At 75.1% G+C, this 56484-nt stretch carries 53 protein-coding genes and 1 pseudogene (2 of these 54 running past the window's edge); 22 read left to right on the top strand and 32 right to left on the bottom strand.

What is annotated here, in order from left to right; genetic code table 11:
* Positions 1-784 carry the 3' portion of an NAD-dependent malic enzyme gene (locus tag CELF_RS04200; protein ID WP_013770002.1) on the top strand. 617 nt of this gene lie to the left of the window's left edge, so only the last 784 of its 1401 coding nucleotides appear in the window; its start codon lies beyond the left edge, outside the window; its stop codon occupies positions 782-784.
* 46 nt (positions 785-830) lie between these two features.
* On the opposite strand, the gene CELF_RS04195 is transcribed toward CELF_RS04200, so the two are convergent.
* Complete coding sequence (locus tag CELF_RS04195; RefSeq protein ID WP_083835683.1) at positions 831-1883, bottom strand: oxidoreductase; 1053 nt, start codon at positions 1881-1883, stop codon at positions 831-833.
* Here CELF_RS04195 and CELF_RS04190 point away from each other — a divergent pair.
* Entirely contained in the window at positions 1872-2177 is a 306-nt protein-coding gene (locus CELF_RS04190) for a hypothetical protein (RefSeq protein WP_041553340.1), read from the top strand. The genes CELF_RS04195 and CELF_RS04190 overlap by 12 nt on opposite strands.
* 9 nt (positions 2178-2186) lie before the next feature.
* On the opposite strand, the gene CELF_RS04185 is transcribed toward CELF_RS04190, so the two are convergent.
* From CELF_RS04185 to msrB, 3 genes are all read right to left on the bottom strand, one after another.
* On the bottom strand, positions 2187-2636 hold the full coding sequence (locus tag CELF_RS04185) for a MarR family winged helix-turn-helix transcriptional regulator (RefSeq protein ID WP_013770001.1): 450 nt from the start codon (positions 2634-2636) through the stop codon (positions 2187-2189).
* A gap of 97 nt (positions 2637-2733) precedes the next feature.
* Positions 2734-3528, bottom strand: coding sequence for a hypothetical protein (locus tag CELF_RS04180; RefSeq protein WP_013770000.1), 795 nt, complete (start codon positions 3526-3528; stop codon positions 2734-2736).
* A 101-nt stretch (positions 3529-3629) separates the two neighbouring features.
* Positions 3630-4031, bottom strand: a complete 402-nt coding sequence (gene msrB, locus CELF_RS04175) for a peptide-methionine (R)-S-oxide reductase MsrB (RefSeq protein ID WP_013769999.1) — start codon at positions 4029-4031, stop codon at positions 3630-3632.
* A 265-nt stretch (positions 4032-4296) separates the two neighbouring features.
* Between msrB and CELF_RS21500 the strand changes: the two are divergent.
* The 4 genes and pseudogenes from CELF_RS21500 to CELF_RS04150 form a co-directional block, all read left to right on the top strand.
* Positions 4297-6180: pseudogene (locus tag CELF_RS21500) on the top strand (putative bifunctional diguanylate cyclase/phosphodiesterase); the annotation flags it as partial.
* Between the two features lie 253 nt (positions 6181-6433).
* On the top strand, positions 6434-7135 hold the full coding sequence (locus tag CELF_RS21495; protein ID WP_169317651.1) for a TasA family protein: 702 nt from the start codon (positions 6434-6436) through the stop codon (positions 7133-7135).
* Between the two features lie 11 nt (positions 7136-7146).
* Complete coding sequence (locus tag CELF_RS21490) at positions 7147-7875, top strand: signal peptidase I (protein WP_169317650.1); 729 nt, start codon at positions 7147-7149, stop codon at positions 7873-7875.
* Positions 7856-8233, top strand: coding sequence for a hypothetical protein (locus CELF_RS04150; protein ID WP_013769997.1), 378 nt, complete (start codon positions 7856-7858; stop codon positions 8231-8233). The genes CELF_RS21490 and CELF_RS04150 overlap by 20 nt, the downstream gene beginning before the upstream one ends.
* 6 nt (positions 8234-8239) lie before the next feature.
* On the opposite strand, the gene CELF_RS04145 is transcribed toward CELF_RS04150, so the two are convergent.
* The 7 genes from CELF_RS04145 to CELF_RS04115 form a co-directional block, all read right to left on the bottom strand.
* Positions 8240-9634 (bottom strand): FAD-binding oxidoreductase, encoded by a 1395-nt coding sequence (locus CELF_RS04145; protein ID WP_013769996.1) that lies wholly within the window; start codon positions 9632-9634, stop codon positions 8240-8242.
* 148 nt (positions 9635-9782) lie between these two features.
* Positions 9783-11552, bottom strand: a complete 1770-nt coding sequence (locus CELF_RS04140; RefSeq protein WP_013769995.1) for a sensor histidine kinase — start codon at positions 11550-11552, stop codon at positions 9783-9785.
* Positions 11549-11902 carry a response regulator gene (locus tag CELF_RS04135; protein ID WP_013769994.1) on the bottom strand — a complete coding sequence of 118 codons (354 nt, stop codon included), beginning with the start codon at positions 11900-11902 and terminating at the stop codon, positions 11549-11551. Before CELF_RS04135 ends, CELF_RS04140 begins: the two co-directional genes overlap by 4 nt.
* Positions 11899-12090, bottom strand: coding sequence for a hypothetical protein (locus tag CELF_RS04130; protein ID WP_013769993.1), 192 nt, complete (start codon positions 12088-12090; stop codon positions 11899-11901). Before CELF_RS04130 ends, CELF_RS04135 begins: the two co-directional genes overlap by 4 nt.
* A complete protein-coding gene (locus CELF_RS04125) occupies positions 12087-12809 on the bottom strand; it encodes a PHP domain-containing protein (protein WP_013769992.1) in 723 nt (240 codons plus the stop codon). Before CELF_RS04125 ends, CELF_RS04130 begins: the two co-directional genes overlap by 4 nt.
* Positions 12806-13801, bottom strand: coding sequence for an ATP-grasp domain-containing protein (locus tag CELF_RS04120; RefSeq protein WP_013769991.1), 996 nt, complete (start codon positions 13799-13801; stop codon positions 12806-12808). Before CELF_RS04120 ends, CELF_RS04125 begins: the two co-directional genes overlap by 4 nt.
* Complete coding sequence (locus tag CELF_RS04115) at positions 13798-14889, bottom strand: response regulator (RefSeq protein ID WP_013769990.1); 1092 nt, start codon at positions 14887-14889, stop codon at positions 13798-13800. Before CELF_RS04115 ends, CELF_RS04120 begins: the two co-directional genes overlap by 4 nt.
* 209 nt (positions 14890-15098) lie before the next feature.
* Here CELF_RS04115 and CELF_RS04110 point away from each other — a divergent pair, with 209 nt between their 5' ends.
* Positions 15099-16274, top strand: a complete 1176-nt coding sequence (locus tag CELF_RS04110; RefSeq protein WP_013769989.1) for an LLM class flavin-dependent oxidoreductase — start codon at positions 15099-15101, stop codon at positions 16272-16274.
* Between the two features lie 67 nt (positions 16275-16341).
* Complete coding sequence (locus CELF_RS04105; protein WP_013769988.1) at positions 16342-16959, top strand: FMN reductase; 618 nt, start codon at positions 16342-16344, stop codon at positions 16957-16959.
* Positions 16960-17016: 57 nt separating this feature from the next.
* On the opposite strand, the gene CELF_RS04100 is transcribed toward CELF_RS04105, so the two are convergent.
* A complete protein-coding gene (locus CELF_RS04100; protein ID WP_013769987.1) occupies positions 17017-18909 on the bottom strand; it encodes an ABC transporter ATP-binding protein in 1893 nt (630 codons plus the stop codon).
* A gap of 75 nt (positions 18910-18984) precedes the next feature.
* On the opposite strand from CELF_RS04100, the gene CELF_RS04095 reads away from it, so the two are divergent.
* Complete coding sequence (locus CELF_RS04095) at positions 18985-19560, top strand: TetR/AcrR family transcriptional regulator (protein WP_013769986.1); 576 nt, start codon at positions 18985-18987, stop codon at positions 19558-19560.
* Between the two features lie 185 nt (positions 19561-19745).
* Here the strand turns inward: CELF_RS04095 and CELF_RS04090 are convergent, their stop codons facing one another.
* Positions 19746-20012: an adhesin gene (locus CELF_RS04090; protein WP_212758833.1), complete on the bottom strand. Its 267-nt coding sequence runs from the start codon at positions 20010-20012 to the stop codon at positions 19746-19748.
* A 257-nt stretch (positions 20013-20269) separates the two neighbouring features.
* Between CELF_RS04090 and CELF_RS04085 the strand changes: the two genes are divergently transcribed.
* The gene (locus CELF_RS04085; protein ID WP_013769984.1) at positions 20270-20695 is read left to right on the top strand and encodes a nitroreductase family deazaflavin-dependent oxidoreductase; all 426 of its coding nucleotides are present in this window, start codon (positions 20270-20272) and stop codon (positions 20693-20695) included.
* Here CELF_RS04085 and CELF_RS04080 read toward each other — a convergent pair.
* A complete protein-coding gene (locus tag CELF_RS04080) occupies positions 20682-21446 on the bottom strand; it encodes a M15 family metallopeptidase (protein WP_197722523.1) in 765 nt (254 codons plus the stop codon). The two genes, CELF_RS04085 and CELF_RS04080, sit on opposite strands and share 14 nt — an antisense overlap.
* 557 nt (positions 21447-22003) lie before the next feature.
* Between CELF_RS04080 and CELF_RS19380 the strand changes: the two genes are divergently transcribed.
* Complete coding sequence (locus CELF_RS19380) at positions 22004-22537, top strand: protein-tyrosine phosphatase family protein (protein WP_049791428.1); 534 nt, start codon at positions 22004-22006, stop codon at positions 22535-22537.
* Between the two features lie 25 nt (positions 22538-22562).
* On the opposite strand, the gene CELF_RS04065 is transcribed toward CELF_RS19380, so the two are convergent.
* Positions 22563-23084, bottom strand: a complete 522-nt coding sequence (locus CELF_RS04065; protein WP_013769982.1) for a MarR family winged helix-turn-helix transcriptional regulator — start codon at positions 23082-23084, stop codon at positions 22563-22565.
* Positions 23085-23138: 54 nt separating this feature from the next.
* Here CELF_RS04065 and CELF_RS04060 point away from each other — a divergent pair, with 54 nt between their 5' ends.
* The gene (locus tag CELF_RS04060) at positions 23139-23852 is read left to right on the top strand and encodes an SDR family NAD(P)-dependent oxidoreductase (RefSeq protein WP_013769981.1); all 714 of its coding nucleotides are present in this window, start codon (positions 23139-23141) and stop codon (positions 23850-23852) included.
* A 9-nt stretch (positions 23853-23861) separates the two neighbouring features.
* Here CELF_RS04060 and CELF_RS04055 read toward each other — a convergent pair whose 3' ends face one another.
* Complete coding sequence (locus CELF_RS04055; protein ID WP_013769980.1) at positions 23862-24827, bottom strand: phosphotransferase; 966 nt, start codon at positions 24825-24827, stop codon at positions 23862-23864.
* A 157-nt stretch (positions 24828-24984) separates the two neighbouring features.
* On the opposite strand from CELF_RS04055, the gene CELF_RS04050 reads away from it, so the two are divergent.
* Positions 24985-25770, top strand: coding sequence for an aldo/keto reductase (locus CELF_RS04050; RefSeq protein ID WP_013769979.1), 786 nt, complete (start codon positions 24985-24987; stop codon positions 25768-25770).
* Between the two features lie 3 nt (positions 25771-25773).
* Complete coding sequence (locus CELF_RS04045; protein ID WP_013769978.1) at positions 25774-26247, top strand: NUDIX hydrolase; 474 nt, start codon at positions 25774-25776, stop codon at positions 26245-26247.
* Positions 26248-26280: 33 nt separating this feature from the next.
* Here the strand turns inward: CELF_RS04045 and CELF_RS04040 are convergent, their stop codons facing one another.
* Entirely contained in the window at positions 26281-26553 is a 273-nt protein-coding gene (locus CELF_RS04040) for a hypothetical protein (RefSeq protein WP_013769977.1), read from the bottom strand.
* 239 nt (positions 26554-26792) lie between these two features.
* Positions 26793-28910 carry a pectate lyase family protein gene (locus tag CELF_RS19375; protein ID WP_013769976.1) on the bottom strand — a complete coding sequence of 706 codons (2118 nt, stop codon included), beginning with the start codon at positions 28908-28910 and terminating at the stop codon, positions 26793-26795.
* A 240-nt stretch (positions 28911-29150) separates the two neighbouring features.
* On the opposite strand from CELF_RS19375, the gene CELF_RS19370 reads away from it, so the two are divergent.
* The 4 genes from CELF_RS19370 to CELF_RS20340 all read left to right on the top strand — a co-directional run bounded on the left by CELF_RS19370 (position 29151) and on the right by CELF_RS20340 (position 31489).
* The gene (locus CELF_RS19370) at positions 29151-29945 is read left to right on the top strand and encodes a CAP domain-containing protein (RefSeq protein ID WP_013769975.1); all 795 of its coding nucleotides are present in this window, start codon (positions 29151-29153) and stop codon (positions 29943-29945) included.
* Between the two features lie 114 nt (positions 29946-30059).
* A complete protein-coding gene (locus CELF_RS04025; RefSeq protein WP_013769974.1) occupies positions 30060-30437 on the top strand; it encodes a YciI family protein in 378 nt (125 codons plus the stop codon).
* Positions 30438-30530: 93 nt separating this feature from the next.
* On the top strand, positions 30531-31097 hold the full coding sequence (locus tag CELF_RS04020; protein ID WP_013769973.1) for an isochorismatase family protein: 567 nt from the start codon (positions 30531-30533) through the stop codon (positions 31095-31097).
* 143 nt (positions 31098-31240) lie between these two features.
* Complete coding sequence (locus tag CELF_RS20340; protein ID WP_013769972.1) at positions 31241-31489, top strand: hypothetical protein; 249 nt, start codon at positions 31241-31243, stop codon at positions 31487-31489.
* A gap of 104 nt (positions 31490-31593) precedes the next feature.
* Here the strand turns inward: CELF_RS20340 and CELF_RS04010 are convergent, their stop codons facing one another.
* The 7 genes from CELF_RS04010 to CELF_RS03980 all read right to left on the bottom strand — a co-directional run bounded on the left by CELF_RS04010 (position 31594) and on the right by CELF_RS03980 (position 39244).
* Complete coding sequence (locus CELF_RS04010) at positions 31594-31896, bottom strand: PGPGW domain-containing protein (RefSeq protein WP_126297666.1); 303 nt, start codon at positions 31894-31896, stop codon at positions 31594-31596.
* Positions 31897-32003: 107 nt separating this feature from the next.
* Positions 32004-32417 (bottom strand): CBS domain-containing protein, encoded by a 414-nt coding sequence (locus CELF_RS04005; protein WP_013769970.1) that lies wholly within the window; start codon positions 32415-32417, stop codon positions 32004-32006.
* A 131-nt stretch (positions 32418-32548) separates the two neighbouring features.
* Complete coding sequence (ligD, locus tag CELF_RS04000; protein ID WP_013769969.1) at positions 32549-34024, bottom strand: non-homologous end-joining DNA ligase; 1476 nt, start codon at positions 34022-34024, stop codon at positions 32549-32551.
* Between the two features lie 78 nt (positions 34025-34102).
* Positions 34103-36007 carry a glycoside hydrolase family 127 protein gene (locus CELF_RS03995; RefSeq protein ID WP_013769968.1) on the bottom strand — a complete coding sequence of 635 codons (1905 nt, stop codon included), beginning with the start codon at positions 36005-36007 and terminating at the stop codon, positions 34103-34105.
* Positions 36004-36825 carry a carbohydrate ABC transporter permease gene (locus CELF_RS03990; RefSeq protein ID WP_013769967.1) on the bottom strand — a complete coding sequence of 274 codons (822 nt, stop codon included), beginning with the start codon at positions 36823-36825 and terminating at the stop codon, positions 36004-36006. Before CELF_RS03990 ends, CELF_RS03995 begins: the two co-directional genes overlap by 4 nt.
* A 14-nt stretch (positions 36826-36839) precedes the next feature.
* Complete coding sequence (locus CELF_RS03985) at positions 36840-37787, bottom strand: carbohydrate ABC transporter permease (RefSeq protein ID WP_013769966.1); 948 nt, start codon at positions 37785-37787, stop codon at positions 36840-36842.
* Between the two features lie 137 nt (positions 37788-37924).
* Positions 37925-39244 carry an ABC transporter substrate-binding protein gene (locus CELF_RS03980; protein ID WP_013769965.1) on the bottom strand — a complete coding sequence of 440 codons (1320 nt, stop codon included), beginning with the start codon at positions 39242-39244 and terminating at the stop codon, positions 37925-37927.
* A gap of 209 nt (positions 39245-39453) precedes the next feature.
* On the opposite strand from CELF_RS03980, the gene CELF_RS03975 reads away from it, so the two are divergent.
* Entirely contained in the window at positions 39454-40479 is a 1026-nt protein-coding gene (locus CELF_RS03975; RefSeq protein ID WP_013769964.1) for a LacI family DNA-binding transcriptional regulator, read from the top strand.
* A 117-nt stretch (positions 40480-40596) separates the two neighbouring features.
* Entirely contained in the window at positions 40597-40875 is a 279-nt protein-coding gene (locus CELF_RS03970) for a hypothetical protein (RefSeq protein WP_013769963.1), read from the top strand.
* Here CELF_RS03970 and CELF_RS03965 read toward each other — a convergent pair.
* From CELF_RS03965 to CELF_RS03935, 7 genes are all read right to left on the bottom strand, one after another.
* Positions 40868-41860: a sensor histidine kinase gene (locus CELF_RS03965; protein WP_169317629.1), complete on the bottom strand. Its 993-nt coding sequence runs from the start codon at positions 41858-41860 to the stop codon at positions 40868-40870. The genes CELF_RS03970 and CELF_RS03965 overlap by 8 nt on opposite strands.
* 7 nt (positions 41861-41867) lie before the next feature.
* Entirely contained in the window at positions 41868-42590 is a 723-nt protein-coding gene (locus CELF_RS03960; protein ID WP_013769961.1) for a response regulator transcription factor, read from the bottom strand.
* Positions 42587-42928 carry a DUF4190 domain-containing protein gene (locus CELF_RS19365; protein WP_013769960.1) on the bottom strand — a complete coding sequence of 114 codons (342 nt, stop codon included), beginning with the start codon at positions 42926-42928 and terminating at the stop codon, positions 42587-42589. The genes CELF_RS03960 and CELF_RS19365 overlap by 4 nt, the downstream gene beginning before the upstream one ends.
* On the bottom strand, positions 42925-43506 hold the full coding sequence (locus CELF_RS03950; RefSeq protein ID WP_145965419.1) for a DUF3060 domain-containing protein: 582 nt from the start codon (positions 43504-43506) through the stop codon (positions 42925-42927). The genes CELF_RS19365 and CELF_RS03950 overlap by 4 nt, the downstream gene beginning before the upstream one ends.
* 38 nt (positions 43507-43544) lie before the next feature.
* Complete coding sequence (locus CELF_RS21110) at positions 43545-44729, bottom strand: OmpA family protein (protein WP_083835680.1); 1185 nt, start codon at positions 44727-44729, stop codon at positions 43545-43547.
* Between the two features lie 189 nt (positions 44730-44918).
* A complete protein-coding gene (locus CELF_RS03940) occupies positions 44919-48569 on the bottom strand; it encodes a family 43 glycosylhydrolase (RefSeq protein ID WP_013769957.1) in 3651 nt (1216 codons plus the stop codon).
* A 2-nt stretch (positions 48570-48571) separates the two neighbouring features.
* Entirely contained in the window at positions 48572-54784 is a 6213-nt protein-coding gene (locus CELF_RS03935) for an Ig-like domain-containing protein (RefSeq protein ID WP_013769956.1), read from the bottom strand.
* A gap of 222 nt (positions 54785-55006) precedes the next feature.
* On the opposite strand from CELF_RS03935, the gene CELF_RS03930 reads away from it, so the two are divergent.
* Both CELF_RS03930 and CELF_RS03925 read left to right on the top strand, forming a co-directional pair.
* Entirely contained in the window at positions 55007-55816 is an 810-nt protein-coding gene (locus CELF_RS03930; RefSeq protein WP_013769955.1) for a siderophore-interacting protein, read from the top strand.
* A gap of 155 nt (positions 55817-55971) precedes the next feature.
* On the top strand, positions 55972-56484 hold the start of the coding sequence (locus CELF_RS03925) for a hypothetical protein (RefSeq protein ID WP_013769954.1). The gene runs 588 nt beyond the window's last position; only the first 513 of its 1101 coding nucleotides appear in the window; the start codon lies at positions 55972-55974; its stop codon lies beyond the right edge, outside the window.

Raw genomic sequence — 56484 nt, 5'->3', positions numbered from 1 at the left:
CATCAACCTCGAGGACATCTCGGCGCCGCGGTGCTTCGAGATCGAGCGGCGGCTGCGCGAGCGGCTGGACATCCCGGTGTTCCACGACGACCAGCACGGCACGGCGATCGTCGTGGTGGCCGCGCTGACGAACGCGCTCAAGGTCGTCGGCAAGGACATCGCGACGGTCCGGATCGTGCTCTCGGGCGCCGGTGCGGCGGGCACCGCGGTGCTGCGGCTGCTGCTCGCGGCGGGCGCGCGCGACGTGGTCGTCGCCGACGTGGAGGGCGTGGTGCACGCTGCCCGTCCGGGGCTGCCCAAGTCGCTGCGGTGGACGGCGGAGGTGACGAACCCGCGGGGGGTGACGGGCACGATCCCGCAGGCCCTCGCGGGGGCGGACGTGTTCGTCGGGGTGTCGGCGCCCGACGTGATCACGGCGCAGGACGTCTCAACGATGGCGCGCGACGCGATCGTCTTCGCGCTCGCCAACCCGCGCCCGGAGGTGGACCCGGACGACGCCGCGCAGTACGCGGCCGTGGTGGGCACGGGCCGCTCGGACTTCGCGAACCAGATCAACAACGTCCTGGCGTTCCCCGGCCTGTTCCGCGGCCTGCTCGACGCGCAGTCGCACCAGATCACCGACCGGATGCTGCTGGCCGCCGCCTACGCGCTGGCGTCGACCGTGAGCGACGAGGAGCTCAACCCGGCGTACATCGTGCCGAGCGTGTTCCACCCGGACGTGGCGGCGGTCGTCGCCGCGGCCGTCGAGCGCGAGGCCCGGGCGGACGCGGCGGCGACCGCCTGACGCCCGCCGGCGCCCGCGCACGTCGCGCGCGCCGGCGACGGCCCGGTCAGCGCCAGGCGCCCCGCACGTGCTGCGGCTGCCACCCGGTCACGGTCGGCAGCCCGGCGACGGCCGACCGGTCGGCGGCGACGGGCAGCGCGTCGGTCGCGACACCCAGCTCGTGCGCGGCGCGCAGCGGCCAGGAGGGCTCGCGCAGCGCGACGCGACCCAGCAGCACCGCGTCGGCGCTGCCGTCGACGAGCACCTGCTCGGCCTGCTCGGGCGACGTGACGATGCCGACGGCGGCGACGGGCAGCCCGGACGTCTCGCGGACCTGCCGCGCGGCAGGCACCTGGTAGCCCGGCCCGACGGGGATCGACGCGGGTGCGTTGCCGCCGGTGGACACGTCGACGAGGTCGACGCCGTGGCCGGCGAGGTCCTTCACGACGGCGGCCACGTCGGCGACGCCGAGCCCCTCGGGCAGCCAGTCGGTGGCGGACACGCGCACGAGCAGCGGCAGCTCGTCGGGCCACACGGCGCGCACCGCGTCGACGGTCTCGACGAGCAGGCGCGCCCGGTTCTCGGGCGACCCGCCGTACTCGTCGTCGCGCGTGTTGGTCAGCGGCGACAGGAACTGGTGGAGCAGGTAGCCATGGGCGGCGTGCACCTCGACGACGTCGAACCCTGCGTCGAGGGCGCGCCGCGCGGCGGCCGCGAACGCGGCGGGCACGGCGGCGACCTCCTCGGTGCGCAGCGCGGTGGGCGTCGCGAGGCCGGGGTACGGCTCGGCGCCGGGCCCGACCGCGGTCCAGCCGCCGTCGGCGGCGGGGACGGACCCGTCCTGGGCGCCGAACGGCGGGTACGTCGACGCCTTGCGGCCCGCGTGCGCGAGCTGGACGCCGACCCGGGTGCCGCGCGCGTGCACGAAGTCGGTGACGCGGCGCCAGGACGCGACGTGCGCGTCGTCCCACAGCCCGGTGTCGCGCGGCGAGATCCGGCCCTCGGGCGCGACGGCCGTGGCCTCGGCGAGCAGCAGGCCGAACCCGCCGCGACGGTCGCATTCTTCCGGACCCTCGGCGGCGCGATCGGCGTCTCGGCGCTCGGCGCGGTGCTCACCCACCGCGTCGGCGACCTCGTCGTCGACGGCCTGCGCGGGCTCGGCGTGGACCCGTCGGCCCTCGGGACCGGCGGCACGAGCGCGCTGCCCGACCTGGCGACCCTCCCCGGGCCGGTCAAGCTGGTCGTCGAGAGCGCGTTCGGCGACGCGATCGCGGACCTGTTCCTCGTGGCCGCGCCCGTCGCGGTGATCTCGCTGGTCGCGGTGCTGTTCCTGCGCGAGGTGCCGCTCAGCCGCAAGTCCGGGATCGAGCAGCGGCTCGAGCAGGACCGCGAGCCGGAGGTCGCGGCCGTCTGACGGTCGCGGTCAGTCGTGCTGCCGGGCGGCGGCGAGCGCCTCGTTGAGGCGGTCCAGCCGCTCGGCCAGCGCGTCGATCTCCTGCGCGCTCCAGTCCGCGAGCGCCCGCAGCAGGAACTCGCGGCGCGCGGCCCGCGCGGAGGCCAGCCGGCGGCGGCCCTCGTCCGTGAGGTCGAGGAGCTGGCCACGGAAGTCGTCCGGGTCGGGGCGCCGGGACACGAGCCCGATCGCGCCCAGGCGGGACAGCTGCCGCGAGATCGTCCCGCGGCCCACCCCGATGAACGACGCGAGGTCGCTCGCGCGCAGGCCGGGCGTCGCCTCGATGTGGCCGAGCAGCACGTACGCCGACGGCTCCAGGTCGGGGTGCACCTCGCGCGCGAGCGACGCCTGCGAGGCGTGCGCGCGTCGCAGCAGCAGGCCGAGCTCCTGCTCGAGCCTCGCGAGGTTCTCCTCCGTCACAGGGTCATCCTCGCCCCACCGCGGCACGCTGAGCGGGCGAAATCGCTGGACATCTGGACAACCGGAGGGCGTCTGGGTGCTAGCACCCAGACGGCGGTCAGCGCGACCAGGTCGACTTGCGGGACGCGACGGCCGCGATCGCCGTCGCCCGGTCGGCACCCAGACGCGGCGCCATCAGGCGGAACACGCTCGGCAGCTCCGAACGGGGCACCACCAGGACGTCGTCCGGACCGCCCGGCGCGCGCACGTCCAGCTGCCCCTGCACCACCAGGACGGGGCGGACCACGACGCCCGCGCACGCCGCCGCGAGGAGCGCGGACTGCACGCGCGACGCCTCGAGCCGCGCGTCGCGCAGGTACGGCACCGAGACGCCGTCGACCGTCATCGTGCGCCCCTCGACCACCACGTGCGAGCCCGTCAGGTCCCGCTCCGTGACCGTGAGGATGCCGCCCGGCCCGACCAGGAGGTTCTGCAGCACGCTGCCCTGCCGCCCCACCGGGACGTCGTGCAGCACCTGCCAGCCCTCGTCGACGAGCCGCGACAGCCGCGTGCGCACCGAGCTGCCCCGCTCGCCGCGGTACGCCGGCAGCTCCGTCGTGTCCTTCGAGACCGAGCCGAGCCACGCCTCGAGCGCCGCCTGGTCCAGCGCGTCGAGCGCGTCCGTCGGCGTCGCGGGCACGGGCAGCACCAGCTCGCCCGTCTCGGTGCGCACGTCGGAGCGCAGGTAGGCCTGCGCCGCGCGGCGGACGCCGTCCTCCAGCGCGGGGTGCTCGACGACCACCTCGCCCGACTGGAGGTCGACGGAGCCGACGCGCGCGCCGGTCTCGTGCGTCACGAAGAGCCGGTCGGCGCCGTACCGGCGCCACCGACGCACGGTCAGCAGCTCGTCCACGTCTGCATTATCGGCAGGTGAGGCCGCCGACTTCAGAGGTGTCGACCATCCGGACGGCGCCCGCCCAGGTGACGGCACGGTGGCGGCACGGTGACGGCACCTCAGGGGGCCGGCTCGAAGGTCAGGCTCACCGAGTTCATGCAGTAGCGGTCGCCCGTCGGCGTCTGCGGCGCGTCGTCGAACACGTGGCCCAGGTGGGACCCGCAGCGCGCGCACCGCACCTCCGTGCGGACCATGCCGAGGCTGCGGTCCTCGATCAGCTCCACGCGGTCCTGCGCGAGCGGCGAGAAGAAGCTCGGCCACCCGCAGTGCGAGTCGAACTTCGTCTCCGAACGGAACAGCTCGTTGCTGCACGCGCGGCACCGGTACACGCCGACGCGCTTCTCCTCGAGCAGCTCGCCCGTCCACGCGCGCTCCGTGCCTGCGCGGCGCAGCACCGCGAACTCCTGCGCGTCGAGGCGCTCCGCCCACTCCTCGTCGGTCCTGGTGACCTCGTACCCCATCGTCGTCCTCCTCCTCGCGGCCGGCCTCCCGGCCGACCCGTGCAACAACGAGCGTCCCCCGACGGTTCCCGACGCGCCGGGCGAGCCCCTGACCAGCGCGTGTCGCAGATCCCGGTGACTTCGGTCTACGGTGCCCCGTAGCGCACGCTCCTCCCGCGCTGACCGATGTCGCCCCCGTCGTCCGTCCCGCCCATGAGGTCCCGTGCCACGTAACCGCCGCCCGTGGTCGCTCACGCGCTACTTCGCGGTCGTGAGCATCGCGGCGATGGCCGTGCTCGGGTGCGCGCTCGTGGTCGTGTCGGCGACCGTCATGGAGCGGCAGTCGACGCGCGACGGCATGCGCTCGGCCGAGTCGGTCCGGTCCTACGCGACCGCCCAGGTGCCGACCGACGCGTTCGTCCTCGCGACCGCGCTCACGCCCGACCAGGACGAGGCCGTCCGGCAGGCCGTCGCCGGGTTCGCGGACAGCGTCGTCGAGGTCCGGCTGTGGGCCCAGGACGGGACGCTCATCTTCTCGACCGCCGACCGCACCACGAGCGGGTTCCCCGACGGCGAGCGCCTCGACGCGGTCATGGCCTCGGGCGAGCCCGACGCGCGCGTCGTGTCGGACGTCCGCGGCGACGCACCCGGGACCCTGAGCGGCACGCAGCGCGACGTGCTCGACGTGTACGTGCCGGTCACCGCCGCGCAGACGCTGCGCACCACCGAGGACCGCCCCTCGTCCGAGGTCGTCGGCGCGGCCGAGGTCATGCTCGACCACACGGGCTCGGCGCACGCGGTCGGCGACGCCGTCCGCACCGTGGGGATCGTCGTCGGCGGCGGGCTCGTGGCGCTGTGGGTGCTGCTGTTCCGCACGGTCCTGACGACGTCCCGACGGCTGCAGGCCACGGCGCTCGAGAACGCGCGGCTCGCGCTGCTCGACTCGCTGACCGGCCTGCCCAACCGCCGGATGCTCGCGGACCGGATGCGGCGCACCATCGCGGAGGCGCACGAGGACGGCACGCGCGTCGGGCTCATGCTGCTCGACATCGACCACTTCAAGGACATCAACGACTCGCTCGGGCACGACCGCGGCGACGAGCTGCTGGAGCAGGTCGCCGAGCGGCTGCGCGGCGCGCTGCGCGGCAACGACGTGGTCGCGCGGCTCGGCGGCGACGAGTTCGCGGTGCTGCTGCCGGACGTGCGGTCGGTCGAGAACGCGGAGCGCCTGGCCCGCCGGGTCCGCGGCCTGTTCACGACGCCGTTCATGCTCGGCGAGCTGCCGCTGCACGTCGAGACGTCGGTCGGCGTGGCGTGCCTGCCCGACCACGCGGACGACTCGTCGTCGCTCATGCGCACGGCCGACGTCGCGATGTACGCCGCCAAGCACCACCGCACGGGCGTCGCGGTCTACTCGCTCGACGAGGACGACTCCTCGCCGGCGCGCCTCGTGCTGCTCGGGGACCTGCACCGGGCGCTGGACACCGAGACCGACGAGCCCCGGCAGCTCGAGATGCACTACCAGCCGAAGATCGACCTGACGACGGGCAGCACGGTCGGGCTCGAGGCCCTCATGCGCTGGCGGCACGAGACCCGCGGGCTGCTCGCGCCCGCGTCGTTCATCCCGCTCGCGGAGCAGTCGGGGCTCATCCACGACGTCACGCGGTTCGCGCTGACGACGTGCGTGCGCCAGCTCGCGCACTGGTCGCGGGAGGGGCGCACGACGCCCGTCGCCGTGAACCTGTCGGCGCACGACGTCACGACCACCGCGGTCGTCGACCTCATCGAGGCGCTCCTGACCGAGCACGCGGTGCCCGCCGACCTGCTCGAGGTCGAGATCACCGAGACGGCGCTCGTCGCGGACCGCTCGCGCGTCGTGCCGGTGCTCGAGCGCCTGGGCGAGCTCGGGGTGCGCGTCGCGATCGACGACTTCGGGATCGGGAACACGTCGATCTCGCAGCTGCGCGACCTGCCGGTCGACGAGCTGAAGATCGACCGCCTGTTCGTCGCCGACCTGCAGGCCGGCGGGCGCGAGGGCTCCGAGGTCGTCGTGCGCGCGATGGTCGACCTCGCGCACTCGTTCGGGCTGCGGGTCGTGGCCGAGGGGGTCGAGGACGAGCACACCGCGGGCATCCTCGCGCAGCTCGGCGTGGACCACGCGCAGGGGTTCCTCTACTCGCGCGCGGTGCCGCCGTCCGACCTGACGTTCGGGATGCTGGTCCCGACGCCGCGACGCGGCGCCGAGAGCTCCCACCCGAACGGCACGCGACCGGGCGGACGACGACGCCCCGGACGGCGCACGTCACGCGTCACTCGAACGAGTGAATCTCCCCCGAACGCCTCAACAGTCGTCACCCATCTGCCGATAGCACCCTGTCCGGGCCCGGACCGACCTGCGCACGACCCGCCGAGGAGTTCCTTCGATGATGGACGACCTGCTCCAGGAGATGATCGACCCCGCCCCGCCGCAGCGGGACCGTCCCAGGAGGCGCCGCATGTGGACCACCATCGGCATCGTGGGTCTGGCGGTCGTCGGTGCCACGTCGCTCACGACGTCGGCGCTGTTCAGCGACACCGACTCCACGAGCACCGAGATCTCGACCGGCACCGTCGACCTCGCCGTCGGCGCGGTCGACTTCGCGGTCCCCGCCGAAGGCCTCGAGCCCGGCGACACCGTCTACACGCCGGTGCTCGTCCAGAACAACGGCTCGCTGCAGCTGCGCTACTCGGTCGAGTACCGCACGACCGACGTCACCTCGCCGCAGCCGTCGCCGACGCTCGCCGACCCGGACGGCGCACCCGTCGCCCCCGCGGCCGCGTCGCTCGCGACGATCGTCGAGCTGTCGGTCTTCGAGACCGCGACGTGCGACGCGACGTCGGTCGCGACCGCCCCGCTGCTCGGGTCCGTCGCCGGCAGCAGCGGCGCGCCGCTCGCGAGCGCGTTCGACGCGATCGTCGGCGACGCGGCCACGGGCCAGCAGGCCGGCGACCGACCGCTCGCCGCGTCGACGTCCGAGACGCTGTGCGTCCGCCTGCACCTGCCCGTCGGCGCCGGCAACGAGTTCCAGGACACCGGGCTCGCCCTCGCGCTGCGCATGCAGGCCGAGCAGGTCGCCAACAACTGAGCACCGCCGCCATGATCCGTCGCGGGCGAGCCCCGGGCGAGCCGGTCGTCGAGCGCAGGTCACCCAGCGTGGCCCGCGCCCGTCGGTCGCGCCCGCGGCTGCCCGTGTGGCGGCGGGTCCTGTCCGTCGTGCTCTGGACGGTCGTGGCGGTGTGCGGCGCCGCGTACGCCGCGTCCCTGCTGGTCCCGCTCTGGTACCAGCTCAACGACGAGCGGCTCCTCATCGTCACCTCGGGGTCGATGGCGCCGAAGTTCGAGGCCGGCGACGCCGTGGTGCTGCGGGCCATCACGCACGAGTCGGACCTCAAGGTCGGGCAGGTCGTGTCGTTCTGGCCGTCCGGCTCCGAGCAGCTCGTCACGCACCGGGTCGTCGCGCTGCGGCACCTGCCGGAGCTCGTCACCGACCCCGAGACGGGCGAGCGCGTCCCGAAGCTCGACGCGGACGGCGAGGCCGTCACCCGCGCCTACGTCTTCACCAAGGGCGACGCGAACCCCGCCCCCGACCCGGACGCGACGCCCATCACGCGCGTGCGCGGCGTGGTGCTCGAGGTGCACGCCGGCTGGGGCTGGGTGCTGCAGTGGTCGACGTCGGCGACGGGTCGCGCCGTCATGCTCGTGCCGCCGCTGCTCGCGCTCGCGACGCTCGAGGTCCTCGCGGTCCTCGACGCGCGTCGCGAGCGGCGCCGTGCCGCGCCCGACCCGCTCACCGACGGGAGGTTCGATGACCTCCTCCTCGACTGACCTCCCCGACCGCCGCGACGGTTTCCTCTCGGCGGACCGCGGCGCGTGGGTGCGGCTCGCCGTGGTCCTCGCGCTCGCCGTGGCCGCGCTCGTCACGCCCGCCACCTACGCGACCGAGGCGCGCTTCACCGACACCTCGACCGTCGAGCTGCAGTACCACGTCGGCCCCACCCCGACCCCGACGCCCAGCGCGGAGCCGACCGGGACGGCCGCGCCGGAGGAGCCCACCGCGACCGCTCCCGCGACGACGACCGCTCCGGCCGGGTCGACGTCCCCCGCCCGCACGCGGGGCGACGGCGCGCCGCGGCGCTGGGCTCCGTCCGCCGACGCGCCCGACGCGGCCCGCACCGACGGCTGACCCCCGTCAGCCGCGCACGCCGCGGGCCGCGAGCAGCACGCCCGCGGGGTCGTACGTGCGGGACAGCGCCCGCAGACGCCGTGCGACGAGCGGCGTGAACACGCGCTGCGCCCAGGCGGGACCGGAGCCGCCGGTGAAGTTCGGCAGCCCGCCGTCCCGCAGCCACGGCGCCATCCCGGCCTCGATGCGGGCGGCGTCGCGCGTCACGACCTGCGCGACCTCGGGCACCATGAGGCCCACCACGAACAGGCTGTACGCCGCGTCGCGGTGCGCGTACGCGCACGGGTCGCCCTCCCGGACGCGGCCGCCGAGCTGCCGCACCTCGACCATGGCCTGCGCGGACGGCACGCCCGGGCCGACGAGCTCGAGCAGCCGGTCCGCACCGGCCACGCCGAAGCCGTCGAGCAGGTGGTGCGTCTCGTGCAGCGGCATCGGGTCGACCGGGTCGTCGTGCACCTCGCCGAGCGCGGCGTACGGCATGCGTCGCACGGTGTCGAGGACCGGCGCCGCGACCGCCCGCAGCGCGCGGACCATCTCCTCGCCCACCGCCGCGTCGCCCGTCCACGCGAAGCGCACGTGCAGCGTGACCTGTCCGCGCAGCGGCGCGGGGAACGGCTCCACGTCCGGCAGGCGCATCACGGCGACGGACGTCGTGCCCTCGTGCGGCAGCAGCTCGCACCACTGCGCCCACGTGCGCAGGACCCCCGGCACGTCGGCCTCCGCGAACCACAGCCCGCCCGCGTAGACCTCGGGCAGCGCGACGAGGTCGACCTCGACCGCGGTGACGATCCCGAGCGTCCCCTTGCCGCCGCGCAGCCCCCAGAACAGGTCCGGGTGCTCGTCCGCGGTCACGCGCCGCAGCACGCCGTCACCGGTCACGACGTCGAACGCGCGGACGGTGTCCGACGAGAGCCCGTGCGAGCGGGCGACCGGGCCGAGCCCGCCGCCCGTGAGCATCCCGACCGCACCCACGTCGGGCGAGGAGCCGCACAGCGCGGCGAGCCCGTGCGGTGCCGCGGCCTCCAGCACGCGCGCCCACCGGACGCCCGCCCCGATCCGCGCCCACCGCTCCTGCGGGTGCACGGTCAGCTCGTCGAGGGCCGCCGTGTGCACGAGGATCGCGTCCCGCATCTCCTCGGCCGCCCCGTGCCCGGTGCCCTGCACCGCCACCGGCACGCCGAACGCGGCGGCCAGCCGCACGGTCGCGCTGACGTCGTCCGGGCCCGTGACCTCGACGACCGCGAGCGGCGCGACCGGGTGCAGCAGGTTGGAGGTCCGGGTCAGGCGGGCGTAGGGCTCGCTGCCGGGCAGGTGCACGCCGGGGACGGCGTCCTGCAGGGCGCGGACGGCGGCGGCGCCGACGGTGCGGCGGTGGCCGGTCGCGGGGCTCAGGAGGGACATCGCGGTTCCTTCGGGGTCCGGCACGGTGTTCCGTGCGCAGGGTGCGGGTGCGTCGTCGTCGGCGCACGGGCAGAAGGGGACCCGAGCAGGTGTCCAGATACGTCCTCGCGGCGGCCCGGCGCGCGGGCAGGTCGGTCGGGGGGAGCGGTCAGGCCGGGCGGTCGGGGGGTGCGGCCGGCAGCGTGACGACGAACGTCGTGCCCTCGCCGAGCGTGCTCTCGACGTCGAGCCGGCCGCCGTGCGCGTCCACGACGGCGCGGGCGATCGCGAGCCCGAGCCCGACGCCCGGGATCGCACGCCGCGTCGCCGACGTCGCCCGGAAGAACCGCGTGGTGAGCCGCTGCAGCTCGTCGGGGGCGATGCCGATGCCCGTGTCCCGCACCAGCACCCCCGCCCCGCCGTCGGGCGTCGGGGCGACCTCGAGGTGCACCTCGCCGCCGGACGGCGTGAACTTCACGGCGTTGGAGACGAGGTTGTCGACGACCTGCGCGAGCCGGCCCGGGTCCGCCACGACCGGCGTCGGGGCGACCGACGTGACGAGCGCGACCCCGGCCTGCTCCGCCACGGGCCCCAGGGACGTCGCCGACCCCCGCACCACGTCCGCGAGGTCGATCGGGCGCGGCGAGATGGCGAACGTGCCCGCGTCGACCTGCGCCGTGAGCAGGAGGTCGCCGACGAGCCTCAGCTGGCGGCGCGCGTTGCGCTCGATCACGGTGAGGTAGCTGCGCTGCTCCTCGGTCAGCTCGTCGGTGCCGTCGAGCAGGAGCTCGAGGTAGCCGAGGACGGACGTGAGCGGCGTGCGCAGCTCGTGGCTCACGAGGCTGACGAACTCGTCCTTGAGCCGCGCGGCCTCGCGGTCGGCGGTCACGTCGGTCGCGACGACGACGTACCCGGCGACGGTGCCGTCGACCTCGAGCCGCCGCGTCACGGCGAGCTGGACCGTCACCTCGGACCCGTCCTGCCGGCGGTACGTGCGGTCGCGCGGGAAGCCGCCGCTGCCGTCGGGCGCGACGATCGACTCGAGCAGCCGCGCGGCCGTGGACCCGGGTGCGCGGCCCGGCGTCGGGGCCACGACCTCGGCGCCCGCGTCGAGGTCGGTGATGCGCATCCGACCCACGACGTCGCCCTGCGCGAACCCGAGCAGCCGTTCCGCGCCCGCGTTGAACACCTCGACGAGCCCGGTCGCGTCGGTCGCGATGATCGCCTGCTGCGTCGCGGAGTCGATGATCGAGACGAGCTGGTCGCGCGCGGCACGGCGCGCATCCGCGACGCGCGCGAGCTCGAACGCGTCGGCCCGCATCCGCTCCAGGAGCTCCTGCTCGCGGTCGCGCATCACCGCGACCGCCTCGGTGCGCGCCCGCAGGCGCTCGGTGACCTCGTGCGCGGTCACGGCGATGACGAACGCGACGAGCCCGACGAACAGGCTGCGCAGCAGCACGAGGTTCGAGAAGGGGACGTCGGGGTCGAGCGCCGCGGGGACCACGATCGCGAGCCCCACCCCGATCGTCCCGACGGCGATCCCGCGTCGCCCGCGCTGCGCGGCGAGCGCGAGCACCGGCAGGAAGATCATCGTGGTGTACATCGACCCGGTGCCGCCCGTCCCCGCGCGCAGCAACGCGATCGCGACGATCTGCAGGGCGGGCAGCACGTCCTGCGTCCACTCGGGCGCCTCCGCCCACGGCACGAAGCGGGCGAGCAGCGCGATGAGCACCGCGACACCGCCGGAGGCCCACACCGCCCACGGCAGGCTGATGGGGATCCCGGGGAAGCGCAGCGTCAGGAGCGCGATGAGGAACACCACGAGGAACGGGAGCTGCCGCTCCACGACCGCGGCCTCGCTCCCCATCCGCGACGCGAACCGGCGCAGGACGCGCGACGCCCCGCCGGCCGGGACCGTCGGCACGCGGGGGCGGTTCACGGCGACCACCCCGGCAGCGCCTGGTCGAGCGCCGTGCGCACGTTCTCGCCGACGAACGGCTTGGGCAGCGCCGCCTCGACGTTCGGGTAGTCGTGCGCGTCGAGCACGGAGACCACGACGACCGGCAGGCCCGGGCGCCGGGCGCGGAGCTCCTCGACCAGCTCCCAGCCGCCCATGCCGGGCAGCCGCAGGTCGACGAACGCGACGTCCACGTCGAGGTTCGCGTCGTCGGACAGCGCCTCCTCGGCGCTGCGGGTCTCGCGCACGTCGAGGCCCATCCGGTGCAGGTGCGTGGCGAGCAGCGCGCGCTCGTCGGGCTCGTCGTCGACGACGAGCGCCCGCGGGCTCATGCCGCACCCCGCACGCTGCGCGCCTTCGTGGCTGCCTCGCGGCCCATGTCCTCACCCTGCCCGTCCCGTCGGCCCTCGCGGGCGGCACCGCGCAGCCGGCCGCTGTCGCGGGCGGTCGTGCGGAGCACCGCACCGAACCTCGCCACGTCGTGGGCCGCCGCGGGGGCGGAACGGCGGTGCGTGCTCACGCCTGCTCCGCGCGCAGCCACGCGTACCGCCCGACGTCGTCGGCGACGTGCGCGTCGGTGGACGCCACGAGCGCGACCCCGGCGGCCACCCACCGGTCCCGGACCCGCGCGCCGGGGCACCGCCACTTCTCGTTGACCTCGACGGGCGTGCCGGTCGCGACGAGGACCTCCGCGAGCGCGTCGAGCAGCTCGTCGCTCACGTCGTCCTCGGTCAGGCCGATCTTGGGCAGCAGCGAGAAGGGGTGCGCGAGCTGTGCGCGCCCGGCACGCCGGACCGCGCGCGCGGTCGCCGTCACGAGCGTCTCGACCGCGCCGGCCCGCGTGAGCGTCCCGGCCCCCAGGTGCTCGAGCACCACGCGCGGGCTCCACGGTCCGTCGGGACCGGGGAACTGGTGGTCGGCGAGGAGCACGCGGTCGGCCCCGTCGGGCCGGCCCAGCGCCGCCAGGACGTCGGGCGGCGCGTCGACGGCGCCCGACGCGTCGAGCACCTTCGCCTCGACCCCGGTGAGGACCCGCAGGCCGTCGACGCGCGGCAGCCCGCGCACGACCGCGAGGAAGTCCGGCACGTACGACGTGGAGACGCGCACGTGGTCGACCATGCGGAGGGTGTCGAGGCCGGCGGCGCGTGCGGCGGCGAGGTTCTCCGCGGGTGTGCTCACGGCGTCGTCGGAGAACGCCGAGTGCACGTGGTGGTCGCCCCGCAGCGACGGGCCGGTCATGCGTCCGCGGTCTCGGGGGTGACCTGGGGCGCGGGGAGCACCTCGGCGAGCGGCAGGAACACGTCCTCGAGGTAGCGCACGTTGGCGACCTCGGCGTAGTCGACGTGCTCGGGCAGCGGTCGACCGAGCACCGCGTCGAGCGTCAGCGACGGCATGTCCACGCCGGCCGCGACGGTCAGCGGCATCGCACCGGGGAACCGCGGGTTGACCTCGAGCAGCGCGGGCACGCCGTCGGCGTCGCGCTTGAGCTGGACGTTCGCGACGGTCGTCAGGCCGACGGCCCGCGCGACGGCCGACGCCGTCGCGACGAGGTCGTCGTCGTGCACCGTGACGCCCGCGACGGCGACGCCGGAGTCGACGCGCAGGCGGGCGCGCGGCACGGCCGCCACGACGGAGCCGTCGAGGCCCGCGAGGACGTCGACGGAGAACTCGTCGCCGGGCAGCAGCTCCTGCACGAGCAGGTCCTCCTCGGCGTGCACCGACTCCAGCTCTGCGGCGCTGAAGACGGTCCGCACCCCGCGCGACCCGGCGCCGCGCCGCGGCTTGACGATGACGGGGAACTCCCAGCCCGAGGTCGCCTGCGGGGTCCCGACGAGCTCGGTGCGCGGGACCCGCACGGTCCGCGTGCACGCCCGCGCGAGGGCGAGCTTGTCGAGGCACGTCTCGAGCGTGCCGAGCGCGGGAGACGCGAGCAGCGTGCCGTCGGCGGCGAGCCGGTCCCGCTCGGCGGCGAGCCGGGGCAGCTCGACGTCGACGGTCGGGAACAGCACGTCGATCCGGTCCTCGCGGCACATCTGGGCGACGACGTCGACGAACTCGGGCGCGCGCCCCGCGGGGACGAGCCGCCGCCGCTCGGCCGGCACGAGGTAGATCGCGCTCGCCCAGCGGTCCATGTCGGCGGCGAACACCTCGACGTCGCCGCGCCGCTGCAGCGAGCGGATCACCGCCACCCCGGCGGGTCCGCCGGCTCCCGTCACCAGCACTCGGGTCACCGGTGTCCTCCTGTCTCGTCGTGGGCGAGGCCTGCGGCGTCGTCCCGGGCGGCGCTGAGGCCCGCGGCGCGGGCCGAGCGGGACAGCATCGCCGCGACGCGGACCGTCTCGAGCGGTTCCGCGTGGCGGCCGGTGCCGAACCGCGACCAGTACCGCGCGGTCGCGCGCACCAGGTCGGGCTCCATGTAGTCGCGGTGCGCCTGGGACTCGAACGCGGCGAGCATCGCGAGCTTCGTCTCGACGAACCCGTCGACGGGCACGAACGTGTCGGGTCGGAACTCGACGGTCGAGGACGGGCTCTGGAAGCACGCGAGCGACGGCACGCGTCGGGCCGCGACCTGCACGGCCTGGTGCACGGCGCGGTGGTCCTGGTGCCGGTCGTGCACGGAGTGCGTGTAGACGACCGTCGGGGACACCTCGCGGATCGTGTCCTCGATGGTCGTGATGAGGCCGTTGGCCGGGTCGAGGCGCGTGTCCTCGAAGTCGTGCAGGTACAGGCGGGCGTTGATGACCGCGGCCGCGGCGAGCGCCTCGTGCCGGCGCGCGTCGACCTCGCCCCCGATCGCGCCGCTGGAGAGCGTGAGGACGACGACCGCGTCACCTGCCGCGCGGTGCGACGCGAGCGTCGCGCCGATCCCGATCTCGACGTCGTCGGGGTGCGCGCCCACCGCGAGCACGGTCTCGGTGGGCGCGGCGGCCTCGCGGCGACGGCGGCCCTCGGCGGCGAGCGCCCCGATCTTCTCGACCAGGACGGACGCGCCGACGGGCTTCACGAGGAACTCGTCGGCGTCGCGGCGCAGCGCCTCGACGGCGTAGTCGACGCTCGCGAACGCCGTCATGACGGCCACGGGGACGCCGGGGGCGCGGGCGCGCAGCTCGCCGAGCAGGTCGAGACCGCTCATGCCGGGCATCTGGATGTCGGTGACGACGACGTCGAACGTGCGCGCGGCGACCTCGGCGAGCGCGGACATCGGGTCGTGCACGACGGTGGCGGCCATGCCTCCGCGTCGTTCCAGGACGGTTCGGACGAACTGGGCCGTATCGACGTCGTCCTCGACGACGAGCACCCTCACCTGGTCGTCGGACACGCTCGTCGGACCTCCCAGCTCCGGCTTGGCAACGTCTTCACCGTAACCGCGGGGCCCGGAAGCGGCCTTTCGGGGTCCCCCGTCCGGCGCGCCGTGGGGCGTCGTCCGTGCGGGAATAGGTGGAGGGGGTGGCAGGTTGAGCGCGTCAGTACATGCAAACGCATGAACTTCCGGCCCGGGGCCGGAGCCGCAGGAGAGGGGCACACGTCATGCAGTTCGGGATCTTCAGCGTCGGGGACGTCACCACGGACCCGATCACCGGTCGCACGCCGGACGACACCGAGCGCGTGCGGAACATGCTCACCATCGCCGAGCACGCCGACGCCGCGGGCCTCGACGTCTTCGCCACCGGCGAGCACCACAACCCGCCGTTCGTGCCGTCCTCGCCCACCACGATGCTCGGCTACCTCGCGGGCCGCACGAAGAACATCCTGCTGTCCACCGCGACGACCCTCATCACCACCAACGACCCCGTCCGGCTGGCCGAGGAGTACGCGATGCTCCAGGTCATCTCCGACGGCCGCATGGACCTCATGCTCGGCCGCGGCAACACCGGGCCCGTCTACCCGTGGTTCGGCCAGGACATCCGTCAGGGCATCCCGCTCGCGATCGAGAACTACGCGCTGCTGCGCCGCCTGTGGACCGAGGACGTCGTCGACTGGTCCGGCAAGTTCCGCACCCCGCTGCAGGGCTTCACCTCGACCCCGCGCCCGCTCGACGGCGTCGCGCCGTTCGTGTGGCACGCCTCGATCCGCTCCCCCGAGATCGCCGAGCAGGCCGCGTACTACGGCGACGGGTTCCTGCACAACGCGATCTTCTGGCCCATGGAGCACACGGCGCAGATGGTGAACTTCTACCGCCAGCGCTTCGAGCACCACGGGCACGGCCAGGCGGACCAGGCGATCGTCGGGCTCGGCGGCCAGGTGTTCGTCCGCAAGGACTCCCAGAAGGCGTGGGACGAGTTCCGCCCCTACTTCGACGTCGCCCCCGTCTACGGGCACGGCCCGTCGATGGAGGAGTTCACGCGCGAGACCCCGCTGACCGTCGGCTCGCCGCAGCAGGTCATCGACCGGTACGGGAAGTTCTTCGAGCAGGTCGGCCACTACCAGCGGCAGATGTTCCTCGTCGACCACGCCGGCCTGCCGCTCAAGACCGTCCTGGAGCAGATCGACCTCCTCGCCGAGGAGATCGTGCCCGTGCTGCGCCGCGAGGCCGAGGCCGTCCGCCCCGCGCACGTGCCCTCCGACCCGCCGTCGCACGCGCAGCGCGTCGCCGCCGCCCGCGCCGCCGGGCAGTCCCCCACAGCGTCGCCCGCCGCCGCCGACCGCTGGACCGGCCGGACCGCCGAGGACGACGTGGAAGCAGCGGACGCCGTCGCGCGTTGAGCCCGACGGCACCGACCCGAAGCACCCGGACCACCCGCAGCACCACGAGCACAGGAAGAAGGACACGATGAGCGACCGCTCGATCGTCGTCGTCTCGGCCGGGCTGTCCCAGCCCTCGTCCACCCGCCTGCTGGCCGACCGGCTCGCCGACGCCACCGTCGCCGAGCTGGCCCAGCGCGGCATCACCGCGCACGTCGAGACGCTCGAGCTGCGCGACCTCGCGCACGAGGTCGTCAACATGACGCTCACCGGGTTCGCGTCCGGGCCGCTGCGCGCCGCGCTCGACACGGTCGCACGGGCCGACGGCCTGATCGCCGTCTCGCCGGTGTTCTCGGCGTCGTACTCCGGCCTCTTCAAGTCCTTCGTCGACGTGCTCGACAAGGACCTGCTCGTCGGGCGGCCCGTGCTGCTCGGCGCGACGGGCGGCACCGCACGGCACTCGCTCGCGCTCGAGTACGCGCTGCGGCCCCTGTTCGCCTACCTGCGGGCGGACGTCGTGCCGACCGCGGTCTACGCGGCGACCGACGACTGGGCCGACGCGGGCAGCGACCGCGTCAACCCGCTGCCGGACCGCATCCGCCGGGCCGGCCGCCAGCTCGCGGAGGAGGTCGCCGACCGCGAGCCGTCGGCCCCCGCGGGCCTGTACGACGCGGTCCCCTCCTTCGAGGACCTCCTGGGCGGCTGACCCCGCCCGCCCCTGACGACGCCGAGACGGCGACCCCGCCGTCTCGGCGTCCGTGCGTCAGGACGCGGTGCGGGACGGGAGCTCGACGCCGATGCGCAGGGCCTCGACCAGGTCGCGGTAGAGGGGGTCCTGCGCCAGGAGCTCCTCGTGGGTGCCGCTCGCGCGGACCCGGCCCTCCTCCATGACGAGGATCGTGTCGGCGTCCACCACCGTGGACAGGCGGTGCGCGACCGTCACGACCGCGCCCGTGCGCGCGGCGGCCCGGATGCAGTCGTGGACCGCCGCCTCCGTCAGGCCGTCGACCTGCGCGGTCGCCTCGTCGAGCAGCAGCACGTCCGGGCGCCGCAGCAGCGCGCGGGCCAGCGCGATCCGCTGCCGCTGCCCACCCGAGACCGACGTGGACGACAGGGACGTGTCGAGCCCCTCGGGCAGTCCGTCGAACGCGCCGTCGAGCCGCACCGCCCGCAGCACCTGCCCGACCTCCTCGTCCGTCGCCTCCGGGGCGCTGAACAGCAGGTTCTCGCGGATGGTGCCGGGCACGATCGGTGTCTCCTGCTCGACGTAGGCGAACCGCGCGCGCAGCGCGTCGTGCCCGACCTCGGCGAACGGCACGCCGTCGAGCAGGAGCGTGCCGTCCTGCGGCTCGAGGAAGCGCAGCAGCAGCGAGAACACCGTGGTCTTGCCCGCCCCCGACGGTCCGACCAGGGCCGTGTGCCCGTGCCGGGGCACGGCGAACGACACGTCCCGGACCGCGGGCGGCGCGTCGGGGCCGTAGGCGGCGGTGACGTGCCGCAGCTCGACGACGGGCACGTCGTCCGGGGGCGCCCCGGCCGGGAGCGCGACGCGGGCGCGCACGCCGTCGACGGCCGCTGCCCCCACCCGCGCGGCGGGGACGGGGCCGTCCTCGGTCTCCATCTGCGTGACCTCGCGGATGCGCGCGGCCGCGGCGATGCCCGACTGGAGCTGCGTGAAGCTCTGGGTCAGCTCGGTGATGGGGCCGACGATGTTGAACGCGTACAGGAGGAAGGCGACGAGGCTCGACACCGCGAGCAGCCCATCCGCGACGCGCCACGCGCCGAGGCCGAGGATGACGACGATCGCGAGCTGGATGCCGCCCCACGAGACCGTCCACGCCACGGCCGTGGTCCGGACCGCGCGGATCGCGTGGTCGCGCGCCCCTCGGGCGTCGGCGAGGATGCGCTCGCCCTGGCGCCCCTCGGCGCGGCTCGACTTCACGGTGCGGACCGCGCGCAGGGTGCCCTCCAGGGTGCCGCCGAGGCGCCCCATCGACTCCTGCGACGCCTGCTGCGCGGTCCCGATCCCCGGCAGCAGCACGGCCATGACCGCGCCCACCACGACGATCGACGCGATGGTCGTGCTCAGCAGCACGAGGTCGAGCACGGCCATGAGCACGAGCGTGCCGACGAGCGAGACCACGCCGTTGACGAGGCTGACGAGGCTCGACGACGCGGCCTCCCGCAGCAGCACGGTGTCGGACGTCGTGCGCGTCACGAGCTCGCCGACGGGGCGGCGCGTGACCGCGGGGACGGTCGCGCGCAGGAAGTGCTCGACGAGCGAGCGGCGCGCGTCGTAGACGATCCGCTCCGCGACGGTGCCCATGAGGATCCACTGCGCGAGCCCCACGACGGACCCGACGAGCAGCAGCCCGACGAGCACCGCGACGGGTGCCGCGATGTCCTGCGAGCCGGTGAGCGAGTCGAGGACCCACTTGGTCACCATCGGGGTCGCGAGGCCCATCGCGGTGGCGGCCAGGCCCAGCACGAGGCCGAGGAGCAGGGTCCGGCTGTACGGACGCGCGAAGGACACGAGGATGCGCAGCCGCTCGCCGCGCGGGAGGGCCTGCGCGGGGTCGTCGGCGGCGGGTCCGGCCGCGGGTGCGGGCGGGTCGCTCGGGGCGGTCGGGTCGTCGGTGGCGGTCGTCGGCGGCATGGCACCAGTGGAACACCGGTGTTCCACATCGGTCAACCATCATTCCGCACCGGAACACGGTGGTACTGTCGCGCCGTGAGCACGGACCTCGTCGGCGGCACGCGCGGCCGCACGCGGCGCGCGATCCTCGACGCCGCGGTCCGCACCCTCGCGCGCGACACGGGCGCGAGCCTCGCCCAGATCGCCGACGCCGCCGACGTCGGACGCACCACGCTGCACCGCTACTTCCCGGAGCGCGGCGACCTGCTCGCCGCGGTCGCCGACGAGGCCGGCACCCGCCTCACCGAGGTCGCCGCCCGCGCCCGTCTCCACGAGGGTCCGGGGCTCGACGCGATCCTGCGCGCCTGCCAGGAGTGCCTGCAGCTGGGCGACCTGCTCACGCTGCTGTTCACGGACGTCGTCCCGCTCGACTCGTGCGAGCCCGCCGACGGCTTCACCACCGCGCTCGACGGGGCGTGCGCGCGCGGGCTGGCCGACGGCTCGCTCGACCCGCGCCTCACCCCGGGCTGGGTGCAGGGCACCGTGTGGGCGGCGCTCTACCTCGCGTGGAGCGAGCTGCGGGCCGCGACGACACCGCCGCACGACGTCGTCGGTCAGCTCCTGCTCACGGTCGGCAAGGCCCTCGCCGCGCCGCAGGCAGCCCCGCACTGAGCGCGCGTCGCCGCGCACGCACGTCGGCGGGACGGGAGTGACGCCTCCCGCCCGCCGACGCCGTCAGTGGCCGGCCGACGTCGTGCCCGTCGACCGGCGACCCGGCCGGCCCCGCCGCGCCCGCGGGGGGCGGCGGGCGCGACGGGACCGGGTCCTGGCTCCGGGCCGACCAGCGGCCCGGGCGGTCACTGCGGGGTGAGGGTGAAGCTCGACCCTGCGCCGGTCGGCTCGACGTCGAGGCGCTGGTCGGACAGCGTCTGCGACGTGAGCGGGTCGACGTAGACGCGGGCGCCGGACTCGGCCACCACGTCGTCCCCGGGCACGGGTGCGGCGACGAGCGCGAGCTCGAAGCCGCCCGCCTCCTGCTCGGCGATCCGCAGACCACCGGTCTCGTCGGGCAGGCCGGCCCGCTCGGTGAGGGTCCGGACGGCGGTGCGGGCGTTCTCGGTCATGGTGAGCACGGGTGCTCCTCTCCTGGCCGGGACGCCACCCCGGCGGACCGGGGCAGCGCGTTGCGGACACCTCCACCGTGGGCACCGCCGGCACCGCGAGGCAACTCGGGTCCCGCCCAGCGAGACCGGTCGCGACACGCCGGGCCGCCGGGTCGCGCACGCGCCGCGCCCTGCCTACGGTGCGCCCTCGCCGACCGGCCACCCGGCCGCCGCCGCCCCGCGCGCCGCCTCCCGCGTCCCTCGGTACGGTCGACTGCATGCCCATCCCGATGTGGGTCACCCGCGTGAACCGGCGTGTCACCAACCCCGTGCTCGGGGCGGTCTCGGACCGGGTGCCACCGCTCGCGACGCTGCACCACGTCGGCCGCACGTCCGGCCGGCGGTACCGCACGCCCGTCATGGCGTTCCGCACGCGCCGCGGCGTGGTCGTCGCGCTCACCTACGGGCCGCACGTGCAGTGGCTGAGCAACGTGGACGCCGCCGGCGGCGCCCGGCTCGTGCAGCGCGGACGGGTGCTCGTGCTCGACGACCCGGTGCGGCTGCGCGGCGACGCGGGCGCCCGCCTGGTGCCCCGCGTCGTGCGCCTCGCCCTGCGGGCGCTGCACGTGGACGAGTTCGTCGAGCTCGCGGTCGTCGGGACCGCCGACCAGGACCCGGACCCGCCCCGCGTCAGCGACCCGTGACCGAGAAGTGCTGGTAGTCGACCGGTGACGACCAGTCGCCGCCCCACCGCCACCCCGCGGCGGCGAACGCCTGCACGACGGCGTCGCCCGCAAGGATCACACCGGGCCGCGCGGTCCGCTCCGCGAACTCCCGCCCCGCCGACGGCGCGACGTGCCGTCCCCGCACGTAGGGGTTCTCGACCGGGTTGACGTCGATCGCGCGGCCGTACGCGTGCTCCGACCAGCCGGTGCCGCCGGTGATCGCCCGGCAGTTGAACGCCGAGGTGTTGTCGGCGGCCATGGACGCGTCGTCGTCCGCCCCGAAGTCGTCCACGAGCCGCATGGAGCGGATCGGGTACCCGACCTCGAACAGCGTCCGGAACACGCCGACGATCCCGTCGGCGACGTCCGCGTGGACCACGAGCTCGCCCTGCACGACCTCGCCGTCGAACCCGTGGTGCGTGACCGTGACGTACCGCAGGTCCTCGAGCGGCACGGGGCAGCCGGGGCGCCACGAGGCCGCCATGCGCGTGACGACCTCGGGCGAGAGCGCGTCGACCGTGCCCACGAACACGGGTCCGGCCGGCGTGGGGGTCGGCGTGGGGGTCGGCGTCGGCGTGGGGGGCGGCGCGACGGGGCTCGGCGCGGCCGCCTTGGCCGCGGGGGCGTGCGCGACCGTCACCGTCGGCGGCGCGGGCGCAGGCGCCGGCGCGCACCCTGCGGCCACGACGGGCAGCAGCGCGAGCACCAGGAGCCGCGGACGCGGACGCACCCGGCCAGTATCGGCGGACGGGGCGGGCCGGGCGAGCGCGGCTCGGCGGGGACGCGTCGGCGGGACGCGTCGGCGGGACGCGTCTGCGGACACTCAGACGCAGCCCCGGCGGTCCACCGTGACGCCCACGGACACGGTCGTCCCCGCCCACATCGCGACGTCACGACAGCCTTCCGCGCAGTGCATCCCGCACGCGGGGCAGACCCACAGCGTGTGGTGCCGGTCGACCGTGCAGCCGCACGTGACGAACCGCTCCGACGGCCGCCCGGGGCCGCTCGTCGTCCAGCGGTGCCCGGCGGGACACCCGGCCGGCGGCACACGGATCCACCCCCGTGGCGTCCGCTGCCACTTCGACCAGTCGACCTCCCGCACCATCGAACAAGTGTACGAACGCATCGAGCGCGCCCGCGACCGCCCGAGCGGGTGAGGCCGCGGTCCCTGGGCGCCTCGTCGGCGACGCATCCCGGGGCCGCGGCCAGGACGGCCCGGCGCACGCCCGGGACCGCGGGGCGGGGCTCGACGGGTGGCAGCCGGACGACCTGCCTAGCCTGCTGCACATGACACCTCCCGCACCTTCGGCGACGTCCGACGCCTCGACGACCGCCGACGCCGTGCACCTCGACGGCGTCCGGCCCGCCGACCCGCCGACCCTGCTGCTGCCCGGGTTCTGGCAGGGCGGCTGCCCGGTCGACTTCCGGTGGGTGCGCGAGACGGGCGTCGACGTGGTCGTGGACCTCGCCGACGCCGGCACGTACGCGCCCGACGGCGCCACGGACGGGCTCGCCTACGTCAAGTGCGCGCTCGTGGACGGCGACGACGTCGACGTGCCGCTCGTCACGGGGCTCGCGTCGCTCGTCGCCGGGCTGCTGCGCGAGGGCCGTGCGGTGCTCCTGCACTGCACGTTCGGGCGCAACCGCTCGGGACTCGTCGCGACCCTGGTGGTGCGGGAGGCGCTCGGGCTCACGGGCGCCGAGGCGCTCGCGCACGTGCAGTCGCGTCGCCGGGAGACGGTGAACAACGCGGCGTTCGCCGACTGGCTCCGGGCCCTGCCCGCGCCGGGCGCGACGGCGGGCGCAGGGCGCCCGGTCTGACCCTCGCGGCGCCACCTGCCGGGCGTCACGCGTCGGGGCGCCGCCCGGCGGTCGCGGGCCCGCGGATCGCGTCCGCCCAGCGGCCCAGGAGCGCCTCGAGCGTGCCGAGCTCGTCGTCCGTGAGCGCCGCGGTGAGGGCGTCGTCGGCGTCGAGCACGTGCTGCGCGACACGTTCGACGACGCGGTGGCCGGCGCCCGTCAGCGCCACCTCGACGCTGCGGCCCGGACCTGGCGTGCGGACGACGAGCCCGTCCTCCTCGGCTCGGGCGACTCGCTGCGAGACCGCGCCGGCGCTCACGAGGCACCGCTCCGCGAGCGCGCGCGTCGTCAGCGTGTAGGGCGAGCCGGACCGGCGGAGCGTGCTCAGCAGGTCGAGCGTGGCTGGGTCGACCTGCTGCGCGTGCAGCGCGCGCTCGCGCGCCCGTCGGAGCTCGGACGCGACGGTCTTGACGGCCCAGACCACGGCGACGGACCGCGTGGGGACGCCCGGCAGCTCCCGGCGCCACGCGTCCGCGACGGCCCGGGCGTCCGGCCGCGTGGTTGCCATGTGCTCTCCTCGCGTGGTGAGATCATTTAGGTCTAAACGTAGCAGGAGGTCCCCATGGCCCGGCAGGTGCTGATCACCGGCGGCACGCGCGGCATCGGGCGCGCGACCGCGGCGCGGTTCGTCGCGCTGGGCGACGACGTGCTCGTCACCGGCCGCGGGCCGGACGTCGCCGCGACCGCGCGGCAGGTCGGCGCGCGCGGCATCCGGCTCGACCTCGAGGACCCGGAGTCGGTCGGCACGCTCCGCGACGACCTCGACGCGGTCGACGTGGTGGTCAACAACGCCGGCGGCTTCGTCGGCCCTCCCCCACCCGCCGGCGCCGGGCTGGCCGACGTCGCCGCCCACTGGCACCGCGGCCTCGCGGTCAACCTCGTCGGCGCGGTGCTCGTCGTCACCGCGCTCGAGGACCGCCTCCGCGCCGGCGGTGCGGTCGTCTCCGTCGGGTCCATCGGCGCGGAGTACGCGGGCAACCCGTACTCCGTCGCGAAGGCCGCGCTGCAGGCCTGGAGCGTCGGCCTGTCCGAGCGGCTCGGGCCGCGCGACGTGACCGTCAACGCCGTCGCGCCCGGCTACGTCGAGGGCACCGACCTGTTCGGCGGCCCGCTGGACGCCGAGCGCCGCCGCACCCTCGTCGGGCGCACGAGCCTCGGCCGGCCCGCGACGCCGGAGGACGTCGCCGGCACGGTGGTGTTCCTCGCGTCCGCCGACGCCCGGCACCTCACGGGGCAGACCGTGCACGTCAACGGCGGTGCCCGCACCACGCGCTGACCGCGCCGGTCACAGCGGCGTGCGCCACCGCCCGACGGCCGCCCCCAGCCACGGCGACCCGACGCCCCGCTGCCGGTCGTCCCACAGCCGGAACAGCACGCCGCCCAGCTCCGCGACCGCGTCGAGCACGGGACGGCCCGCCCACCCGCGGACGTCGTGCCCGTACGCGCGGCAGAACCGCAGGTAGGTCACGTCGTCGAGCTCGCCCGCGTCGAACCGCCGCGCGGCGCTCGTGAGGTCGTACTCCAGCGGGCCACGCGCGACGAAGTCGAGGTCGACGAGCCACGTCCGGCCGCGCGAGCGCAGCACGTTCCCCGGCGACACGTCACCGTGCACCGCGCCGGTGCCGAGCTCCGTGCCGGCCGAGGCGACCGCGTCGAGCAGAGCGGCCCGCGCGTCGAGGAGCACCGCCGCCGCGTCGTCCGGGAGCGCGTCGAGCAACCCGTCGAGCCGGCGCAGCGGGACCCACGCCGGAACATCGGCGTCCGTGTGGTCGTCGTGGAACCGGCGCAGCGCCCGACCGATCCGGGGCCACCGGGCGGGCCGCGCGTCGGCGAGCCACGGCGAGACGACCACGACGCCCGACGACGTGACGACGGGAGCCTGCCGCGGCAGGAGCCCGCGCCGGGAGCCGTCGAGCGCGGTCGCGACGGCACCAAGGTGCGCCGCGTCGGTGCCCGGCGGGTACACCTTGACCGCGTCGTCGCCGAGCCGCAGGACGACGGTCGTCAGCACCGAGACGACCTCGGGCTCGTCCGGGGCGACCGGCAGCACGAGCCGCGCCTCCTCGAGCGCCGCGAGGGCGTCCGCGGCGCCCCACCCGGCCCGCGGGAGCGGCAGCGGGTCCGCGACGACTCCCGGCCGGGCGTCGGGCGCGACCGGGCGGTGCCCGGCGACGTCCGGCCCCTGCGGCGCGACGGCGGCGAGGACGGCGGGCGCGGGCGCGCCCGGGGGCGGCGGGGCGAGGGTCGACATGCAGGGCTCCGGTGACGACGGCCTCCGTGGACGTCGGCGGCGCACGACTCGACCGGGGCGGGCGGCGGCAGCGTACGGCGCGACGAGGCCCCGCGACGAACGCGCAGGTCCTGCGCATCCCGCGCGACGGCCGTGACGCCGGGCGAGGATGGGAGGCATGACCAGCACGCCTCCCGTCCCCACCCTCGCGCTGCCCGGCGGCGCCATCCCCGTCCTCGGACTCGGCACCTGGCAGGCCGAGGGCGGCGACGCCGAGCGGGCTGTCGTCGCAGCCCTGCAGCTCGGGTACCGCCACGTCGACACCGCGACCGGCTACGGCAACGAGCACGAGGTCGGCCGCGCGCTCGCGACGATCGACGTCGACCGCGACGACGTGTTCGTCACCACGAAGCTCCCGCCGGACCACGTCGGCCGCGAGCGGCAGACGCTCATGGAGTCGCTCGCCGCGCTCGGCACCGACCACCTCGACCTGTGGCTCGTGCACTGGCCGCCGAACAGGCAGGCGACACCCAGCACGTGGCGTGCCTTCGTCGAGGCGCGCGACGAGGGCCACGTCCGTTCGATCGGGGTGTCGAACTACTCCGTCGCCCAGATCGACGAGCTGATCGCGGCGACCGGCGAGGCGCCCGCGGTGAACCAGATCCCGTACAGCCCGGTCGACCACGACCCGGCGCTGCTGGCGGCGCACCGCGAGCGCGGCGTGGTCGTCGAGGGGTACAGCCCGCTCAAGCGGACCGACCTCGACGCGGCGCCGATCGCGGACGCGGCCCGGGCGCACGGCGTCACGCCCGCGCAGGTCGTGCTGCGCTGGCACGTGCAGCACGACGTCGTCGTGATCCCGAAGTCGACGAAGCAGCACCGGCTGGAGGAGAACCTGGGCGCCCTCGGCTTCGAGCTGACCGCGGACGAGATGGCGGCGATCGACGCGCTCGGGCGCGGCTGACCCGTGCCACGCACGAGCGCCGGGCTCCTGCTGTACCGCCGCACCGACGCGGGCCTGGAGGTGCTGCTCGGGCACATGGGCGGGCCGTTCTGGGCGCGCCGCGAGCGTGCGTGGTCCGTGCCGAAGGGTGAGCCGGACCCGGGTGAGGAGGACCTGCACGCCGTGGCGGTGCGCGAGTTCACGGAGGAGCTCGGCACCCCGCCGCCCGCGTCGCCCGTGGAGGACCTGGACCTCGGCACGGTCCGCCAGGGTGGCGGGAAGGTCGTGCGGGCCTGGGCCCGGGAGGGATCCTTCGACGAGACGGGGGCGCGCAGCAACCTCGTGGAGGTCGAGTGGCCGCCGGGGTCGGGAAGACGGCTGGAGGTGCCGGAGATCGACCGCGCGGCGTGGTTCGCGCCCGACGAGGCGCGGCGGGTGGTGGTCGCCGCTCAGGCGGAGCTGGTGGACCGGCTCGTCGAGGCCGTCGGCGGCCGCTGACCGCCCGCACCCGAGGATCGTGGCGGCGCGGGCTCAGGCGGCGTCGGCCTGGTCGGCGCCCGCCTCGGTCGTGGTCGCGGCCGTCCCCGTCTCCTCCAGGACCTCCTCGAGCCCGCGCGCGCACGTCGCGAGCACGTACCCGACGAGCGTGAGGACCATCAGGACGCCGACGACCAGCGTCTTGAGGAGCAGCCCGGGGGCGAGGACGACGCCGTAGAGCCCGGGGACGACGAGCAGCAGGGACACGTAGGCGCCCGTCCACATGCCGTCGCGGCGCTGCTCGAGCTCGTCGCGCATCGAGGCCATGCCCTCCACCTCCGGTGGGTCACGGGGTCGGCCTCCGTCGGTCGGGCCCGTCCCTGTCGACAGTAGGGCCGGGCGCACGGGACGGGCGGGGACGATGGTCCTCGCCCGTCCCGTGCACCGGACCGCCGCTCAACGCCGGTCAGTGCCGGTCAGTGCCGGTGAGCGCCGGTCAGCGCCGCCCAGCGCCGGTGAGCGCCGGTCAGTGCCGGTCGGCGCCGGTCGGCGCCGGTCAGCGCCGGTCAGCGCCGCACGGTGACCGTGAGCGGCGCCGTCGCGGTCGTGCCGGCGGCGTTCGACAGCTCCGCGGTGAAGACGTACGAGCCGGGAGGAAGGCCGGTGACGGCGCTCGACACGTGCTGGGCGTGCGGGGTGGCCGGGGTCAGCGCCTGCCGGTCGACCTCGACGCCGTCGCGGTAGAGCACGTACGTGTCCGCGTTGGTGCCCCACCACAGGCTCGCGGTCACCGTGAAGGTGCCGTCGCCGTCCCGGTCGTCGTGCCGCAGCACGGCCTTCGCGGGTGCGGCGTCACGGACGCGGACCGTGAGCGGCGCCGACGTCGAGGAGCCCCACGGGTTGAGGACCTCGACCACGTAGACGTGGTCCCCGTCGGTGCGACCGGTGACGTCGAACGTGACCTGCTGGCGCCCCGGCGACGTGCCCTGCAGCCAGGCGGCGTCGACGAGCACGCCGTCCTCGTAGAGCTTGGCGACGGTGCCGTTGCTCCCCCACCACAGGGTCGCGGTGAGGGTGTACTCGCCGTCGTGCAGGCCGTCGCGCCCGTTGTCGTGCGCGAGCCGGAACCGGTCGGGCGCACGGTCGGACACCGGCGTGCCGGACGGCAGCACCCCCGCCCCCGCCTGTGCCCGCACCGTCGCGGCCACCTCGGCGGCAGGCTGCGCGGTGTACGCGTACGCGGCGGCGGGGTCCCAGCGCACGTCGCTCGACAGGGGCGTCGCCGCGGTCGCGCCGTAGGCGGCCTGCACGTCGAACGGCTCGCCGTTCACGAGCGAGCCCGTGACCCTCGCCTGAGTGCCGCCCCAGCCCGCGAGGATCTTCGCGGGGTCGGTCGCCGGCAGCAGCTCGAAGGCGTTCTGCTCGGCGACGATGCTGCTCTCCCGCCCGGCACCGAGGTAGTACTGGAAGCCGGTGCCGTCGGGGTAGAGCGCGGGCTTCGTCTGCTCGTACAGCTCGTTGTAGACGTGCACGTCGCCGTACCGCACGCGTGGCGCGCGCTGGCCGATGTCGATCCAGTGGTTGTGGTGGTAGGTGACCCGGTGCTGGCCGCGGTCCTGCGTGCGCGAGTCGGACGAGCCGACGAGGGACGTCTTGTCGTGCTCGCGCAGCACGTTGTGCGACACCGTCACGAGGTCCGAGCCGTGCGTGATGTCGACGAGGCCGTCGTGCACCTCGAACGGGCGCCCGTAGACGGTGTCGAGCGCGCTCGGCGGGTGCTCGCCGTCGTCGAGCGTGAGGTGGTCGACCCAGACGCTCGTCGACGTCCAGACCGAGAGGTTGTCGTAGGCCGAGTTCCAGCTGCCGCCCGAGTCGTTGGCGTCCCACTGCGGGAAGCAGTCGTACGCGTCCGAGAGCGTGAGGTTGCGCACGATGACGTTGCTCGCGTCCCGGACCCGCAGCGACGCCCCGACGAGACGGGCGTCGTCGCCGACGCCGACGATCGTGACGTTCGACCCGACGTGCTGGAGCGTCTGGGCGACCTGCAGCGCGGCGGCCGCGACTCGCGCGGTCTCGAGCGGCCCGCTCGGGTCGACGCCGGGGCCGAACGCGGCGACGTAGTCGCTCATCGCGAACGGCGCACCCGTGCCCTCGACGGTGACCTGCCGCTCCAGGTCGGCGCACGTGACGCGGCTGCCGTCGGGTCGCTGCCACGCGTCGATCGTGCCGCGCACGTAGACGATGCGCGGCACGGTGCTGCGGCGCGCGTCGGTCTGCGTGCCGCCGGGCCTGCCGGCGAGCGCGTCACGCAGCTCCTGCCACGTGTCGACGACGTAGACGTCCGCGGCGGCCGCTGCGGCACCGCCCGTCGTCGGTGCGGCGGTGCGGGCGACGCCGTCGGGCCGGGTGGTGCCGGACCACGACGCCCACCCGTCGCCGGCGGGCAGGACCTCGCGACCGAGGTCACGCGCCGGCTCGGCGGGCGAGGGCGAGGGACGTGGCCCGGGGGCGGCGACGCGTGGCGCGTCGGCGGGTGCGACCGCGCCGGGGGCGACCGAGGCCGGCCGTCCCGGGCCGGGCTGGGCGGAGGCGGGCGGGCCGGCCGCGAGGCCGAGGACGGCGGCCAGACCGACGGCGGCGGTGACCTGGCCGATGCGGAGGGAGGGGTGGGCCGTGGTGCGCATGAGACTCCTTCGTCTCGGGACGCGAGTGCGGGACTCGAGCGAGAAACCGGTTTCTCGCGGTCCTCGCACAACGTGCCACACCGGACCGGAAAGCGCAATCAGCCCGAACACGTCCAGGCCGGGACAGGACGGGCGCCCGGGGGGACGCCGCCGCCGCCCGCACCCGAGGGGCCTCGCGAGATGGACGCACGACCTGCTCGAGGGTGCGCGACCAGGTCACGATCCGATAACGTCCCTGCCGTGACCCCGCTCCCCCCGCCGCCGCGACGCCGTGACCTGCGTCGGAGGGAGCTTCGTCGCCGCCCGCGACGCGGCCGCCGTCTCGCCGTCGAGACCCTCGTCGTCGCCTCCGGCCTCGCCGCCGCCGCGTTCGCCGCCCCGACCCTCCTGGCCGGCCCCGGCGCCGCCGAGGACGCCGAGCAGGTCCGCCTCGCCGCGGAGCTCGACCTGCGCGAGGCCGACACCGCGAGCCGCTCGGGCGACCGCACCGCCGCGTCGCCCACCGGCACACCGACGCCGACACCCACCCCGACGCCGACCGCCGACGCCGCACCGCCCGCGACGCCCGCCGAGCCGGCCCCCGCCCCCGACGCCCCCGACGACACCGACGGGGCGGCCGCGCCGCAGCCGGCCACCACCGTGCCGGTCCCCGCGCCCGCACCGGCCGCCACCGCGCCCCAGTCGATCGACGCCGAGATCGTCACGCTCGGCAACGTCGCCCGACGCGCCGCCGGCCTGCCCGACCTCGCCACCTCCGCCTGCGCGCAGGAGCAGGCGCTCGCGCGCGCGTCCCTGCTCGTCGCCGAGAACCGCTTCGAGCACGACCCGCTCGGACCCATCCTGACGGCGTGCGGCGGGCGGACCGTCGGCGAGAACCTCGCGCTCGGCTACCCGACCGCCCAGGCCACGGTCGACGCGTGGCTCGCCTCGCCCGGCCACCGCGCGAACCTCCTGTCGCCCGACTTCACGTCCATCGGCGTCGCGTGCGTCGACGGCCCGCGCGGCGCGCTCTGCGCGCAGGTGTTCCTCGGCTGACACTGTCGATCTCGGCACCCGTCGCGCGTCATCAGGGCGACGAGGCAGCCGGACGAGGACGACGCCGGCCCGCGGCCGGCACGGGGCCGGCCCGCCCGGGGACGGAGGGACGACATGAGCCAGCGGTACGTGGTGCTGCTGCGCGGCGACGAGGCCGCGTGGGACGCCGCCGACGAGCAGACGCGGGCGGCTGCCTACGAGGACCACGGCGCGTTCGCCGAGGAGTGCGCCCGACGTGGTCACGTGGTCGTCGGTGGCGAGGAGCTGCAGGCCGCCGCGTCGGCGCTCGTCGTCCGGAGGACCCCCGCGGCGGACGACGGACGGGGCGAGCTCGACGACGTGACGGTCACCGAGGGCCCCTACGTGGAGACCGCCGAGCAGCTCGGCGGCTACTACGTCGTCGAGACCGACGACGTGCAGGACCTCGCCCGTCTCGTGCGGACCATCATGTGGCCGGGCGACGTCGTCGAGCTGCGGCCCGTCGCGTCCTGAGGCCGTGTCGCCGCCGCGCCGTGCGCCCGCACGACGCGGTCGTCCCGGTGTGCCGATTTCGCGCACGTCGCCCGTTCGTGGACAATCGACCGTGTGAATGGGAGCGCTACCACACCGCGCACGGCCGTCCTCGTCGTCGACCTCCAGGTCGGCGTCCTCCCGCAGTGCGTGGACGTCGAGGGCGTGCTGGCCCGCACGAACGCGCTCACGTCCCGCGCCCGTACGGAGGGCGTGCCCGTCGTGTGGGTGCAGGACGAGCAGGACTTCGCACGCGACAGCGACGGCTGGCGGCTGCACCCCGACCTCGTCGTGCTGCCCGGCGAGGCGCGCGTCCACAAGGCGTACCGCGACGCGTTCGCCGGCACGGACCTGCAGTCCGTGCTGGCCCGCACCGGGACGACGCACCTCGTCCTCGCCGGGGCCCAGTCGGACTACTGCGTGCGCACGCTCGGGCAGTCCGCCGCAGCGGCCGGGTACGACGTGACGCTCGTGGCCGACTGCCACACGACGACCGGGGCGTGGCTCGCCGGGGTCTGGGTCGGCGGCGAGCAGATCGTCGCGCACGTCAACGCGTACTTCGCGGGTCTGCGCTACCCCGGGCAGCGCTTCGCGGCCGTCCCGCACGACCGGGTCGCGCTCGGCGTCGCCTCCCCGGTGTGACCATGACGCTTCACCCGGACCCGGCGGTCCGCACGCTCGTGCCCGCGGCTCCTTCCTCGCGGGACGTCTCGTCGTCCGCGTGGCGCACCGGCAGTGTCGGAGGGCGCGAGGACGATGGTGGGCGTGAGGCGAAGGAGCCGACCATGAGGGACACGGACGAGCAGGGCGTCGACCGGGCGGTCGAGGCGATGTGCGCGGAGCTCGCCGGCGCACCGTGGTTCCAGGTCGCGTCCGCCACCGCGCGGGCGCACCACGACGTCGAGGCGTGCGCCGCGGGTCCCGCGCGGCGGGTCGCCGAGCGGCGGTACGAGGCGCTGCGCCGGCTCCTCGACGCCCGGACGGACGACCTCGCGGCCCGCCCCGTCTACGGGCGGTCCGGCCCCACGGCCTGACGCCGCCGACAGCGGCCGGGCGTGGCGGGGCGGCGTGGCCGCACGCTGCCGCACGCAGCCGCTCGGTGTCCGGCGAGCCTGTTCGGGGCCTGGCGGTGCCGCCGTCAGCGGCGGCGCTGGAGCGCGTCGCGTCCCTTGTCGACGCCCGCCTTGGCGGCGGCCTTGCTGCGCTCCAGCATGCGGCGCGCCCACACGAACTCCGTGGCGAGGATCGCGAGCCCGGCGAGGATCGCGAGGATCCCGGGCCCGGGCAGGACGAGCATCGCGACGCCGGCCAGCACGACCGTCCCACCGACCGACGCGACGGCGATGACGCGCACGGGGCGCGGCAGGCCGCGCACGGCGGCGGTGACGCGGCCGAGCCGCCGGGACCAGCCGGCGGCGGGAGTCGCCTCGTTCGTCGTCATCCGGCCACGGTACGTGAGGCACCTGGCGGGCGCACGCACCGTTCGCCCTCGGCGTCACCGCGCGGCGCGGTGCCCCCACCGGCCGCGCGAGGTGGGAGCCCGACCGGTCAGGACGACGGCGGGGCCTGGGAGATCGCGCCCAGCACCGGGCCCGCGTTGTGCCGCACCGCGAGGTCGCCGAGCGACACGATGCCGACGACCTGGCCGTCGCGGACGACGGGAAGACGGCGGACGGCATGCGTCGCCATGAGGTCGGCCGCGGTGACGACGTCGTCGTCGGGGCTCACGACGACCGGCGAGCCGGTGCCCACCTGGCCCACGGGGTCCTGCGCCTCACCGCCGACGGCGAGCACACGCACGACCAGGTCACGGTCGGTGACGATGCCGACGAGCCGCCCCTGCTCGACGACGACGAGGTCACCGACGTCGTGCTCCCGCATGAGCTCGGCGGCCGCACGGACCGTGGTGGTGGCCTCGACGGTGACGGGGTTCGGGGTGAGGACGTCCGCGACGGTCGCCATCCTGCTCCTCCTCGCGTCGGGACCGGCGTCGGTGGCGGCCCCGCGGGGGCGGGCGCTGCTCCGCACCCGCGGCGCGCCCGGCGCGCCGGCGACATCGTCTCCCGGTCGCGTGACGTCCGCACCCGGAGGCGTCAGGCCTCCCGGACGACGTCGCGCGGGTCCTTGTCCGGGCGCAGGCCGCGCCAGGACGGGTGCCGGAGCCGGCCGTCGGACGTCCAGCCGGCGAACGCGACCTCCCCGACGAGCTCGGGACGGACCCAGTGCACGTCGCGCGTCTCGGCGGCGGGCAGGCGGTCGACGAACGGCGACGTCGCGGTCTCGAGGGGCGCGAGGCGGCGCAGCAGGTCGTCGAGGGCACGGCGCGTGAACCCGGTGCCGACGCCGCCCGCAGGCCGCAGCACCCCGTCGCCGTCGGGCACGCCGAGCACGAGCGCACCGAGGGTCTCCGCGCGCGCCCCCTTGCCCGGCTTCCAGCCGGCCAGCACGACCTCCTGCATGCGGACGTGCTTGACCTTGACCCAGTCCGGCGAGCGGCGGCCGGGCCGGTACGGCGAGGTCCGTCGCTTGGCCAGCACGCCCTCGAGCCCGTTCTCGGCACTGGCCGCGAGGATCGCGGCACCGGGTCCGTCGAACGCCGGGGGCGTCTGCCAGGAGCGCCCGGCGAGCCCGAGGTCCTCCAGCAGCCGGCGGCGCTCGTCGTAGGGGAGGTCGACGGTGGGGCGCCCGTCGAGGTGCAGCACGTCGAACAGCAGGTAGACGACGGGCACGGACTGCGCGAGTCGGCGCGCGACGGCCGGGTCGGCGACGTGCATGCGCTGCTGGAGGCGGCCGAAGTCGGGGGCGCCGCGCTGGTCGAACGTGACGAGCTCCCCGTCGAGCACGGCCTGCACCGAGCCGAGCTGCTCGCCGAGCCCGGCGACCTCCGGGTACGAGCGCGTGACGTCCAGGTCGTTGCGCGACATGAGCCGGACCCGGCCGCCGTCGACGTAGGCGACGGCCCGGACGCCGTCCCACTTCATCTCGAACGCCCACGCCGCGTCGTCACCCGGCAGCTCGCCGGGCACGGCCGCCATGGGGCGCACGAGCTCGGGCAGCGGCGTCCAGTCGGTGCGCGTCGGCGGGTCCATGCGGTGCACCATCCACGACCGGCCGTCGTCGCGCGCGCCGCCACCCCGCCCGCGGGTCCGGAACAGCACGTACCGGCCGTCGACGCGCTCGCCGTGCAGCACGACCTGCACCTCGCGGTCCGACCACTTCACCGTCTCGTAGGTGCCGCGGTCCCACACCGTCATGTGCCCGGCGCCGTACTCCCCCGCCGCGATCTCGCCCTCGAACGTCGCGTACTCCATCGGGTGGTCCTCGGTGTGCACCGCGAGGTGGTTCGTCCCGGGCTCCTGCGGGAGGCCCTTCGGCACGGCCCACGAGACCAGCACGCCGTCGCGCTCCAGGCGCAGGTCCCAGTGCAGCGCGCGGGCGTGGTGCTCCTGGATCACGAACGTGCGGCCGTCGCCCCGCGGGAGCGGCGCGTCCGGCGGCGGCACCGGTTCGCGCGTGCGCGCCGGGTCCCGCTTGGCGCGGTACTCGTCGAGGGGCTTCGACCCGGGCATGTCCCCGAGTCTGCCCGCCGGGGCGAGGCCCCGCCGCCCCGGCGTCGGCACGGCGGGGCGGCGGGGCGGTCGGGGGGGTCAGGCGGTCGGGATCCAGACCCGCATGGTGCTCGGGCCGCGGTTCGCCCACGAGTGGTACGGGACCAGACGCAGGTCGAAGCCGTCGGCGGCGCGCTCGTGCGCCTGCGGGCCGTACGGCCAGCCGGCGTCGGCGTGCTCGACGGCCCGGGCCCGACCACGCGCACCGTCGCCGTCACTCACGAGCGGCGCCGAGGCGTCCAGCCGGATCGCGTCGACGTGCAGCCCGCCGGGCAGGTCGGTCGACTCGGCGCACAGGACGAGCGGGCCGCGCTCGACGGCGACGCAGCCGCGCACGGCGTCGATGCGGTCGTCCGGCGTCGTCACGCGGGGCTCCACGGGCAGCGACAGACGGACCTCGTCGCCGACGGCGAACACGCGGCGGACCACCGCCACGCCGCCCTCGACGGGCGCGCCGTCGAGCGTCGCGGCGCCCACCGCCCACGACGGCACGCGCAGCGACAGGCCGACCTCGCCCTCGGGCGCCTGCGTCACGCGGACCACGACGTCCCCGTCGTGCGGGTAGCCCGTCGCGACCTCGAGACCGATCGGGCGTCCGTCGCCGAGCGTCGTCGCGATGCGGGCCGGCGCGTACTGGTGAAGCTGCACGCCGTCGTCGGTCGTGGTCGCCAGGTAGGCACCGAGCGACGCGAGCGTGCGGGCCACGTTGGTCGGGCAGCACGACACCTCGAACCACGGCGCGCGGAGCCGGGACAGCGCGCGGGCGCTGACCTGGTCCGGGTCGGCTGCGGAGCCGGGCACGCGCTTGTGCAGCGGGTTCGTGTAGAAGAACGCCTGCCCGTCCTGCGCCGGGGACGTCGCGACGACGTTGTAGAGCGTGCGCTCGACGACGTCCGCCCACCGGGCCTCGCCCGTCGCGAGCAGCAGCCGCCACGCGACCATGACCGACGCGACCCCGGCGCACGTCTCGCAGTACGCGCGGTCGGGCGGGAGCTCGTGGTCGTCGCCGAACGCCTCGTCCTGGTGGTGCGCGCCCATGCCGCCGGTCAGGTAGGTGCGGCGCGCGAGCGTGCGCTCGTACTGCCGTCGCACGGCGTCGAGCAGGGCCTCGTCGTGCGTCTCGACCGCGACGTCGACCGCGGCGGCCGTCAGGTAGAGGGCGCGCACCGCGTGCCCGCGCAGCACCGTCGCGTCCCGCACCGGCACGTCGTCCTGGTAGTACTCGCGCCCGAGCTCGATGTCCGGCAGCGTGCCGCGGCCGCGGCGCTCGACGAACAGCGCGGCCTGGTCGAGGTAGCGCCGCTCGCCGGTCGCCCGGGCCAGCTCGACGAGCGCGACCTCGATCTCGGGGTGCCCGCACACGGCGTCGCGCCCGTCCGGGCCGAACTCGGCGCACACGTGGTCGGCGGCGCGGCGGGCGATCGCGACGAGCTCGTCGTCGTGCCCCGTGCGCAGCCGCGCGACCGCGGCCTGGATGAGGTGCCCGAAGCAGTACAGCTCGTGGCCCCACGCGAGGTCGGAGTACCGCGGCTCCTGGCCGGGCCGGCCGAACTTCGTGCTCAGGTAGCCGTCGGGCTCCTGGACGGCGCCGATCAGGGCGGTCAGCTCCTGGATCCGGGCCTCGAGGGCGGGGTCGCCCGTCCGGCCGACCTCCCACGCCATGGCCTCGATCATCTTGTAGACGTCGGAGTCGGAGAACTCGCGGCCCGTCCGCCGCTGCGTGATGCTCCCGTCGAGCGCGTGCCGGAAGTTGTCGATCCAGCCGACGCGGGTCTCCCAGCGGTCGCAGTGCGGGATCGACGCCTCGCCGTTGACGCGCTGCCGGTCGGCCCAGAAGCCCCCGGTCAGAGCGACCTCGTCGAGGCCGAGCGGGCGCACGGCCCCCGTCGACGGCAGCACGGGTGCGGGTCGGGTGATGGTCTGGTGGTCCACGAGCGTTCTCATCCCTTCAGCGCGCCCGACATGAATCCGTTGACGTAGTGCCGCTGGAGCACGAGGAAGAGCAGGATGCAGGGGATCGTCAGGACGACGACCCCCGCCTGCGTGGCCCCGTAGTCGATGACGCCCATGACCTGCTGGCGCATGTTGACCAGCGCGAGCGGCAGCGGCTGGTTCTCGCCGCCGACGAGGTACAGCGGCACCATGAAGTCGTTCCACGCGGCGAGGAACGCGAACAGGCCGATCGTGATGAGCCCCGGCTTGACGGCCGGCAGCAGCACCCGGCGCAGCGCCCCGAAGGAGCCGCAGCCGTCGACGAGGGCCGCCTCCTCCATCTCCCGGGGCACCGACTCGAACGAGATGCGCATCATGAACATCGCGAACGGCAGCTGGAACACGGCGAGCACGAGACCGACGCCGACCAGCGAGTTGTTGAGGCCGATGTCCTTGAGCCAGATGACGAGCGGGACCAGCAGCGTCGCGTACGGGACCATGAGGATCGACAGGACGAGCAGGAACAGCGCGTCCTTGCCGGGGAACCGGAACCGCGCGAACGCGTAGCCGCCGAACGTGGCCGCGACGAGCGTCGTGACGACCGCGACGAGCGTGATGACCAGCGAGTTCGCCAGGTAGTGGCCGAGGCCCGCCTGGTAGTGCAGCAGCGTCTCGTAGTTGCCGAGCCCGAACCCGTCGACCTGCGCCGAGCCGGGCTGCGGGGACACCGACGACACGGCGGTCCAGATCATGGGGTAGAGGAAGAGGATGGCCAGGCCACCCGTGAGCACCCAGTAGGGCGTGCGTCCGAGCACGCGCACGTTCTTCACGGCGGGTCTCCCTGTCACTCGTCGGGGGAGCGCCGGAGCGCCTTGAGCTGGACGACGTTGATGACCACGAGGGCGAGCAGCACGAGCACCGACAGCGCGGCGGCCATGCCGAGGTCGCGCTTGGACTCGAACGCCAGGTTGTAGACGAGCTGGACCACGGTCATCGTCGAGCCGTCCGGGCCGCCCTTCGTCAGGATGTAGAACTGGTCGAACGCGAGCAGGGAGCCCGTGACGCAGAGGATCGTCGCGAGCGCGAGCGACGGCTTGAGCAGCGGCAGCGTGATCTTGCGGAACACCTGCCACGTGTTCGCGCCGTCCATCCGGGCCGACTCGTAGACCTCCTGCCCGATGCCCTGCAGGCCGACGAGCAGCAGCAGCATGTAGAAGCCCGCGAACCGCCAGACGATGAGGATGACCGTCCCCCACAGCGCGCCGTCGGCGGTGCCGAGCACGTTGACGGAGCCGTTGCCGATTCCGAACCGTGCGAGGAAGTCCGAGATCGGGCCGACCTGCGGCGAGTACAGCGCGTAGAAGAGCAGCGACGCCGACGCGAGCCCGAGGGCGGTGGGGAGCAGGAACGACGTGCGCAGCACGCCGCTCCACCGGCTCGACTCCTGCACCAGCAGCGCCAGGCCGAGGCCCAGGCCGATGAGCAGCACCGTGGCGATGACCGTGTACTTCAGCGTGAAGACGACAGACGGCCAGAACATCCGGTGCGCGAGCACCTCGGTGTAGTTCGCCGGGAAGTTGGTGCCGTCGTTGCCGGCCAGGAGCGACCAGTCCGACGCGGACATGATCACGACGAGGACGAGCGGGACGACGAAGAGGACGGCGACGAGGACCGCGGTCGGGCTCGCGTAGAGCCAGCCGAGCAGCGGGCCGTGCGAGCGGTTGCCGCGGCGGCGTCGCGGTGGTGGTGGCGCCGTGCCGGCGTCGGGCGGGCGGGTGGTGACGGTGGTCATGCTGGCTCCGGGGTCGCGCCCGCGTCGGTGCGGGGCTCGGGGGTGGGCCGGGGGCGGCGGCGGGCGGTGACGGTCACGGGCGGTGCCGTGCCGGGTGCGCCCGCCGCCGCGGGTCTCACCGGGTTCTCACTGGGTCGTCACTGGGACAGGACGGCCGTGATGGCGTCGTTGTCCTCCTCGACCGTGCCGGTCTTGTCGAAGGTCGCGTTGCGGAACAGCGTGACCCACGGGCTGCCGGACGCGTTGAACGCCTCCGAGAAGTACTCGGCGACGGGCGTGCGGCCGTCCTCGGCGAGCTTGTTCATCGTGAGGGCCAGCGGGTCCTGCTGCGCGTACTCGTTGTCGAGCAGGCTGTTGCGGCCCGGCACCTCGCCGTTCTTCGCGACGACCTCGAGCTGCGTCTCGTCGGACATCATCCAGGCGAGGAAGTTCCACGCCTGCGCGACGTGCTCCGAGTCCTTCGAGACGCCCATCGCGTCGCCGCCGAGGAACGTCGACTGGCCGCCGTCGACACCGGGGATGCCGGTGACGCCGACGTCGATGCCGGCCTCCTTCGCCGCGTACACCGCGGTGTTCGGGTACTGCATGACGCCGACCTCGCCGTTCGAGAACGGAGCCGTCCACGTCGCGCCCGTCTCCTCCTTCGACCCGGCCCCGACGGCGCCCGCGTCGTTGAGCGCGGCGTAGGTGTCGTACAGCGCCTGCGCGGTGTCGGACGCGAGCAGCGACTCGGTGCCGTCCTCGGAGAGGACCTCCTCGCCGGACGCCCAGATCGTCGGGAACCACGTGAAGACGAGGCACCCGCCGCAGTTGCCGCCGTAGTAGGTGCCGGACACGCCCGGCTTGTTCAGCGCCTGGACGGCCTCGGCCTGCTCCTGGAACTCCGCGAGCGTGGTCGGGCCCTTCTCCGGGTCGAGCCCCGCCTCGGCGTACAGCGCCTTGTTCCACACCATGACGGAGATGTCGGTGACGAACGGCAGCGTGTGCTTCGCGCCGTCCGGGTCGGTGCCCGCGTCGACGTGGCCGCGCGTGATGTCGTCCGCGTAGTCCAGGCCGTCGATGTTCTCGGTCAGGTCGGTGAACAGGCCGTTCGCGACCCAGTAGGGCAGGCGGACGACGTCGCCGGCGAGCAGGTCGGGCAGCTCGTCGTTCGTGGCGGCCGCACCGACCTTCCCCTCCATGTCGTCGTTGGGGATGATCTCCAGCTCGACCTGGTTCTCGTGCGACGCGTTGTACGCCTCGACGAGGGCCTTGGCCTGGCGCTCCAGCGGGGCGCGGGTCCACATGGTCAGGGTCGTGCCGTCGTCGACACCGTCGGGGCCGACGGACTCGGCCGGCGCGTCGCTCCCGCCGTCGTCGGCGCTGCTGCAGGCCGCGAGGCCCGTCAGCGCAAGACCGGCGACGGCCAGCAGGGCGGCTCCGCGCGCACCCCGCGATCGGGACAACCTCTTGCTCATCGTGCTCTCCTCGGACTTCGTCGTCGAAGCGAACTCGCGGACGTCCCCCGTCGGGCGCCCGCTGGCTGAGGGTCTGCCGAAACCCTTTTCGGTAACGTAGCCGTCGTTGTCTCGGCACGTCAAGTGGCCACCGAGGCGTGTCGTCACGGTACGATCCCGAAAGACGACGGCGTCCGCCCCGTCACCTTTCGTTCTCGCAGGGGGTGAAGATGCCGACGACATCGGGGAACGGACGCAAGCCGCCCACCCTCGCGGACGTCGCCAAGCTGGCCGGGGTCTCGCTCGCGACGGCCTCCAAGTCGCTCAACGGGCGGCAGCAGGTCAAGGCCGAAACCCGTGAACGCGTCCTTTCGGCCGCGGAGCAGCTCAACTTCTCGCCCAACGTCCTGGCACGGCACCTGCTGTCCGGGCGCTCCGGGACGATCGGCCTCGTCACGCACGACCTCGAAGGCCGGTTCTCGATCCCCACGCTCATGGGCGCCGAGGACGCCGCGGGCACCGGCAAGACGTCGGTCCTCCTGTGCGACGCGCGCGGAGACGCGCTGCGCGAGCAGTACCACGTGCAGGCGCTCCTGGGCCGGCGCGTCGACGGGCTCATCGTCGTGGGCGCTCGCCCCGACCCGCGCCCGTCGCTCGGCCGGCTGCCCGTGCCCGTCGTCTACGCGTACGCACCGTCGCTGGACCCCGACGACATGTCCGTCGTCACCGACAACGTGCTCGGCGGCCGGCTCGTCGCCGAGCACCTGCTCGCGTGCGGCCGCACCCGCATCGCGGTCGTCACAGGTGACGCCGGGTACGGTGCCGCGCACGACCGCGTCGACGGCGCGACCGCGGCGCTGGCCGAGGCGGGCGTCGAGGTGCTCGGCGGGCCGCTCTACGGCACCTGGACCGAGGAGTGGGGCCGCACGGCCGCGGGTCTCGTCCTCACGCGGTTCGCCGACGTCGACGCGATCGTCTGCGGCTCGGACCAGATCGCCCGGGGCGTGCTCGACACCCTGCGCGAGTCCGGCCGCCGCGTGCCCGAGGACGTCGCGGTCACCGGCCACGACAACTGGGAGATCCTGGCGCTCAACGCCCGGCCGCAGCTCACGAGCATCGACATGAACCTCGAGGAGCTGGGCCGCCGCGCCGCGGCCCTGCTGTTCGACGCCATCGAGGGCACCCCGCACCACGGCACCGAGGTCATCCCGTCCCGCCTGGTCCCCCGCGGCTCCACGGGCCCGAAGCCCACCTGACCAGGGCTGCCCGGCCCCCGGTCGGGCGGGTCGTGGTGACGGGGCAAGGCAGAAGAGAGGGCGTGCGCGGGCGGCGGCGCGACCAGGATCGACCAGCTGCACGTCCAGCCGCCCGACGTGCGCACTGGCGTCGATGCCCTGCACGGGCTGCCGTTCTGGCTCACGACCCGGTGCGGCGGCGAGCAGCTGTGGGCCGCGAACGCCGACCACCTCGACTGCCTGGAGTCCTTCGTCGGGGCTCGGCACCGCGTCGTCGAGGTCCTGCCCGCAGGGCGCGAGATGGGGCACCGGCTGCCCCGCTGGATGCTGCTCGGCAAGCACCGCGCGGCGGTCCTGACAGGTCTGGCGGAACTGCGCGAGCGCGCGGACGCGCTGCCGGCGTGCCCGCCTACCTGACCGTCGGCCCGCCGCCCGACGGCCCGGCCGTCGGGACGCGCAGGCGGACGCTCGTGCCCTGGCCGACGCGGGACCGGAGCGTGACGTCACCGCCGTGCCGCTGCGCGACGACGCGCACGAGCGCGAGGCCGATGCCCGAGCCGGGCAGGCCCCGGGCGTCGCGGCCCCGCGCGAGCTCGTCGAAGACGACGCCGACCTCGTCCTGCGGGATGCCCGGCCCCGCGTCGGCGACCTCGACGAGCACCGTGCCGTCGTCGTCCGTGCCGCGCACCTCGATCCGCGTCCCCGGCGGGGAGAACTTCACGGCGTTCGCGAGCAGGTTGTAGACCGCGACGTACAGCAGGTCGACGTCACCGCGGACGTGCGGCAGCGGCCACGGGGCGGTCGGCAGCGCGACGTCGACGGCGGGTCGCGGGGCACCCGCGGCGTCGGCCTGCGCACACACGTCCTCGACGGCGTCCCGGACGACCTGCGCCAGGTCGACGTCCTCGTCCTCGATCTCCTGCGTGCCGAGCTCGGCGAGCTTGCGCAGGTCCGCGACCAGCGCGGACAGCCGCGTCGACTGGGACACGAGTGTCGCGAGCGACCGCGCGCGCTCCTCGGGGCCCGCGTCGTCGCCCGCCCCGGCGACCGCCGCGCGGATCGCCGTCACCGGGTTCTTGAGCTCGTGGTCGAGCCGGGCGAGGAAGCGCGTGCGCGCCTCCTGCTCGAAGCGGCGCGCCTGCTCCCGTGCGTGCTCCAGCCGCTGCGTCGACCGCCGTCGGGTGCGGGCTCGCAGCACGGCCGTCCCGAGCACCGCGACGACCGCGAGCGCCCCGACGACGAGCACGAGCGGCAGGAGACGGACCGTCACGCGCAGCGAGTCGCCGGGCGCGGCGAGCGCGACGAGCACGGCCGTCGCAGCCGTCACGAGCACGACGACCGCCGCCGCCACGGCGGCGCCGCGCGTGACGGTCCGCGCCGCACGGGCCGGCCGCTCCGTCACCACGCGGTCACCCGCGGGCCCCTCGGCGCACGTCCCCGCAGAAGCGGTAGCCGCCCGACGGCACGGTCTCGACGAACCGCGGCGCGGCGGGGTCGTCGTCGAGGACGCGCCGGATCTCGGCGACGCGGTGGTCCACCGCGCGCGTCGTCACCATCGACTCGAACCCCCACAGCGCGGCGAGCAGCCGCTCGCGCGTCAACAGCTCCCCCGGGTGGGTCATGAGGTAGTCGAGCAGCAGCGACGCCTTGGGGGTGAGCGCGACGGGCCGGCCGTCGAGCGTCGCACGACGGGCCGCACGGTCGACCCGCAGCCCCCCGCTCACCAGCACGTCGGACGCCGTGAGCGACGGCTGCCCGGGCACCGCCCGGCGCAGGACCGCGCGCACCCGGGCGAGCAGCTCCTGCGGGTCGAACGGCTTGTTGAGGTAGTCGTCGGCGCCCTCCTCGAGCGCCGCGGAGCGCTCGTACGACTCCCCCACCTGGGTCAGCAGCACGACGGGCGTCCAATCGCCGTCGGAGCGCAGGCGTCGCACGAGGGCGCGCCCGTCGAGCCGGGGCATGAGGACGTCGCACACGAGGATGTCCGCGGGCGTGCGGCCGTGCGCGGCGAGCGCCGCCTCGCCGTCCGTCGCGGTCGCGACCTCCAGCCCCGACCGCTCGAGGAAGGGCGCGAGGCCGTCGAGGATCGCCTGCTCGTCGTCGACGAGCAGGACCAGCGGAGCACCCGTCACTGCTGCACCCCCCACCACACCGTCCCGGCGACGGCGACGACGACCACGACGAGGGCCGCCAGCGTGGTGTAGCCGAGCACGAGCCCCGTCACCGCGAGCCCGTACCCGCGCTCACCCGTGCGGCGCAGCCGGTGCAGCGCGAGGTGCCCCAGGGCAACGGCGACGACGGTGAACCCGCACAGGGCGAGCACGAGCGACGCGACCGCGAGGCCGTCGGTGCGGGGCGCGGGCTGCGGCCACGGACCGGGCACGGGGTACGGCACCGGGCCGGCGACCGGATGCGGCACGGCGGTACCGGGCTGCGGGGGCGGGCCGGGGACCGGCGGTGTCGCCGTCACGACGCACCACCGTCGAGCCCGACCGTGCCGACCGGCCCGTAGACGTTCGCGGCGCCGTGGTCGTCGACCTGCGGCGTCCCGTCCTCCCACGCGACGCGCACGTCAGCGGCGTCGATCTGCACCGACCCCGCGCGCGCGACGACGACCCGCACCCCGGCACCGGCCACGACGAGCCGCTCGACCTCTCCCGCCACGACGGCCGCGTCGCTCGCCGCGACGGTCAGCGTCGCGCACGCGTCGTCGACCGCGACCGCGGTCCCGACCGACGTCAGGACGAGGTCGCCCCCGCCGCACGTGACGTGCTGCGTCGCCTCGGCGGCGAGCCCGGCGCGGTCGAGCGTCTCGTCGTCGGGCGGTGCGGGGTGACCGTCGCCGCCCTGCCCGGTCGCGGCCGGCGTGCCGTCGTCCGGGGCCGAGCCGTCGTCCGTCGTGCCGGCGTCCGACGGCGGTCGCCGCATGTCGCTCTGTCCCCCGCCGTCGGCCGCACCCGCGGGGTCGTCGTCACGGACGATCTCGGCGGAGCACCCGCAGAGCGTCGCGGCGAGCGCCACACCGAGCACGACGGCACGTCGGCGCACGCCGTCCCGTCGGGACCGGAGCCCGGTCGAACGCCCGGTCACGACGGCACCACGATCTCGACGCGGCGGTTGAGCTGGCGTCCTGCGGGGTTGTCGACGCCGTCGACCTCGTTGGGCGCGACGGGCCGGGACTCGCCGAAGCCCTGCGTCTCGAGGGCCGCGGACACACCGCGCTCGCCGAGGGCGGTGGCCACGGCGTCCGCCCGGCGCTCGGACAGGGCCTGGTTGAGCTCGTCGGAGGAGACGGAGTCGGTGTGGCCCTCGACGCGCGCGGCCGGGACGTCGGCGAGGACCTGCGCGACGGCGTCGAGCGTGGCGCGGGCGTCGGCGCGCACCGCGTGGCTGCCGAAGTCGAACAGCACCGCGGCGTCGAGCACGATGCGCGTGCCGCACGTCGGTGCGGGCGCGAGCACGCCCATCGACGGGAACGTGCCGAGGCGCGGCACGGGAGGCAGGTCGTCGACCTGCACGGGCACCCCGTTGACGGTCCCCGTCCCGTCCCCGTGGTTCGCGACGGACAGCCCTGGGGCCTCGTACGCGCCCGACCCGTCGCCGTAGTTCTGGATGGTCACGTCGCCGTCCTCGTACAGGCCCGAGCCGTCGCCGTAGTTCGTGATGGTCCGGTCGCCGCGCGACCAGGTGCCCGAGCCGTCGCCGTACAGGGTCACGCTCGTGGTGCCGTCGTCGTAGCTGCCCGAGCCGTCGCCGTAGCTCGACACGGTCGTGGTGCCGTCGGCGTAGGTGCCGGAGCCGTCGCCGTAGACGGTGACCTCGGTGCCGTTGAGGCTGTACGTGCCCGAGCCGTCGCCGTAGTTCGTCACGGTGCCGTCCGGGCCGGTCAGCGTCCCCGACCCGTCGCCGTACGCGAGCAGCACGCCGGGCGAGGCGGCCTGCGCGTCGCACCGCTGCGGCTCCACGCGGACCCCCGGCAGGTCGCCGACGGCCTGGTCCACGGTGATCGCGAAGCCCGCGAGCGACGCGTCGAGCATCGACAGGTCGGGCAGGACGAACAGCGGCACCGGCGGTATCTCGCCGACGTCGTAGCCGGCGACGACAGGGACGGCCGAGGTGGGCGACGCCGAGGGCGTGGACCGCGGCGTGCGGCTCGGGGCGGCGGAGGACTCGGGCGCGGCCGGGCTGCCGCACGCCGCCGTCAGCGCCAGCACGGCCACGACGGACAGCGGGCCTGACGTGCGGCGACGCGGGGTTCGCTGGGGCTGCATACGGACAAACTACGTGGACCGGTCTCCCGCGCCGGTCGCCCGGGTGTCGCAACGCTGTCGCAGTCCTGCGACAGGCCCACCGATCTCACCCGGACGGGTGGCGACACCGTCGGACCCCGTCGCCGTCGCGCCGACGGCGACGAGGGGTGGTCGCCACGGAGGCGCCACCCCTCGTCCGTCACGGGCGGGTCAGGACCACGGCCAGCGCCAGCCGCCGCCCGACCAGGGCCAGTCCCAGCCCTTCTTCGGCGGGAGGACCGGGCCGACAGGGTCGGAGGTGGCCGACGCCGTGACCAGTCCGGTGCCGAAGCCCGTGACCTTCACCGTGACCGTCGCTCCCTCGAGCTCCGCGGGGAGCTCGAGGCGGTCACCGGTGACGCCGTCGAGGCGGACCCCGTCGGCGAACCAGGTGTACGCGAGCCGGACGTCGCCGGGCTCCCACCCGTCGACCTCGACCCGCAGCGTGCGGCCGACGCGGACCGCGCCCGTGATCTCGACGGTGCCCGGCACGACGGCCGTCGCGGGCGAGCAGTCGGGGGCGTCGGCGCGGAACGCCCACGAGACGGCCTGCGGACCGGCGGGGAACGCGTACCCGTCGAGCGGGACGGCCGTCAGCGTGACGACCGACCCGAGCGCGACGGCGACGGGTCCGGTCACCGCGGAGCCGTCGACGCGGTACGCGACGCCCTCCACGGCCGGCACGACGACCGAGGCGTCGCCCGCCGCACCGTCGGTGCACACCGGGCCGGTGTACGCGGGGGCGGTCGGCGTGACGACGACGTCCTCGACCGGGCAGTCGGGGGCGACGAACCGGTGCTCCCACTCGGTCGTCGCGCCGTCGGCCAGCGTGTACCCGTCGGCGGCGCGGGCCGTGACGACGACCGCGGCGTCGGCCGCGACCTCGACCGTGCCGGTCACGTCCTCGCCGTCGATCGCGTAGACGACCCCGTCGGTGGACGGGACGACGACGCGCGCCTTCTCGGGGACGCCGTCGGTGCACACCGCGGCGGGCGTGAACGTCGGCGCGGCCGGTGTGACGACGCCCGCCTCCTCGGCGGCCCCGACCTGCCACTCGTGGATCCCGACCGACCCCTGCCCGGCGGCCGCGCCCCACGACTGCGCGACGATGCGCAGGGCGCGGGTGGTGACGGGCTCGAAGCCCACGGGCACGAAGCCCGTCGACGTCCGCGCGTACTCGCCGGACGTCAGTGCCACGTCGCGCCAGGTGGTGCCGTCGGCGTCGAGGTGCTGCAGCACCCACGACCGCGGCGCGATGAGGCCCTCGCCCTGCGCGTCCGGGACGTTCTGGTACCACCACACGTTCGCGCGGTCGACGGTCACGTCGAAGTCCCACGTGAGCTGCGCCCACTGCTCGCCGACGCGGTCCCAGGTGCCCCACGACGCGCCGACCTTCGTGGCGTCGTCCTCGCCCCAGGCGGTCGTGCCGTCGTTGATCCCGCCGACGTCCTCCCACCCGGAGGTGAAGGACGCCGACGCGGTCGCGTACGGCGCGACGTTGCCGGTGAGCGACGCGCCGTCGCCGAGCGGGATGCCGACCGTGGCGGTCGCGGTGCTGCCGGCGCGGTCGCGGGCGCGCACGACGAGCTCGTGCGGGAGCGTGTCGGGCGCCTCCACCACGGCGCCGTCGGCCGCGGCCACCCAGTCGCCCGTGCCGTCGAACCGGTACTCGACCGCTGCGACCCCGGAGAGGGCGTCGGTCGCGCCGAGCGTGACCGCGCGGGCGGCCTCGTCGAGCGTGGCCGTCACGGCCGGCGCCTCGGTGTCGACCTTCACGGTCCTGCTGACCTCGGCGGACACGTTGCCCGCCGCGTCGGTGGCACGGCCGCTGACGACCGTCTCCCCCTGCGCCGCCACCGGCAGGTCGACGTTCCGGGCGTCTGCCGTCGGGGTCCACGCGCCGGAGCCGACGCGCGTCTCGATCGTCGTCAGGTAGGACGTGTCGTCGTCGGCGGCCACGCGGACGGTGACCGGCGACGAGAACCACCCGTCGTCGCCGGACGTGCCGGACGCCGACACCGAGACGACCGGCGCGGTCGTGTCGTCGCCGCCCGGGTCGACGGTGCCGCCGACGCGCACGGTCGCCGTGACGTAGCCGGCCTTCTGACCGAGCGCCCGGCCCTCGACGGTGAACGTCCCCTCGGCGGCGTAGTCCGCCGGATCGACGGGCCGCCAGCTGACCGGCAGCCACGCCGACGCCGAGCCGTACGACGCGCGCACCGCGGCGGGCAGCGTCGGCGCGGTGCCGACGGGCGTCGCGACCTCGACGTCGGGCACCGCGTCCGCGGCGACCGCGTACACCTCCCACTCCGAGACGGACACGGAGTGCACGTACGGGCCCTCGTCGAGCCCGCGGAACGTCGCGCGCAGCGCGGTCGTCGAGACGACGTCGAACGTGACGGTGTGCCACGTGTCGGTCGCCGTCGGGTACGTCGCGCCGGTGACCGGCTGCCACGCGCCCGCGTCGTCGAGGTACTCCACGACCCACGAGGACGGCTGTCGGATCCAGCTGCCGTCGCGGTGGAGCTCGATGCCCACCGAGCCGGTCCGCACGGGCGCGTCCCACGTGTACTGCACCCAGTCCGACGGGTGCGACGAGGTCGTGCCGCGGTAGTTGCCCCACTGGTCGGGCGGCAGCAGCGCGGTCGTGCGGCGGAAGCCGTCGTTGACGGCGCCGAGCCGCATGGGCGGCTGCTCGGTGAACGAGGCGGAGACGTCGGCCGCGAGCGCGACGTTGTCGGTGAGCCGGTGGTCCGGGTCGTCGGCGAGCGTCTGCTGCACCGGAAGGATCCGGTCGCCGTCCCAGCGCACCTCGTCGATCGCGACGGACCGGCGGAAGTGCCCGCCGCCCACGGCGTCCTTGGTGTGGTACGTGATCCACCAGCGGCCCTCGTGCTCGACGACCGACGGGTGCACCGTCGTCGCGGACGTCCCGCCGAGGATGATCCCCTGGTAGGTCCACGGGCCGAGCGCCGACGGGGCCGTCGCGTAGGCGATGCACGCCTGGTAGTTCGACGGCGTGCACTCCGAGCCGCCCTGCTTCCAGTCGTACGCCATGTAGTACGTGCCCGACCGCTCGAACACCCACGGCGCCTCGAAGAAGCCGGTGAGCCCGGAGATCGTCCGGATCTCGCCCGTGCGTGCGGTCATCGTCGGCTCGAGCTCGACGACGCGCGCGACGCCCCACGAGCCCCAGTACAGGTAGACGCGCCCGTCGGTGTCGGTGAAGACGTGCGGGTCGATCACCTCCTGGCCGCTGGTCGACGACCCGAACACGTCCGTCCAGGTCAGCAGGGGTGCGCCGATCGCGTCGGTCCACGGCCCGACGGGCGACCCGGAGACCGCGACGCCGATCGCCATGCGGTTCGGCACGGTCGTGTCCTCCCACTGCACGGGCGCGTACCAGTAGAAGCGGCCGTCGGCGCCGGTCGTCACCTGGCCCGCGAAGGCCGCGTCACCGGTCGCCCAGCCGAACACCGCGTCGGGGTCGAGGTTCTCGGCGTACAGGTCCCAGTCGCCCGACGACGGGTCGTCCGTCGCGAGCACCTGGTAGTCGTGCATCTCGAACCCGGCCTGCTGCTCGGCGGCCTCGTCGTGCCCGGCGTAGACGTACAGCCGTCCGTCGACCGACAGCGGCGCCGCGTCGGCGGTGTAGGACGAGCCGTCCCCGAGGATCGGGTTGCCGTCCGTGTGGAAGGACCGCGTCGGCGGGGGCGGGTCCGCCGCGACGGCGGCCGACGGCCAGGCCGCCACCGCCGTCGCGACGAGGGCACCGGCCAGCGCGGCGGCGACGGACCTGCGTGTCGTCTGGTGCGTGGTCATGGTCAACGTCCCACCTTGATGCCGTCGGAGGTGCGCGTGGTCGGGGTGTAGCCGTCCTTGGTGCCGGTCACCTCGACGGTGAGGACGGCGCCGCGGTCGGCGGTGCGGACGACGTACCGGGGGTGGGTCGCTCCGTCGACGGGTTCCCCGTCCGAGAACCACTGGTACGTCGTGCGCACCGGGAACGGTCCCCAGGCCCCGTGCACGGCGGTGACGACCTTGAGCGGCTTCGCCGTGCCGACGATCCGCACGTCGCGCGCCGTGAGAGTGCCGGGCTGCACCGTGGTCGGCGGTGACGAGGTCCACGTCGACGGTTCGTGACCCTCGGCGGTCCCGCGCACCTCGACCGTGAGGACCTTCCCGGCCGCCGACGCCGGGATCCGGTAGCCGGTCGACGTCGCGCCGCGGACGACCTGCCCGTCGAGCAGCCAACGGTGCTCGAGCCGGACGCCGTCGGCCCAGGCCGTGGTCTGCGCCCGCACGGTGCTGCCGACGACGGCGGTCCCGGCGACGGCGGCGGTCCCGGCCTGCACGGTGGGCTTCACGACCGCCGCGGTGGGCGACGACGTGACCGAGACGCTCTCCCAGCCGTCCAGGTACCCGGTGACCTCGACGGTGACCGTCGTGCCGAGGTCCTTCTGCGTCGGCGTGTACTCGACTCCCGTGGCCCCGCGGACGGCCTTGCCGCCGACGGACCACCGGTACGCGAGCTCGACGCCCTCGGGTCCCCAGCCGGCGGTCTGCGCGAGCAGGGCCTGCCCGACCGTGGGAACCCCGGCGACCTCGACGGTCCCGGCGGTGACGACGGCCTCTCCCGGTCCGGCGACCACGGTCAGCGGCGCCTCGACCACGGAGCCGCCCGCGGCCGCCCGGACGGTGTACGACCCGCCCCCGAGGCCCCGCGGCAGGGGCGCCGTGCGCAACGTGCCGGTGCCCTGGGCGTCGGTGACGAGCGTCCCGAGCGCGACCGCGCCAGGCTCGACCGTGACCGCGTACGCGGTGTCCGGCGTGCCGCCCGTGAGCGTCGCGTCGAACGCGTCCCCGGCGGTGACGGGGTCCGTCGGGACGGTGAGGGTCGTCGCCGCGACGGGCGCGCTCAGGACCTCCCACTCGACGATGCCCACCCACCCGGTCGGCGGCTTGGTCAGCGTCGCGCGCAGCGCGGTCGTGGTGACCGGGGCGTGCGTGACGGTGTCGAGCTGGCCGACGGTCGTCGTGTACGGCGACGCGTCCGGGACAGGCGCCCACGTGACGCCGTCGTCGAGCAGGTGCTCGAGCGTCCACGACGCCGGGGCGCGCATGCCGCCGCCGTCGTCGAAGAACAGCAGCCGGCTGGTGCCGGTCGTGACCGGCGTCGGCCAGTCGAGACGCGCCCACTGCGTGTCGCCCGCGATGTTCCACGTGCCCCAGGCGGAGGCCTGCGAGGTGACGGGGTGGTCCGCGACGCCGTCGGTGATGCCCGCGGCGCGGTTCCACGTGGTCGTGGCGGAGACGCTCACGGCCGCGTTGGGCGCGATGTTGACGGGCGCCTCCGGGTCGGGCGCCGGGACCTCGATCGTCCCGACGACGGACACGTTGCCCGCCCGGTCGGTGGCCCGGTGCTCGACGGTCGCCGCGGTGGCGATCGTCGCGCCCGTGCCGTACGCCGTCCACGCGCCGCCGTCGACGCGGTACTCGACCGACGCGACGCCCGAGCCGGTCTCGGTCGTCGCCAGGGTGAGGCGACGCCGCGACTCGTCGAAGGACGCGGTCACGACGGGTGCGGTGCCGTCGATGTCGACCGCCGCGGACTGGACCGGCGAGACGAGGCCGCCGGAGTCCGTGGCGCGGCCGCGGACGGTGTGCCGCCCGTCGCCGCTGACCGTGACCGGCCCGGTGACCGTGGTCCACGCACCCCCGTCGACCTGCGCCTCGACCGTCGGCGACGGGTCGGTGTCGTCGGTCGCGGTGACGGTGACGTCGACCGGGCCGGTGAACCAGCCGGACGCCGGACGCTCCGGGTCGGTGCTGAGCGTGACCACGGGTGCCTGCGGGGCGCCCGACGTCACGGTGACGACGGCCGTCGGCCGCTTGTCGGTGCCCGCGACGGTGCCCTCGACCGTGAGCTCGCCCGCCGAGGCGTAGGCCGACGGGTCGACCGCGTCCCACGTGACCGGCAGCGACGCCTCCGAGCCGTCGTTGTACGTCGCGACGACGCGGGCCGGCAGCACCGGGGCCGTCCCGGCGACCGTGGTCACGGCGGCGGGCTCGAAGGTGTTGATCTGCACGGCGTCGGTCGGCCGGACGAAGACCGTTGCGCGGGCCAGCTTCGCGGTGCCGTCGACGAAGCCCGGGACGGTGAACTCGCCCTGCGCGGCGTACGCGTCGGCGGGCACGTCCTGCCAGTCGACGGCCCGCTCCACGCGGGACCCGTCGGCGAAGACGACCTCGAGGGACGGGGGCAGCACCGGCGCGACGCCGACGAGCGTCCGGACGGACACGTCCTCGACCGCGACGGGCTCCTCCGCGAGCGCCTGCCACTCGATGATGCCGGGGTACGACGACCCGTTGCGGACGAGCGTCGCGCGCAGCGACGTGGTCGTGACCGCACCGTGCGTCACCGCGTTGGACGACCCGTCCTCGGTCGGGTAGCCGCTCGGGTCCGGCACAGGCTGCCAGGAGCCGTCGTCGGCCAGGTACTCGAGCGTCCACGACGACGGCGGCAGCACGCCGCCGGGGTCCCGGTTGGAGTGGAAGAGGATCCGCGACTCGTCGACGCGCACGGGCTCCGGCCAGGTCAGCCTCGCCCAGTACGTGCTGCCCACGCCGGCGGCGGTCCCCCAGGTGCCCCACGCGTCGGACTCGGCGGCGACCGGGTAGCTCGCGAGGCCGTCGTTGATCGCGGCGACGCGGTTCCAGCTCGTGACGGCCGACGCGGACGCGCTCGCGTCGGGCGCGACGTTGGTCTTGGCGGTGCCGCTGACCTCGGCGTCGACGGTCACGTCACGGCTCGTCGTGAGCTCGCCGTCGGACGCCGTCAGCCGCAGGACGTACCGGCCGGTCGTGTCGAACTGCACGACGGTCGTGGCCTGGGCCGGCGACGCGACGACGGCCTGCGCCCCCTCGGGCGCGCTGACGACGGTCCACGCCGACGTGAGCGTGCCGGACGGCTGCGCGTCGTCGGACACGGTCCCGACCAGGCGGACCTGGGCCGGCTGGTCGAACGTCGGGTCCTGGTAGACCGTGACCTTCGGCGCGGCGTTGGTCGACGGCGGCGCCTCGACACCCGTCGCGAACGCCTGCACCTCCTTGACGCCCGTGCGGAAGCCCGCGGCGTGCTGGACGGTGACGCGCAGCGCGTCGGCCTGCACCTCGGGGAACTGCACGCGGTTGAGGTTGGCCGTCGAGTAGACGGGCGATCGGGCCTGTCCGGGGACGGGGTGCCAGCCCGCGGCGTCGTGGTACTCGACCGTGAACAGCTCGGGCGCCGCGTACCCCTGCACCGTGGCGCTCGTGGACGAGCGGTAGAAGTAGACGCGGACGTCGTCGACGGCCTGCGTGCCGTCGAGTGCGACCTCGATCGAGTCCGTCGCGTTCGGTGAGCCCGCGGTTCCCCAGAACGGCTCGTTGACGGTGGTGCCGTCGACGGCACCCTCGGGCGCGCGCCCCGTTGCGGAGAACGACGCCGTGACCGGGCGGCCCGCGGCGAGGTTCGCAGACCCCGTCGACTCCGTCGCGACGTCCGTGCCCGCCTTGGCGAACACGTCGACGACGCGGTCGCCCGCGGCGAACCGCACGTCGGAGGCGGTCGCGAGGTCGGCGACGTCGGCGGTGACGACGGCTGCGTCGCCCTCCAGCACCTCGACGGACCCGGTGGCCGGGTCGTAGACGACGTGCGACAGGTCGTCCACGGTGAACGCGAGAGAGCCGTCGAGGAACACGGAGTACCCGGCGGGCACGTCGTCGCCGTAGTGGTCGCCCGTCTCGTCCCAGGTGACCGTGAGGTCGCGGTCGTGGTACCGCACGTTGTTCGCGGTGAACCACGGCCAGTCGACGTCGATCGGGTCGAGCTCGATCTTGCCGTCGGCCCGGCTGCGCAGGCCCATCGCGTCCTCGATGACGGTGAAGTTGGTCGCACCGAGGATCGTGTGGTGGATCCACGAGCGGTACCCGATCGAGCCGCCGTCGGCCGCGGAGCCGTTCGCCCAGAACTCGTTCTGGTTCGGCAGCCGGTTGTCGCCGCCCTGGTAGTGCGCGAACGCGTTCCAGTAGAGGAGCTGCTTGTACATCTCCGGCGTGACGTAGTCGCTCGGGTAGTCGCGCAGCACCGAGGAGAACATGCGGAACAACACGGTCGAGTTGATGACGGAGAAGTTGTTCGACCCCTCCTCGGGCGAGTCCGCCTTGTCGACCTGGTTGGCCGTGAAGAACGGGAAGACGGGGTACTGGTCGGCGTCGGCGAACAGCCGCAGCGCCTCGGTGTACGGCTGGTCGTAGTCCGGGTCACCGGGCTTCGGCACGAGGCCGACGGTGAACGGGTAGTAGTTGTTGATCTCCTTGTACGGGTTGAGCGTCCCGTCCTGCGTCATGCGGTGCTTGAGCAGGTTCCCGTACAGGCCGACCTTGTCGGGCGTCGTCTGCGCGGGCTCCCACAGGTGCTCGAGCACGGCGGCCTTGACGCGCTCCGCGAGCGCCTCCATGTGGGCGGCCTTCTCGGTCTGCCCCGCGACGCGGAAGAACTCCGCCGCGGCCTTGGCGTTCGAGTAGAGGTACGCGCTCTCGGTGCGGTCCATGTTGCCGCCGTGGCCGGGCCAGTGGAACGACACCGCGTCGGCGTCGTTGCCCGTCATCGCGCCCCAGGAGTACTCGATGAGGTCGTTGCCGTTGCCGTCGTACGCGTCCAGGAGCCCTTCGACGTCGTCCATCGAGTGCTGCCCCAGCGTCGCGCCGATCGCGCCCGGGCCGCCGTGCAGCTCGTACGCGCGCCACGCTGCCTCGGTGATGTACTGCGTGTACGAGTTCGACCAGTTGGCCGGGTCGCCCGGGTTGTCGACGAACTTGCCGCGCTTCGACGTCTCCCCCACCGCGAGCGCGGGCCCGTACGCGTACGTCGGGTCGCGGAAGTACTTGAGGTCGTCGACGAACATGCCGACGGTCAGCACGATCGCGTTGTTGTAGCCGAGCACACCCTCCATCGACGTCGGGAACTGGTAGTCGTTCCCCGGGATGTCGGCATCGAGGAAGTTGAACCGCATGAGCCACCAGCGGTACAGCAGCGTCTTGTCGATGTCGTCCGACGGCGTGTCCAGGTAGGGCACGTTGTCCGCCCACCACCTGTTGTACGCGGTGACGTGCGTCGTGAACGCCTCGGCCGGGCTCGCGGCGCGGTAGGCCGCGTACTCGGCGGCGGTCGCGGGGCGCTCGTCGGTGAGCATGCCGAGCTGCAGCTTGGTGGTCGCGGCGCCGTTCGCGGGGACGGCGAGGTCGCGGACGAGCGCGGCGGCGCCGGGGTCGGCCGTGAACCCGTCGCCCGACAGGCGCGGGCTGATCGTCGTGAGGTCGTTGTACGCCCGCACGGTCCCGACGAGCTCGTCGCCCTCGACCGTGCCGGCGTGCGGCGACGTGGCGCGCAGGGTGACGGCACGCGCGGCCCCGGAGGTGTCGGTGACCTCGACGTCCGCGACCAGGACGTCCTGGTCGGTGATGAACTTCGTCTGCGTCAGCCGCAGCCCGCCGCCCGTGAAGACCGACTGGAAGTAGGAGGGCGTCTGCCGCCGGAGCGACGCCTGCTCGGTGAGCGTGACGGCGTCGCCGCCCACGTGCACGGTGAACGTGAACGCACCGCCGCCTCCGAGCGACTCCCCGTAGGCGACGTCGCCGTCCCAACCGAGCCGCGCGGGCTGGTGCGTCTTCATGAAGACGGCCCGGCCGCGCGTGAACGCCACGAGGTTCTCCGTGCCGTCGAACGCGGGCCCGGTGCGGGCGAGCGTCCGGTCGACCCAGAAGTCGTTCCCGGGGGCGCTGCCGGCGCCGGCGGCGACGTCGGCGTCGAAGACCCGGTGCAGGTACGGCGACGGTGCGTAGCCCACGCCGGTCGCGGGGACGGGGGTCTCGGAGCCGCGGAACGTCGGGTAGCCGAGGGTGCTCTGCGGCGTCTCGTCGCCGGGGACGGCCGCGGCGGCGACGGGCAGGAGCCCCACGGCGACGACGGCGAGTGCGGTGAGGGAGGGAACCACGGCACGCCTGCGTGCCACGCGCGGTGAGGTCACGTCCGAAACGCCTCTCTACGTTGAGAATGCGGTGTTCTCGGCGAGAGTGACACGGCACTCCATCGGGCCGCAATGGGTTTCGGTGTTTTCGGTCTCTTTCTGCGGTGCGCGTCGTGGACGGGGGCTGGGCACCGAAGTGAGGCATTGCTAACTTAGGCGAGCCTCACTCCTTCGTCCCCGGAGCTCCCGTTGTCGCAGATCACCGTCACGCACGCCCCGAGCGGCGTCGTCCGCGCGACCGTCGTCCGCACCGCGCGCGTCACCCCGCACATGGTCCGCGTCACCCTCGGCGGCGAGGACCTGCGCCGCTTCGTGTACCAGGGCTTCGACCAGTGGGTCCGGCTCGCGGTCCCCGTGCACGACGAGACCCGCTTCGACAACCTGTCCGACCGCTTCGACACCCGCGGCTACCTGCGCTACCTCACGCTGCCGCGCGCCACGCGGCCCGTCATCCGCAGCTACACGATCCGGGACCACCGGGCGTCGGGCCCCGACGGCACCCCCGAGATCGACATCGACTTCGTCCGGCACGGCGACCAGGGCGTCGCAGGCCCCTGGGCCGACACCGTCGAGCCCGGCGTCGACGTCGCGTTCATCGACCAGGGGTGCGGGTGGGTGCACGTGCCGGCCGACCACGTGCTGCTCCTCGCGGACGAGAGCGGGCTGCCCGCCGTCGCCGGCGTCCTGCGGGACCTGCCGCGGGACACGACCGGCCACGCGTTCGTCGAGCTGCCCGACGCCGCCGACGCCCAGCCCGTCGACGCCCCGGCGGGGATGACCGTGCACTGGCTGCCCCGCACGCGGGGCGAGGCGGTGGGTGACCTCGCGCTCGCCGCGCTGCGCGACCTGCCGTGGCCGGACGGCGTGGTGCGCGCCTTCGCGGTCGGCGAGTCGCGGCTCGCCACCGGCGCGCGCCGGCTCCTGGTCAGCGAGCGCGGCGTCCCGAAGACGCACGTGACGTTCTGCGGCTACTGGAAGGCACCCGCGCGCGGGCACTGACCCGACGGCTCCGCGGCGCCGCTCCGGGCCCCGACCCGTCCGCGTCGTGCGCACCGGACGGGAGCCGGGCGCCGTGCGGCCCGGCCGTCCCACGACCGGACGAACCTGCCCGGATCCCGCCCGGCCGCCGTGAGCGCGCTGCTAGCGTCGCGCGGATGCTGACGATCCGGACGATTCGCCTCGCCCTGCTCGCGAGCGCGGCGGCCCTGACGGTGTGGCTCCTCACCGGTGTGCTGCACGTGCTGCTGGCTCGCCTCGACGTCCCGGCCGGGCTCGTGGGCTTCGTCGCGCCGTCCACCCCAGCGGTCGGCCTCGCGCACGGCTCCGTCGGCGCCGCGCTGCTCGCCGCGGCCACCCTCGTCGTCGCCGTCGGGTTCCTCGTGCTGCCGGCGCTGCGCGCCGCGGGCACCGGGTACGCGGGCCGGGTCCTGGCCGTGTGGCTCGCGGTGGTCGTCGCCGGGGCCGCCGCGGCACTGTTCACGGGCTGGCCCGCGACCGTGCACGCGCTCGGGCAGGGCCGCGACGGCACCGTCCCGCTGCTGATGTTCGGCTGGTTCGAGCCCATCCGCCGCGGCACGGGCTGGGGCGCGACGTGGGGCTGGCTCGTGGGGCTCGCGGTCGTCGCCCTGGCCCGCCGCGACGAGGACCGCCCGGAGCAGCCGACCGTG

This window comes from Cellulomonas fimi ATCC 484, from assembly GCF_000212695.1.
GTDB lineage: Bacteria > Actinomycetota > Actinomycetes > Actinomycetales > Cellulomonadaceae > Cellulomonas > Cellulomonas fimi.
This window is presented reverse-complemented; position numbering and strand designations above follow the sequence as displayed.

Excerpts from the sequence above, each read along its gene's own strand:
- msrB (WP_013769999.1), bottom strand. The coding sequence starts at position 4,031 with ATGGGGTACGAGGTCACCAGGACCGACGAGGAGTGGGCGGAGCGCCTC.
- CELF_RS21495 (WP_169317651.1), top strand. The coding sequence starts at position 6,434 with ATGATGGACGACCTGCTCCAGGAGATGATCGACCCCGCCCCGCCGCAG.
- CELF_RS21490 (WP_169317650.1), top strand. The coding sequence starts at position 7,147 with ATGATCCGTCGCGGGCGAGCCCCGGGCGAGCCGGTCGTCGAGCGCAGG.
- CELF_RS04150 (WP_013769997.1), top strand. The coding sequence starts at position 7,856 with ATGACCTCCTCCTCGACTGACCTCCCCGACCGCCGCGACGGTTTCCTC.
- CELF_RS04145 (WP_013769996.1), bottom strand. The coding sequence starts at position 9,634 with ATGTCCCTCCTGAGCCCCGCGACCGGCCACCGCCGCACCGTCGGCGCC.
- CELF_RS04135 (WP_013769994.1), bottom strand. The coding sequence starts at position 11,902 with ATGAGCCCGCGGGCGCTCGTCGTCGACGACGAGCCCGACGAGCGCGCG.
- CELF_RS04125 (WP_013769992.1), bottom strand. The coding sequence starts at position 12,809 with ATGACCGGCCCGTCGCTGCGGGGCGACCACCACGTGCACTCGGCGTTC.
- CELF_RS04110 (WP_013769989.1), top strand. The coding sequence starts at position 15,099 with ATGCAGTTCGGGATCTTCAGCGTCGGGGACGTCACCACGGACCCGATC.
- CELF_RS04105 (WP_013769988.1), top strand. The coding sequence starts at position 16,342 with ATGAGCGACCGCTCGATCGTCGTCGTCTCGGCCGGGCTGTCCCAGCCC.
- CELF_RS04100 (WP_013769987.1), bottom strand. The coding sequence starts at position 18,909 with ATGCCGCCGACGACCGCCACCGACGACCCGACCGCCCCGAGCGACCCG.
- CELF_RS04090 (WP_212758833.1), bottom strand. The coding sequence starts at position 20,012 with ATGACCGAGAACGCCCGCACCGCCGTCCGGACCCTCACCGAGCGGGCC.
- CELF_RS04085 (WP_013769984.1), top strand. The coding sequence starts at position 20,270 with ATGCCCATCCCGATGTGGGTCACCCGCGTGAACCGGCGTGTCACCAAC.
- CELF_RS19380 (WP_049791428.1), top strand. The coding sequence starts at position 22,004 with ATGACACCTCCCGCACCTTCGGCGACGTCCGACGCCTCGACGACCGCC.
- CELF_RS04065 (WP_013769982.1), bottom strand. The coding sequence starts at position 23,084 with ATGGCAACCACGCGGCCGGACGCCCGGGCCGTCGCGGACGCGTGGCGC.
- CELF_RS04060 (WP_013769981.1), top strand. The coding sequence starts at position 23,139 with ATGGCCCGGCAGGTGCTGATCACCGGCGGCACGCGCGGCATCGGGCGC.
- CELF_RS04055 (WP_013769980.1), bottom strand. The coding sequence starts at position 24,827 with ATGTCGACCCTCGCCCCGCCGCCCCCGGGCGCGCCCGCGCCCGCCGTC.
- CELF_RS04050 (WP_013769979.1), top strand. The coding sequence starts at position 24,985 with ATGACCAGCACGCCTCCCGTCCCCACCCTCGCGCTGCCCGGCGGCGCC.
- CELF_RS04040 (WP_013769977.1), bottom strand. The coding sequence starts at position 26,553 with ATGGCCTCGATGCGCGACGAGCTCGAGCAGCGCCGCGACGGCATGTGG.
- CELF_RS19375 (WP_013769976.1), bottom strand. The coding sequence starts at position 28,910 with ATGCGCACCACGGCCCACCCCTCCCTCCGCATCGGCCAGGTCACCGCC.
- CELF_RS04025 (WP_013769974.1), top strand. The coding sequence starts at position 30,060 with ATGAGCCAGCGGTACGTGGTGCTGCTGCGCGGCGACGAGGCCGCGTGG.
- CELF_RS20340 (WP_013769972.1), top strand. The coding sequence starts at position 31,241 with ATGAGGGACACGGACGAGCAGGGCGTCGACCGGGCGGTCGAGGCGATG.
- CELF_RS04010 (WP_126297666.1), bottom strand. The coding sequence starts at position 31,896 with ATGACGACGAACGAGGCGACTCCCGCCGCCGGCTGGTCCCGGCGGCTC.
- CELF_RS04005 (WP_013769970.1), bottom strand. The coding sequence starts at position 32,417 with ATGGCGACCGTCGCGGACGTCCTCACCCCGAACCCCGTCACCGTCGAG.
- ligD (WP_013769969.1), bottom strand. The coding sequence starts at position 34,024 with ATGCCCGGGTCGAAGCCCCTCGACGAGTACCGCGCCAAGCGGGACCCG.
- CELF_RS03995 (WP_013769968.1), bottom strand. The coding sequence starts at position 36,007 with ATGAGAACGCTCGTGGACCACCAGACCATCACCCGACCCGCACCCGTG.
- CELF_RS03985 (WP_013769966.1), bottom strand. The coding sequence starts at position 37,787 with ATGACCACCGTCACCACCCGCCCGCCCGACGCCGGCACGGCGCCACCA.
- CELF_RS03980 (WP_013769965.1), bottom strand. The coding sequence starts at position 39,244 with ATGAGCAAGAGGTTGTCCCGATCGCGGGGTGCGCGCGGAGCCGCCCTG.
- CELF_RS03975 (WP_013769964.1), top strand. The coding sequence starts at position 39,454 with ATGCCGACGACATCGGGGAACGGACGCAAGCCGCCCACCCTCGCGGAC.
- CELF_RS21110 (WP_083835680.1), bottom strand. The coding sequence starts at position 44,729 with ATGCAGCCCCAGCGAACCCCGCGTCGCCGCACGTCAGGCCCGCTGTCC.
- CELF_RS03940 (WP_013769957.1), bottom strand. The coding sequence starts at position 48,569 with ATGACCACGCACCAGACGACACGCAGGTCCGTCGCCGCCGCGCTGGCC.